The sequence below is a fragment of the Paenibacillus jilunlii genome (genome assembly GCF_900102965.1).
GTDB classification, from domain to species: Bacteria; Bacillota; Bacilli; order Paenibacillales; family Paenibacillaceae; genus Paenibacillus_AQ; species Paenibacillus_AQ jilunlii.
Map to the genome: position 1 here is coordinate 101,824 of NZ_FNGM01000012.1, position 57,534 is coordinate 159,357.

General features: G+C 51.5%; 45 protein-coding genes and 1 riboswitch. Of the genes, 4 read left to right on the forward strand and 41 right to left on the reverse strand.

The window, feature by feature from the left end; genetic code table 11:
- Nucleotides 1-153: 153 nt before the first annotated feature.
- The 3 genes from BLQ82_RS19990 to BLQ82_RS20000 all read right to left on the reverse strand — a co-directional run bounded on the left by BLQ82_RS19990 (nucleotide 154) and on the right by BLQ82_RS20000 (nucleotide 8,933).
- The gene (locus BLQ82_RS19990; protein ID WP_062523478.1) at nucleotides 154-1,926 is read right to left on the reverse strand and encodes a methyl-accepting chemotaxis protein; all 1,773 of its coding nucleotides are present in this window, start codon (nucleotides 1,924-1,926) and stop codon (nucleotides 154-156) included.
- Nucleotides 1,927-2,830: 904 nt separating this feature from the next.
- Nucleotides 2,831-7,075, reverse strand: coding sequence for a glycosyl hydrolase (locus BLQ82_RS19995; RefSeq protein ID WP_074648443.1), 4,245 nt, complete (start codon nucleotides 7,073-7,075; stop codon nucleotides 2,831-2,833).
- Nucleotides 7,076-7,523: 448 nt separating this feature from the next.
- Nucleotides 7,524-8,933, reverse strand: a complete 1,410-nt coding sequence (locus BLQ82_RS20000; protein WP_062523476.1) for a deoxyguanosinetriphosphate triphosphohydrolase family protein — start codon at nucleotides 8,931-8,933, stop codon at nucleotides 7,524-7,526.
- Between the two features lie 242 nt (nucleotides 8,934-9,175).
- Between BLQ82_RS20000 and BLQ82_RS20005 the strand changes: the two genes are divergently transcribed.
- The gene (locus tag BLQ82_RS20005) at nucleotides 9,176-10,171 is read left to right on the forward strand and encodes a substrate-binding domain-containing protein (protein ID WP_062523475.1); all 996 of its coding nucleotides are present in this window, start codon (nucleotides 9,176-9,178) and stop codon (nucleotides 10,169-10,171) included.
- Nucleotides 10,172-10,216: 45 nt separating this feature from the next.
- Here BLQ82_RS20005 and BLQ82_RS20010 read toward each other — a convergent pair whose 3' ends face one another.
- From BLQ82_RS20010 to BLQ82_RS20075, 14 genes are all read right to left on the reverse strand, one after another.
- The gene (locus BLQ82_RS20010) at nucleotides 10,217-10,612 is read right to left on the reverse strand and encodes a hypothetical protein (protein ID WP_062523474.1); all 396 of its coding nucleotides are present in this window, start codon (nucleotides 10,610-10,612) and stop codon (nucleotides 10,217-10,219) included.
- Between the two features lie 6 nt (nucleotides 10,613-10,618).
- A complete protein-coding gene (locus tag BLQ82_RS20015; protein WP_062523473.1) occupies nucleotides 10,619-10,999 on the reverse strand; it encodes a PLDc N-terminal domain-containing protein in 381 nt (126 codons plus the stop codon).
- A 45-nt stretch (nucleotides 11,000-11,044) separates the two neighbouring features.
- Complete coding sequence (locus tag BLQ82_RS20020) at nucleotides 11,045-11,365, reverse strand: hypothetical protein (RefSeq protein ID WP_062523472.1); 321 nt, start codon at nucleotides 11,363-11,365, stop codon at nucleotides 11,045-11,047.
- Nucleotides 11,362-11,931 carry an RNA polymerase sigma factor gene (locus BLQ82_RS20025; protein ID WP_062523471.1) on the reverse strand — a complete coding sequence of 190 codons (570 nt, stop codon included), beginning with the start codon at nucleotides 11,929-11,931 and terminating at the stop codon, nucleotides 11,362-11,364. Before BLQ82_RS20025 ends, BLQ82_RS20020 begins: the two co-directional genes overlap by 4 nt.
- Nucleotides 11,932-12,141: 210 nt before the next feature.
- Nucleotides 12,142-12,804 (reverse strand): molybdate ABC transporter permease subunit, encoded by a 663-nt coding sequence (modB, locus tag BLQ82_RS20030; RefSeq protein WP_062523470.1) that lies wholly within the window; start codon nucleotides 12,802-12,804, stop codon nucleotides 12,142-12,144.
- Between the two features lie 19 nt (nucleotides 12,805-12,823).
- Entirely contained in the window at nucleotides 12,824-13,618 is a 795-nt protein-coding gene (gene modA / locus BLQ82_RS20035; protein WP_082722663.1) for a molybdate ABC transporter substrate-binding protein, read from the reverse strand.
- 182 nt (nucleotides 13,619-13,800) lie between these two features.
- Nucleotides 13,801-14,694, reverse strand: a complete 894-nt coding sequence (locus BLQ82_RS20040; protein WP_062523468.1) for an ABC transporter permease — start codon at nucleotides 14,692-14,694, stop codon at nucleotides 13,801-13,803.
- A gap of 12 nt (nucleotides 14,695-14,706) precedes the next feature.
- The gene (locus tag BLQ82_RS20045) at nucleotides 14,707-15,711 is read right to left on the reverse strand and encodes an ABC transporter permease (RefSeq protein WP_062523467.1); all 1,005 of its coding nucleotides are present in this window, start codon (nucleotides 15,709-15,711) and stop codon (nucleotides 14,707-14,709) included.
- Between the two features lie 11 nt (nucleotides 15,712-15,722).
- Nucleotides 15,723-17,390 carry an ABC transporter substrate-binding protein gene (locus BLQ82_RS20050; protein ID WP_062523466.1) on the reverse strand — a complete coding sequence of 556 codons (1,668 nt, stop codon included), beginning with the start codon at nucleotides 17,388-17,390 and terminating at the stop codon, nucleotides 15,723-15,725.
- Nucleotides 17,391-17,736: 346 nt separating this feature from the next.
- On the reverse strand, nucleotides 17,737-18,750 hold the full coding sequence (locus tag BLQ82_RS20055) for an ABC transporter ATP-binding protein (protein WP_062523465.1): 1,014 nt from the start codon (nucleotides 18,748-18,750) through the stop codon (nucleotides 17,737-17,739).
- On the reverse strand, nucleotides 18,747-19,736 hold the full coding sequence (locus tag BLQ82_RS20060; RefSeq protein ID WP_062523464.1) for an ABC transporter ATP-binding protein: 990 nt from the start codon (nucleotides 19,734-19,736) through the stop codon (nucleotides 18,747-18,749). Before BLQ82_RS20060 ends, BLQ82_RS20055 begins: the two co-directional genes overlap by 4 nt.
- 253 nt (nucleotides 19,737-19,989) lie before the next feature.
- Nucleotides 19,990-20,955 (reverse strand): helix-turn-helix transcriptional regulator, encoded by a 966-nt coding sequence (locus BLQ82_RS20065; RefSeq protein ID WP_062523463.1) that lies wholly within the window; start codon nucleotides 20,953-20,955, stop codon nucleotides 19,990-19,992.
- Nucleotides 20,956-21,187: 232 nt separating this feature from the next.
- Entirely contained in the window at nucleotides 21,188-21,871 is a 684-nt protein-coding gene (locus BLQ82_RS20070) for a hypothetical protein (protein WP_062523462.1), read from the reverse strand.
- Nucleotides 21,872-22,055: 184 nt separating this feature from the next.
- Entirely contained in the window at nucleotides 22,056-22,742 is a 687-nt protein-coding gene (locus BLQ82_RS20075; protein ID WP_062523461.1) for a M50 family metallopeptidase, read from the reverse strand.
- 271 nt (nucleotides 22,743-23,013) lie between these two features.
- On the opposite strand from BLQ82_RS20075, the gene BLQ82_RS20080 reads away from it, so the two are divergent.
- Entirely contained in the window at nucleotides 23,014-23,481 is a 468-nt protein-coding gene (locus BLQ82_RS20080) for a hypothetical protein (protein WP_062523460.1), read from the forward strand.
- A 31-nt stretch (nucleotides 23,482-23,512) separates the two neighbouring features.
- Nucleotides 23,513-24,217, forward strand: a complete 705-nt coding sequence (locus tag BLQ82_RS20085; protein ID WP_062523459.1) for an AIM24 family protein — start codon at nucleotides 23,513-23,515, stop codon at nucleotides 24,215-24,217.
- Nucleotides 24,218-24,345: 128 nt separating this feature from the next.
- On the opposite strand, the gene BLQ82_RS20090 is transcribed toward BLQ82_RS20085, so the two are convergent.
- The 24 genes from BLQ82_RS20090 to BLQ82_RS20220 all read right to left on the reverse strand — a co-directional run bounded on the left by BLQ82_RS20090 (nucleotide 24,346) and on the right by BLQ82_RS20220 (nucleotide 54,987).
- On the reverse strand, nucleotides 24,346-24,801 hold the full coding sequence (locus tag BLQ82_RS20090) for a Dps family protein (RefSeq protein ID WP_062523458.1): 456 nt from the start codon (nucleotides 24,799-24,801) through the stop codon (nucleotides 24,346-24,348).
- A 239-nt stretch (nucleotides 24,802-25,040) separates the two neighbouring features.
- Nucleotides 25,041-26,516: a potassium/proton antiporter gene (locus BLQ82_RS20095; protein ID WP_062523457.1), complete on the reverse strand. Its 1,476-nt coding sequence runs from the start codon at nucleotides 26,514-26,516 to the stop codon at nucleotides 25,041-25,043.
- 175 nt (nucleotides 26,517-26,691) lie between these two features.
- Complete coding sequence (locus tag BLQ82_RS20100) at nucleotides 26,692-29,238, reverse strand: discoidin domain-containing protein (RefSeq protein WP_062523456.1); 2,547 nt, start codon at nucleotides 29,236-29,238, stop codon at nucleotides 26,692-26,694.
- A gap of 204 nt (nucleotides 29,239-29,442) precedes the next feature.
- Nucleotides 29,443-30,960 carry a glycosyl hydrolase gene (locus tag BLQ82_RS20105; protein WP_143013507.1) on the reverse strand — a complete coding sequence of 506 codons (1,518 nt, stop codon included), beginning with the start codon at nucleotides 30,958-30,960 and terminating at the stop codon, nucleotides 29,443-29,445.
- Nucleotides 30,961-31,153: 193 nt separating this feature from the next.
- Nucleotides 31,154-33,559: a PA14 domain-containing protein gene (locus tag BLQ82_RS31125; RefSeq protein ID WP_244280884.1), complete on the reverse strand. Its 2,406-nt coding sequence runs from the start codon at nucleotides 33,557-33,559 to the stop codon at nucleotides 31,154-31,156.
- A 13-nt stretch (nucleotides 33,560-33,572) separates the two neighbouring features.
- Nucleotides 33,573-33,653: riboswitch (cyclic di-GMP riboswitch) on the reverse strand.
- Between the two features lie 212 nt (nucleotides 33,654-33,865).
- Nucleotides 33,866-35,239, reverse strand: coding sequence for a sugar phosphate nucleotidyltransferase (locus BLQ82_RS20135; protein WP_062523455.1), 1,374 nt, complete (start codon nucleotides 35,237-35,239; stop codon nucleotides 33,866-33,868).
- A 417-nt stretch (nucleotides 35,240-35,656) separates the two neighbouring features.
- Entirely contained in the window at nucleotides 35,657-36,997 is a 1,341-nt protein-coding gene (locus tag BLQ82_RS20140) for a UDP-glucose dehydrogenase family protein (RefSeq protein WP_062523454.1), read from the reverse strand.
- Nucleotides 36,998-37,001: 4 nt separating this feature from the next.
- Nucleotides 37,002-38,102: a glycosyltransferase gene (locus tag BLQ82_RS20145; protein WP_062523453.1), complete on the reverse strand. Its 1,101-nt coding sequence runs from the start codon at nucleotides 38,100-38,102 to the stop codon at nucleotides 37,002-37,004.
- Nucleotides 38,103-38,202: 100 nt separating this feature from the next.
- The gene (locus tag BLQ82_RS20150; protein ID WP_062523452.1) at nucleotides 38,203-39,345 is read right to left on the reverse strand and encodes a glycosyltransferase family 4 protein; all 1,143 of its coding nucleotides are present in this window, start codon (nucleotides 39,343-39,345) and stop codon (nucleotides 38,203-38,205) included.
- Nucleotides 39,339-40,532, reverse strand: a complete 1,194-nt coding sequence (locus BLQ82_RS20155; RefSeq protein WP_062523451.1) for a glycosyltransferase family 4 protein — start codon at nucleotides 40,530-40,532, stop codon at nucleotides 39,339-39,341. Before BLQ82_RS20155 ends, BLQ82_RS20150 begins: the two co-directional genes overlap by 7 nt.
- Nucleotides 40,519-41,373, reverse strand: a complete 855-nt coding sequence (locus BLQ82_RS20160; RefSeq protein WP_062523450.1) for a glycosyltransferase family 2 protein — start codon at nucleotides 41,371-41,373, stop codon at nucleotides 40,519-40,521. Before BLQ82_RS20160 ends, BLQ82_RS20155 begins: the two co-directional genes overlap by 14 nt.
- Nucleotides 41,374-41,609: 236 nt before the next feature.
- Nucleotides 41,610-42,989, reverse strand: coding sequence for an oligosaccharide flippase family protein (locus tag BLQ82_RS20165; RefSeq protein ID WP_062523449.1), 1,380 nt, complete (start codon nucleotides 42,987-42,989; stop codon nucleotides 41,610-41,612).
- Nucleotides 42,955-44,421 (reverse strand): O-antigen ligase family protein, encoded by a 1,467-nt coding sequence (locus BLQ82_RS20170; RefSeq protein WP_062523448.1) that lies wholly within the window; start codon nucleotides 44,419-44,421, stop codon nucleotides 42,955-42,957. Before BLQ82_RS20170 ends, BLQ82_RS20165 begins: the two co-directional genes overlap by 35 nt.
- Nucleotides 44,418-45,191 carry a WecB/TagA/CpsF family glycosyltransferase gene (locus BLQ82_RS20175; protein WP_062523447.1) on the reverse strand — a complete coding sequence of 258 codons (774 nt, stop codon included), beginning with the start codon at nucleotides 45,189-45,191 and terminating at the stop codon, nucleotides 44,418-44,420. The genes BLQ82_RS20170 and BLQ82_RS20175 overlap by 4 nt, the downstream gene beginning before the upstream one ends.
- Complete coding sequence (locus BLQ82_RS20180) at nucleotides 45,188-46,534, reverse strand: O-antigen ligase family protein (RefSeq protein WP_062523446.1); 1,347 nt, start codon at nucleotides 46,532-46,534, stop codon at nucleotides 45,188-45,190. Before BLQ82_RS20180 ends, BLQ82_RS20175 begins: the two co-directional genes overlap by 4 nt.
- Nucleotides 46,535-46,542: 8 nt before the next feature.
- On the reverse strand, nucleotides 46,543-47,484 hold the full coding sequence (locus BLQ82_RS20185) for a glycosyltransferase (RefSeq protein ID WP_244280886.1): 942 nt from the start codon (nucleotides 47,482-47,484) through the stop codon (nucleotides 46,543-46,545).
- Between the two features lie 19 nt (nucleotides 47,485-47,503).
- The gene (locus BLQ82_RS20190) at nucleotides 47,504-48,196 is read right to left on the reverse strand and encodes a sugar transferase (protein WP_020426699.1); all 693 of its coding nucleotides are present in this window, start codon (nucleotides 48,194-48,196) and stop codon (nucleotides 47,504-47,506) included.
- Nucleotides 48,197-48,287: 91 nt separating this feature from the next.
- Complete coding sequence (galU, locus tag BLQ82_RS20195) at nucleotides 48,288-49,175, reverse strand: UTP--glucose-1-phosphate uridylyltransferase GalU (protein ID WP_062523445.1); 888 nt, start codon at nucleotides 49,173-49,175, stop codon at nucleotides 48,288-48,290.
- A gap of 141 nt (nucleotides 49,176-49,316) precedes the next feature.
- Entirely contained in the window at nucleotides 49,317-49,958 is a 642-nt protein-coding gene (locus BLQ82_RS20200) for a CpsD/CapB family tyrosine-protein kinase (RefSeq protein WP_062523444.1), read from the reverse strand.
- The gene (locus tag BLQ82_RS20205) at nucleotides 49,942-50,682 is read right to left on the reverse strand and encodes a YveK family protein (protein WP_062523443.1); all 741 of its coding nucleotides are present in this window, start codon (nucleotides 50,680-50,682) and stop codon (nucleotides 49,942-49,944) included. The genes BLQ82_RS20200 and BLQ82_RS20205 overlap by 17 nt, the downstream gene beginning before the upstream one ends.
- A 513-nt stretch (nucleotides 50,683-51,195) precedes the next feature.
- Nucleotides 51,196-51,831, reverse strand: coding sequence for a response regulator (locus tag BLQ82_RS20210; RefSeq protein WP_062523442.1), 636 nt, complete (start codon nucleotides 51,829-51,831; stop codon nucleotides 51,196-51,198).
- 23 nt (nucleotides 51,832-51,854) lie between these two features.
- Nucleotides 51,855-53,324, reverse strand: a complete 1,470-nt coding sequence (locus BLQ82_RS20215) for a sensor histidine kinase (protein ID WP_244280888.1) — start codon at nucleotides 53,322-53,324, stop codon at nucleotides 51,855-51,857.
- Between the two features lie 215 nt (nucleotides 53,325-53,539).
- Entirely contained in the window at nucleotides 53,540-53,704 is a 165-nt protein-coding gene (locus tag BLQ82_RS32105) for a hypothetical protein (RefSeq protein ID WP_157243804.1), read from the reverse strand.
- A gap of 428 nt (nucleotides 53,705-54,132) precedes the next feature.
- Nucleotides 54,133-54,987 carry an AraC family transcriptional regulator gene (locus tag BLQ82_RS20220; protein ID WP_062523440.1) on the reverse strand — a complete coding sequence of 285 codons (855 nt, stop codon included), beginning with the start codon at nucleotides 54,985-54,987 and terminating at the stop codon, nucleotides 54,133-54,135.
- Between the two features lie 84 nt (nucleotides 54,988-55,071).
- On the opposite strand from BLQ82_RS20220, the gene BLQ82_RS20225 reads away from it, so the two are divergent.
- A complete protein-coding gene (locus tag BLQ82_RS20225; protein ID WP_062523439.1) occupies nucleotides 55,072-57,003 on the forward strand; it encodes a beta-N-acetylhexosaminidase in 1,932 nt (643 codons plus the stop codon).
- Nucleotides 57,004-57,534 lie beyond the last annotated feature (531 nt).

The following is a 57,534-nucleotide window of genomic DNA, read 5'->3' on the forward strand; positions in this document are numbered from 1 at the left end:
GCTTCAGCAACGGCATTTCTGCCGTTGTTTCCGGGCAAACCGGCCGGCGGCGCTTCAAACCAAAACGGGTGCTGTCCTCTCTCAAGGACAGCACCCGTTTCATATTTTGCGAAGAAGCCGCTCACCCGCAAGCATCCGCTGCTTACAGCCCAGCTAGACTTGAAACCGCGTCACTGATTCTTCAAGCTCTGCCAGCAAGGTTCGAAGCTGTACGATGCCTGCTGCCACCTCATCAGTCGCACTGACCTGCTCATGGGCTGATGCTGACGTCTCTTCGACACTGGCCGCCGATTGCTGAGCCAGGGCTGAGATATGCTGGCTGAATTCATTCATCGTTTCGCTGGCCCCGGTCATTTGCTGCAGATCATTGCCTATCTCATCGATGGTACCGGTCATCACATGGACGGACTGATTGATCTCAGCCAGGGCTTCGCCCGTTTCAATGATTTGCCGGCTGCCTTCCTCTGTTTTCTCCACACCGCTGCGCAGCCTCTGAACCATTTCCCTCGAATCTTCCTGGATGCCCTGTGTGATCCCGGTAATCTCCGAGACGGTCCGCTGCACATCCTCAGACAGCTTACGGACCTCCTGCGCCACTACGGCAAAGCCGCGTCCGCTATCCCCCGCTCTGGCCGCTTCAATCGCCGCATTGATTGCCAGAAGATGGGTCTGTTCCGAGATGCTCCGGATCGAGCCCACCAGCCGGAATATCCCCTCATTCTTGAGGTTCAGCTCTTCCACCGTCTCCATGGACTGCGATACCACCTCGGCTATTTGGCCCATCTGTGCCACAGAGCTTTCCATCAATTGCTTACCCTTGTCGCCCTTCAACCGGACCTGCTCGGAATGCTCCGACAGCTCCATGCCTTTGCCGGCAAAATCCTCAATCAGCCGGTTCAGCTCCTCTACCGCCCGGGAGGCATCAACAGCCGCCTCGGCCTGGCTTCCCGATGCCTTGGCAAGCTCCTCCATAGTTAGGGCTATCTGGCTGCCGCCTTCCTTCGTTTGGTTCGCATTATTCAGCAAGCCCTCGCTCTGCTCCGCAATGATCTGGGCAACGCTTCTAATCTTGCCGACAATTTCATGAAGAGTCCGGTTGGTGTCATTCACCGTCTTGGCCAGCAGGCCGATTTCATCCGCGTTGGAGATAAGGGTATCTTCAGCGGTCAAATCTCCGCCAGCGATGCGCTGAAGATGCGCCGTCACTTTCTTGACCGGATTAATCATCAAACGCCGGATGAGCCTGTTGATTCCTCCGATCACAATCAGCACCAGCAGCACCGTGACTAGACTTAGAGATTGTGCAGTATGAAAGATTCCGGAAGACAGTTTTCCCTTATCTTCCGCTTCATCCTGACTGGAATCCACCAGCTTCTGAAGATCGACCTGCACGGCGCTGAAGGCGGAAATGCCTTTTTGCGAGACCTCCAAAGCAAGCTCCTCATCGCCTGAGCCGCTAAGCTTGATGGCCTGGTCATTAATCGTCATGAACGCATCCCATTTGCTGCTGAGAGCCTGGAACTGCTGCAATTGCACGTCCTTTCGGAGCCCGGCCTGATAGCTCTTCATGGCATCAGCTGTTTTGCGGATATATATATCCCGTTCCTCTTCAAGCGCCGCCTTGTGCGTCCCTTCCGTATCGAGAATATGCTGTATGCTGATAGACATAATATGTTCTGTATAGTAATTAATATTATGTATCTGATTCAGTGCGGGCATCATCTTGTCTACAATTTCCCCCGTATTCTTATGCATTCCGTTCATCTGATAGAGGGAAACTCCCCCTAATACCATAACCAGAATGGCCAAAACCACATAACCGGAGGCAATTTTAATCGCGATGCTGCTTCTGATTTTTGCTGCACCCTGCTTCAATAATCCATTCCATCTGCCTGCGGAACCTTCCATCCCCAGCTCTTTCTTCATACCTGCGCCTCCTTAAACTTTTGCAAAACATAGCATGGGCTTCCATTTGTTTCTTTTCATTTTCACGAATAGGCACAAATAAAGACTTTAGTCTTTATTTCGGCAGAATGAACTGAGAATTTTATACTATAAAAGGTATGTGAATAGGATATTAGGAGGATGTAAGATGTACGTAAAACGGCTCAGCCGGTACTTTTTTCAAAAAAAGAACAAAATCACCCTGGCGGGTAAATAGGGTCCTGAAGGTTACGTAATCCGCATTGTTGTATAACATGCAGGATTTTCGTCCATTTGGTGAAGTCGCGCCCATATTGTTGTGCAATTCAATTCACAAGATTTTTGTCCGTTTAGCGTACTTAGGACACAAAATGTTGTATATCGTACAAGATGTCCACCCATTCGGCCTGCTTAAGACACACTTTGTTGTATTCCGTGCAAGATTTCCGAGGGTTAACCCCTTTGTCCTTCAGCAATTCCAAGTGGAAAAAGGATAACTAACTTGCTCGAACGCCCTGTTCTCCGCAGGCTAAGTGGAAAAAGGGTAACTAATTTAGCACATTTCGCCCCTACCTAGGTAATATAGTCTAATTAAGTTCCCTTTTTCCACTTAAATCTCATAATTGTTGATTTCCGAGAGAAATAAGTTCCCTTTTTCCAACTAGCACTGCTCCCCTGCTTTTTCGCAAACGCCAGTTGAAAAAAGGCTATAGAATCCGGCTGATTTCCACCCGTTTGAGTGAATTCGCTGAATTCGCGCATACTTATCCCCAAGTTTATGCACAATTTATCCACAATAAAGAGAAATCATAATTTCCTAAACAACAAAAAAGACCCCGTGCGGCCGCACGGGGTTCAATGTAGAGGCAGAGCCGGCTGGCACTGCTAATATCTGCCTGAAATACTGCTACTCCAGGATTACGTCATCTATATATACTATAGCCGCACTGTCTGAAGAATAGATTTCCAAGCCCATGGCGCGAACCATAGTTTTGTCGATCTTGACCTTTCCTGTCCAGTCAAAACCGTTCAGATCAAGCGAAATCCATTGATATTGATCAGTCAGGGTCACTTCATCTGTATTGGCCCAGTCCCAGTTGGCTCCACTTTTCAGGAACACCTTGCCTTTAGCGGTTCCTGCGGAAACCCGGACATGGAGTTTCAGTGTACTGCCGTTACTCAGATCCTTATCACCTACAAAATTCAGGTCAACGACATTTGCGGCAGCTGTTTCAAGCGGATAGTCCGCACTCAGTACTCCCTTGCCGCCGTCAGTTGCCGAGCTTAAGTGGCTTGCACCCATAGTATTCGTTCCGAATGTCCAGCCTTGTTCAGAACCTTCGAAGTCAAACAGAGTCCCGGGAGCGGTACCCCCGCCGTCACTTCCTCCCGGAACGGTTCCGGCATCCGGATCATTAACCGCTTTGATGTCGTCAAAGTACATCGAGGATGTCAGCTGCGTGCCGTCCGGCTTGGCATTGGTGTAGATCGAGAACTTTTGAACGTCCTTCAGGTTGGTCCTGGTCAGCGTTCCTGTTGCGCCATTGGCCGGAACGAATTCACTAAACTTTGCATTCACAAGTGCCGCCTGCTCAGTGGCAGTGTCGGGATAGTACTCGTAAGTGCTCCCGCCTGCATTAATCTGTATAACCAGCTTCTGCCCCTTGGCATCCGGCTTATACCAGAATTGCAGTGCGTTGAAGCCGGACCAGTCTACATTAAGCGCCTTGGTCACGCCGGCATATCCGCTCGCGCCCAGTGTATAGGTATACTTCATGCCGTAGCTGCCGCCATGTTTGTTCGCGTCAAGCGCCGTTTCCGTCGCATCGCCTCCCGCATGGACAAATTTCGTGTTCAGCGCCTCGTCACTGCCCAGATAGCTCTCGAAATCGTCGACCACAGCCGGGTCAGAGCCAGTTTCCACGTAAGTGCTGTATAATCCGATATTGTCGATATATACCGGAATGCTGCCGCTTGCCAGGCCGCTGCCCACAATGGATACCGCAATATCGTCAGCTGCAAGGAGCGCAGCTGCATTAGTCATATCAATTGTTGGTGTGAAATGCACATACTCTACGCCATCAAAGGTCTCCTTCGGCAGATCCGTAAAAGAAATTTGAGTGGTTCCGATTCCATACTTGCCGTTCCAATCCGGAGGCAGCTGCACGACAGCCTGCAGACTTGCATTTCCGTTCTCCGGCTGCGCGGTGGCCGGCACCCACACATCAAGCTTCACGCGCGTTGCATCTGTCAGGTAGACGCTGTCTATAACCGACTTCGCATTCTTAAGCTCCAGCTTCAGCTCCTGCCAGGTATCCGCAGGGTTCATCCCGCTTGCATTGACCTTCAGCACGCCGCTGCCGTTGAACTGCCCCGGCTCGATGGAGTCCACTGCCGCTTGATAGCCGCCGTTGCTCTGAACACCGTCAATGCCGTTGTCGAACGTATAGGCTCCCAGCAGCACTTCGCTGATTTTTACAAAAACGGAGTTCGTCTGCTCTAATAATACAGTCCCGTCTTCACTGTATACCTTCACCGTTACCGCGGCAATTTTGCCGTTCAGCTTTGCATCCGGCGACCAGTCCGCGACATAAAATCCGGTTTCCGGGTCCAGCACGAGCGGCGTTTCCAGGGCCGATTCACCCACCGTGTACACCACTTTTGCCGGTGACCCGTTCAGGACGCGGACACGGATCAGGGTTGTGCCTTCCGCCACTGTAGCCTGATTAGTCGGAGAAGCGATGTGCATGAAGACCTGCTCCCCGGCAGTGTCAACAGCTTGTGTGTAAGCTCCGTTGATTTCTCCGCTGAACAGTGTATACGGATCGTCGAAGAAGGACTTAAAGTCAGCCATCATCTGATGCTCTTGTCCTGAAGCGAGCGGATAGGGAACATAAGAGTTCTCGCTAGGAGTAAAGTCGGCCCAGGTCAGCATGAAGGCCATTCTTTTGGCATCCGGGTTGGATTTCAGCGCTGTAGCGAGACGGGTGTAGAAGTCCGGAGTGGAGTTGCCCGCCACTTTCATGTTCTGATAACCAAATTCGGTCAGTGCCGCAATCTTGTGTTTTGCATCGGCAATCTTTGAGAGGGTGGCGGCTTCTGTGGCAACGCCGTCGAACCAGCTTTGCCCTTCCCCGTTGTAGTAACTGTCGAAGCCCAGAATATCTACATAATCGTCACCCGGATAGGTTTCGAGATACTGCTGCTCATTTGTGCCAAATCCGCCCCCGGGAGAATATGCGTACAGGAAGTTGTGGACCTTCTTAATATCCCGCAGGTATTCCACAGTGTACCGGAATAACTCTTTATACTGGTCTTCTGTTGTAAAAGCGCGCCCCCACCAGAACCAGCTGCCGCTCTGTTCATGGAACGGGCGGAATATAACCGGAATGGAACGGCCGCTGTCATCCTTCAGACTATTCGCAAACAGCGCGATATTATCCAGGAAGGCGTTGAACTCGGCATGCTTGCTGCCGCCGGGCAGGATATGCGAGACGACAGAGCCCTTAAGGTCATAGAAATCGCCGCCGGTCACAAAGTTAGGCATATGGGCGCTTAGTGTTAGCACACCGCCCACTTCATAAGCATGTTTCATGCTGGCAGCAAGATTATCAATGCTGGCATACACATCTCCTGCCACACCTGGCTTTTCTTTGCCCTCCAGGCTGAGTGTATCCCAGCCGAACAGGGCCGGATGCGCACCCACGGCATTTTTCACATCGGATTCCGTCCCGTCACGTTTCATGATCGATTGGCCTTCGTCCGTTGCGTGCTGCTGCCCGAATAGCGTGCCTGTGCCCCGGATATCGTCCAGATAGACGAACAGCGACCGGGTAGCAGACGAGGCGCCGGCATCCGCGAGATTCACCACCCGCGGGGACGGTTCTGTTCCTCCATTGCCGCTGCTGGGAGCAGGGGTTGCCGTCGGTTCTGTCCCTCCATTGCCGCTGCTGGGAGCAGGTGTGGCCGTCGGTTCTGTTCCTCCGCTGCCGCTGCCTGGCGCAGGTGTGGAAGCTGGTTGGCTTGGAGCTGGAGTGGCGGCTGCAGTCCATGGCGATGCCACTCCGCCTTTCACTATATAAGTACCGGCAGCAAGAGACTGTCCATTCAGAACAACCGATCCTGCACGGACATCCAGCCTGCTGATCGTACCCTTGCCCACAATAGAGGTACCGGCGGCACCAGCACCGATTACAAGCCCGGAAATCACTGCATCCGTATCCATTTCAATTATAGAAGCGCTTTCAATTTCCATCCGCTTGATAGCTGTAGCACTTTCGCCAGCAATCCGCACCTTGCCTTCCGGGCGGTTGACGACAACAAGTGCAAGCTTGGCATCCTTCATATGAATGGAATGCTCCCCGCCTCCGGCAATGTACACGTCACCCTGCACCGTCACCTTCTCCAGAGAAGCCTCGCCGTTGCCGATCCCAGGGGCCAAATACAAATTGCCCGAAATTACGCTGTCTTTAAGAGTAACTCCGGTATGGTTGACCAGCACGTTGCCCTGTACAGCTCCCCCGTCAGCAGTCCCGGCTGTGTGGTAGTAGCGGCTGACCAGCCTGTCGACGATGCTGACCGTCTCCGCTCTGGTAACCGGACTATCCGGGCGGAAGCTGCCATCCGGGTAACCTTGGAGCGTACCCTGCAGCGCCTGGACAGCCTCCTTGGCATAGCCGCTGATAGCCGCATTGTCCGTGAATGAAGCCGAAGCCGCTCCCGCGGTTGGTTTAAGCGAAAAAACCGCTGCCAACAAGGCAGCCGCATCCTGCCGGGTCACTTGTGTATCTGCTTTCGCTTTGTTGTCCGGAAAGCCTTTATAATAACCGGCCTGCTTGGCAATCGACAGATCCCTGGCGTACCACGCCCCGGCCGGCACATCTGCAAAAGATGTCTCCGCCGCAGCACTGAAGCCGAACAGTTTGTTCACCATGCTGACCAGCTCCGCACGTGACACCTTGTTGTCCGGTCTGAACGAGCCGTCAGGATAACCCTGAACCACTCCGTTCCCCTGCCACTTGGCAATGCTGTCCTTCGCCCAGTGCGTCCCCAAATGTTCATCCTGCTTGACGTAAGCAAACGCAGGTGACGCTGCCGAGACAAGCATGATAGTGGTCAGGAGCGTTGTGAGCCCTTTCTCGAACCGCTTCATCCAATCATCCTCCTCAGAAAGTGTAAGTGCTTTCAAATCCAAAGAAGCACAATAACTACATTGGCAATATTAGCATCAAAACTGTAAATAAACAATAACAAAAATACAATTCATATTAAATTTTTCATAATTCATCTGTTGAATAAAGAAGAGACTGGTACCAAGGACTTCATTAAACTCAGTAAAAACAAGGAGTATTCTGCACATTCCCTACTGTCAGAATTTCAAATGCCTATTATAACTCCCCACAAAAATAAATAACAAAACAATAACAAAATAGAGCAAATCAACACCAGAATTCCAAACTAAAGACTATAAATCACAAGACAGGACTATAAAAAGCCCTGCTGGCTGCTTAAATTTGTACCGCCGTTAGTAAAATCACCCCAAAATATACTTTATGAATGAAAAAAACCGCCCCATTCAGGCGCGGCTTACGATAATCCTTCTAGTCTAGATCATATATTGAGCCGACCTTCAGGCCGTACAGCTCATTGTAAATTTTCTCGGCAAAAGCATCCGTCATTCCGGCGATATAATCAATCACCATATGCTCCCATGTCCAGATCGGCTTGGCCTGCCGCTGATCCTTCTCAAAGCGCTGCAGCCAATCACTGGGAATAATGGCCCGCGAGGTTTCCGGGTCCAGAAACGCCTCCCACAAACGGCGCAGAATCCACTCGCTGCGTTTCTGCAGCCGCTGCACCCGCAGATCACGGATCATCGTGACCCAGGCGAAGCTTTTGAGCACGCTGACCGTCCGCAGCATATCCTCATCCTCCCGGCCGTCTTTAATGAAGGTAACTTTCTTCCAGTTCCCGTCCTCAAGGACACCAAGGCTGGCCACAAAGGTGCTGACCCAATAAGCCTTAACCTCCCGGCGGGTGCGGGAATAATCGTTCTCGCAGGTAGGCATCTTCTCCATCCATACTCGCAGGAAGGAGCTCAGCACCTCTTCAACCTTAATGTGTATGTCGGCTTCCTTCCATCCGGTCCAGAAGGCATCCTCCAGGGTGGTAATCTTCTCTACGATCAGCCGCTGGATATACGCATCATGCATGAAGTGCTCATGCACCTCGATTTTACCGGCCTTAATGCCATCCTCCAGATCATGCGCGGAATAGGCGATATCATCACAGAGATCCATCAGTTGGGCTTCCAGCGTTTTCTTCCCATCCGGAATCCCCCACTGGCTGCGGATGTCCGAAATGTAGTTCCATTCGTGCAGATACATCCCCTTTTTCAATACCGTACCGGGAAACGGATACTTATTAATGCCCAGCAGCACCGCATCCGAGAGGTTCAGCCCGTCGATATTCTCCCGTTTCTCCAGGAACATGATCAGCCGGAAATTGTGGGCATTGCCTTCAAAATGCTCATACTTCCGCCTCATATTCTCGCGGATCGTCTGCTGCTGGACCGGGCCTGCACCGGATTTCCGCACCGCCTCCGCCGTCTTCTTCACCACAAGCTGCTCCAAAATGCCGTCCAGCACCTCTTCTCCCTTGTGGCCGAACGGCGGGTGGCCGAAGTCATGGGCGATGGCAGCACACTCCACCACCTCCGGATCAATGACCAGCCCCGGATTCTCCGCTTGTCCCGTTTCAACCTCCGGGTAGGCGCGCAGCAGGCTTTTGGCCGCTTCACGGGCAATCTGCGCCACTTCCAATGAATGGGTCAGGCGCGTCCGGTAATAATCGCCGGTGCCTGCGCCGAACACCTGGGATTTGCCTTGCAGCCGGCGAAAGGTCGGCGAATGGATCAGACGCGAATAATCGCGTTCATATGCGGCTCTAGAGGTTTCCAGTCGGGTGATCTCCGGATATTGCCGGTGTTCTCTTTTTTCAATTAGTGTCATATCCGCTGCCCCTATCCTTGATCTGTATTTAGTACTTCATTATAGTCATTTTCCCCGGAACTTTCACTCTAAAACAGAAACAGGACCGCCGCCGGACGGCAAATACGGCGAAACACCGGCCTAAAGCACTCTCCCCCTCCGCCTCCCGAGTTCTTTAATTGCGCAGCATCTTAAAATAGGTTAGTCTTGAGCTATCGTAGCGTTTGAGAACTGCCGCAGTTCATTCTTTAGGAGGCTTTACCATGTCCGAGAATACTTCCTATACGACCGAAGAAATCGCCCGGTTATTAAAAATATCCAAGCTTAAGGTATATGATCTGATCAAAAAAGGCGAGCTGCCCTCCTACCGGGTCGGCAAGCAGATGCGTGTGGATCTTTCCGATCTGGAGGCGTACAAGCAGCATTCGCGCAGCGGCATCAACGGGAGTATCGCTCCAGTCTCAGCGCCAGCGGAAACTCCCCTGCTCATCTCCCCAGCCGCCCCATCTTTACAGCATACGCAGCAGCAGGTACAACCCGGCAAAGCCGCCACCGATAATGTGGTGATCACCGGTCAGGATATGTCGCTGGATTTACTGGCTACGCATCTGGAGCGAAGCGAGACTCCCTTCCGTCCGCTGCGGTCGTATGCCGGAAGTCTGGACAGCCTGATCGCGATGTACCACGGGGAGTCCGACATTGTCAGCACCCATCTGCTGGACGGGGACAGCGGGGAGTACAACCTGCCCTATATCCGCAGGCTGCTGGTTGGCTTTTCTTATATCGTAGTGCATATGCTGACGCGAAGTGCAGGCTTCTACGTGCAGAAGGGCAATCCGCAGGGAATCCGCAGCTGGTCCGATCTGAAGCGGAGCGGAATCCGGATAATCAACCGCGAACGCGGGGCGGGGGCACGGGTGCTGCTCGACGAGCAGTTGCGCCTGCATGGCATTCCTTCCTCACACATCAGCGGGTATGCTGTCGAAGAGAACAGCCATTTTGCCATAGCCGGCAGGGTGGCCCGGGGTGAAGCCGATGTGGGCATCGGCACAGAAAAAGCCGCCAAGATTATTGACGGCATTGATTTCATCCCGCTCATACAGGAACGGTACGATCTGGTGATGCTTAAGAAGCCGGAGCACGAAACGCTGATTAGGACAGTTCTCGATATTTTGCGCTCAGCTGCCTTTAAGAACGAGCTCAGCTCCATTCACGGCTATGACCTTAGCGAGACCGGCGCGGTCATCTACGAGACCTGAGTCTTAACGTGACGCAAGCCCTCTTCCAGCGCCTTTTTTCCCTGCTTATTCGGAATCCCCTTTTTTGGTTTTATAACTGACTTTGAAGCTCCCCCTTGTATCGGCTCCTACGATCTCCAGCTTATAGGAGCCGGATTGTTGTATCTCCAATTCTTCCTCGCCTTCCTTGTTCGTCTCCAGTTCCTTGAACAGCTTGTGGTCAGGATCATACAGCTTTATCGAAAGCTCGCCTTTCTCTACCTTGGAGGCATAGCTCAAAAAAAGCGTATCCCCTTCCTTGAGCTTCAGCGTTTTCTTCTCCGTGCCGGACAACAGCCGGTAAGAAGCTTTGATTTGGTGTGGCGTATCGCTGCCTACATACATCAACTGTTTTTCGCAGCCCGCAAGCAGCAAGGTTCCCATCAGTGCCAGCAAAAGCAGCCTGCGCCCTTGTGTGTTCATTCCCGTTCACTCCCCGGTATGTATAATATGTCCGCAGTGCGGGCAGATTTGTGCGTGCACATCAGTTGCAGCCAGACTTTTTTGCCGCCGGGCATAAAAATACAGCACAACCCCCATAAAATTAGGAATATAGAAGACTGCGGTCAACCACAGCCATGTGTTCATTTTTTTGCGCGAGGAATCCTTATAAATGAACACCCCCATAGTCACATACAAGCCAATAAACAGCAGCACTGCCACTACTGTAGTGGTGAACCAGACCGGGTCCTCGCTAAACAAATCGGCCATATCAGGAATGATCCAGGAGCCTATAACAGCCAAAAAAATCAGCATGCCGGATGTAATGATCCAGAATACCAGCAAACCCCAATATTTGAAGTTCCTCATTTTCTTCCACCTCCGCCCCTTTGCATCCCTCTTTTCCACGCCCCTTTAGTTTGGAACACTTCCTGCTTCTCTGCTGGACATATACAGTACTATTACCACGGCTGCAGCAATCGGCGCTGCCCCAAAAGAGAGCAGGAGCGTTAGTTTCCATAGCAACGGTATCGGGCCGCTCAGCAGACATCCCCACAACAGCAGCAGAGTCAGCACACCCAGCACACCCAGCACTACAGCGCCTTTACTCATTCCCTCAGTCCTGCGGACCCGCCGCAAGGTTGCCGCACACAGTCCCGCTGGAGCCGGAAGCTGTCCGCTGTAATACTCCCGCAGCAGCTCCTCCTGCTTCTCTCCCCATTCCTTTTCTCTCACCGGTATTCCTCCCTCCATGGCTCAACAGCCTTTTGCAGCAGCTTTTTGCTCTGATTCAGCCTTGATTTCACCGTCCCTACAGGAATACCCAGCATTTCTCCGATTTCTTCATAGCTAAATTCCTCATAATAATAGAGCACCAGCGGTCCCAAGTACCGCTTCGGCAGCTTGCGAAGTCCCTCTTCCAAGTGGGCATACCGTTCATTCTGCAGAATCTGCTCCTCTGTCAGCGGACTCCCGTCTCTGAGCTCAAAAAAGGGAACATGGCTGGATTTATCTTCGGCAAGCCGGGCATAGAGTTTTTTCCATTTCCGGTAGCTGTCCCGGTACATATTCAAGGTCACCTGAAACAGCCATGCCTTAAAGGACCGCTCCGGATCATACCGCTCCAGCTTTCGGATGACCCGCACCCATACTTCTTGAAATAAATCCTCCGCTTCCAGGGCATTCAGCGTGAGGTGGCGGCAGAACCGGTACAAGTCATCCTTGTATCTCTCCACCAGGAGTTCAAGCATTTCCCGTCTGCCCGTCCTGTATCCTTCGATGAGCTGCTTATCTGTGATCATGTTCCTCTGCCCGCCCTTTCATACCCTATTACGAAGGTATCAGGATCTTTGTTCGAAAATTCACAAATTAATTTGAGCTTAAGAGAATTAGAGCTTCCTCCCCATCAGGCGAACTCATCCACAACACTCACAGCAAAAAGCAGAACCCTGTGCTAGCACTGTCAGGGTCCTGCTCTTAGATATAATAGGATATCCCATATTACTCCACAATCAGGAGCGGCGGTTGACGAACATCAGCATGAGTGCGGAGATGGCGATAATTGAACACACCCACAGCCAGGCCAGCGTCATATTGCCGCCATCGACGGCCACGTAAATAGCGGTGGGGACGGTCTGCGTCCGGCCAGGGATATTCCCGGCCACCATGATGGTGGCCCCGAACTCCCCCAGCCCGCGGGCGAACCCGAGCACGTAACCGGCTGCCAGCGAACGGCCCGCCAGCGGAAGCGTGACAAACGCAAGCACCTGAAGCTCACTGGCTCCCTGTGCACGTGCTGCATCCTCCAGATCCTTCTCCACGCCTTCAAAGCCTGCCTTCACTGTGCGGTATACAAGAGGGAAAGCGACCACAACTGCAGCAATGACTGCCGCCCCCCAGGTAAACAGGATCGTATGCTCCGTAAATTGCTCGTACAGCTTCCCGATCCAGCTCCGCCGGCCCAGAATCACCAGCAGCACAAATCCGACCACGGTTGGCGGCAGTACCAGCGGGAGCAGCAGCACCGTTTCAACCAGGCTGTAGCCCGGGAACCTCCGCCCCGCCATTGCCTTCGCTGCCAGGGTCGCCAGCAGAAAGACAATAATGCTCGTTATGACTGAGATCTTGACCGAAAGCCAGACCGGGGCGAAATAATCGGTCCAATGGATCTCCATCCCGGCTCACCCCGTTGATTTATTCAGCAAGCTTAAATCCATAGCCTGTAAAGATATCGCTCGCCGCTTTGGTTTGCACATAGCGGTAAAAGGCTTTGGCCTCCGCCGTATGCTTGGAATCCTTCACAATGCCGACCGGATAATTGATTGCCTTGTGTACATGGGCACCCACAGCAAGCGCAATCTTCACTTTGCTGGAAGTGAGGGCATCCGTTTTGTACACGAATCCGGCATCGGCATTCCCTGTTTCTACATAAGAAAGCACCTGGCGCACGTCCTTGGCAAATACCAGCTTGCTTTGCAGCTTATCCCATACCTTCTTCGCTGTCAATGACTGCTGCGCATATTGGCCGGCCGGAACTGATTCAGGTTGTCCGACAGCCACTTTCTTGAAGCTGTTATCCGCAAGCTGGGTAATGGCTGTAATCGAAGCCGCCGAGTTCGAAGGAACGACCAGCACCAGCTGATTCTTCAATAGCTCCTTGTTGTCAGAGATAAGGCCTCCATCGACTAGAGCTTTCATTTGCTTATCACCTGCTGAGAAGAACAGGTCAGCAGGTGCGCCCTGCTCAATCTGCTTCTGCAGAGTGCCGGAAGCGCCATAATTAAAGACAAGATCAATATCAGGATGCTGCTTCTCATACAGAACGGCAATCTTGTCAAGACTGTCCTGCAGGCTCGCTGCGGCAGACACAATAATCTCAGTCTTGCCGGCCGCCTGCACCTGCTTTTCAGGCATTGCTGAGAAAGCAACTACCGACAGAGCAACTGCCAACAATACAGCCATTACTACCCCTGCTAATTTCTTGAACATTTCCATTCCTCCCATTTATGTATCTTGTATATTTGAGTGATATTCTAGCATATCTTTTTTTGTTTTACTATGTGTTTGATTATGTTTGTTTATATTTAGTTATGTATAGTTAATATCAGGAGTAATTAAAAAAGGCCCTATTAGGCGTAATGCGAACGCCTAACAGGACTTTTCGGAACACCTTAATTCTTCATCCGCGGATCAAGCACATCCCTAAGGCCGTCTCCCATGAGGTTAAAGCCCAGGACAGTCAGCATAATGGAGAGCCCCGGGAACACCACTGTCCAAGGAGCCTTCTGGATAAACTGCCGTGAATCGGAGAGCATCTTGCCCCATTCCGGGTCTGGCGGCTGGGCGCCAAGGCCAAGGAAGCCAAGGGCTGCCGCTTCAATTATAGCCGTGGCGATGCCAAGCGTACCCTGCACAATAATCGGCGTCAGGCTGTTCGGCAAGATATGGGTAAGCAGAATCCGGGTGTTGGTCATCCCGATTGCTCTAGCCGCCGTAATGTACTCCTCCGACTTCAGGGAGAGTACCTTTGCCCGCACAAGCCGGCCGTACGTAGGGATATTAACAATAGCGATGGCGTACAGCGCATTCTGCAGGGAGGGCCCCAGAATCGCCACGATAGCAATTGCCAGCAGAATACTCGGAAAAGCAAGCAGAATATCGAACAGCCGTGAAATCAGCATATCCGTCCATTTGCCGTAGAATCCCGCCAGGATGCCCAGAAATGTACCTGCAATAATAGATCCGATGACGGCAAAGAAACCGACCCACAGTGAGATGCGCGCTCCATAAATAATACGGGTGAACATATCCCTCCCCAGATCATCCGTGCCGAACCAATGAGCGGCAGACGGCGCTTTCAGCCGGTTGACCAGCTCCTGCTCCTTGAAGCCATAGGGAGCAATAAGCGGCGCCAGCAGAGCGATCAGCACAAAAAATACAATAATACATAAACCGAGCATAGCCGTCTTGTTCTTGCGGAAGGCCTTCCACGCATCGCGCCAAGGTCCGTAAACCTTGTCGGCAGCTACACCCGGGGGTGTTACTTTAATTGATGCCTGTCCCATAGGTTTCACCCCTCACCTGTAATTGATGCGCGGATCGATAGCGGCATAGAGCAGATCCACAAGCAGATTGATTACAACAAAAATAAAAGCAATGATCAGAATCCCCGTCTGAATCACCGGGTAGTCCCTGGAACTGATCGCTTCAAATATATATCTTCCCACGCCCGGCCAGGCAAAGATCGTCTCAGTCAGCACCGCTCCGCCGAGAAGAGCGCCTGTCTGCAAGCCCACTACCGTCAGCACAGGAATCAGCGCGTTCTTGAGCGCATGTTTGTACACGACCAGGAATTGCGGCATGCCTTTGGCTTTTGCCGTACGGATATAATCGGAATTCATAACTTCCAGCATGCTGGAACGGGTCATCCGGGCGATTATCGCCATCGGGATGGTTCCGAGCGCGATGCTTGGCAGGATTAAATGCTTAATAACCGTCCACAGCTGTCCCCACTGTCCAGCAATTATCGTATCAATCACATAGAGATTGGTAATGCTCTCTACCGGATTGCGCTGGTCCATCCTCCCTATGGATGGAAGCCAATGCAGCTTCAGCGAGAATAGCAGCTGCTCCATCAGCCCAAGCCAGAAGATCGGCATGGAGACGCCAATAAGCGCAATAATCATCGCGGTATAGTCGAACCATGAATTTTGCCGCCAAGCGCTCAGAATCCCCGCATTGACACCTGCAATCGTTGCAAACAGCATAGCGGCTGCCGTAAGCTCCAGAGTTGCCGCAAGATAAGGCATTATTTCTTTGGCAATCGGCGTTTTGGTGCGGATGGAGGTTCCCAGATCTCCTTGCAGCAAATCCCCCATATAATTGAAATACTGCTGCAGCCAGGGCTTGTCCAGTCCAAGCTGCTCCCGCAGCGCCTGCTTGGATTGCTCTGTAGCTTTTTGGCCCAGAATCGTTTCCGCCGGATCACCCGGTATCGCATGAATAATGGAAAAAACGATAATTGTCATCCCGATCAGCACAGGGATCAATACCATGATGCGTTTTAATAGGTAGGAGTTCAAATTCGGCTCACCTACTGTTCGAAGTAAATTTCGCTGTAATATTCCGTACCTGTCGGACCTGGAACATACCCTTTCAGGTTGGCTTTGGCAGCCAGCAGCGGAGTGGTGTGCACCAGCGGAATCCAAGGCGCGTCCGCTTTGATAATTTCCTGGGCTTGCTTGTACAGACCAGAACGTTTGGTCTGATCCGTTTCCTTCTGGGCATTGATCAGAAGACTATGCAGTTCTTCATTTACATAGAAGCTGCGGTTGTTTCCCGGAATAGCATCTTTATCCAGGAGGGTGTACAGGAAGTTATCCGGGTCTCCATTGTCGCCCGTCCAGCCGAGCATGTAGATATCATCTTTTTCTCCGGCTTTGGTATCATCGAGGTAAGTCGCCCATTCCGGCGATTCAATAACGGTTTTTACACCGATTTTGTCCCAATCGGCTTGGATGGCTTCAGCAACCTTCTTGCCGTCAGGCATGTAAGGCCGGGATACAGGCATGGCATACAAGGTTACCGGGTCCGGGAGACCCTTGGGATATCCGGCTTCGGCCAGAAGTGCCTTGGCTTTATCCAGATCGTATTCATAATCCTTCACAGCATCGTTGTAGCCCCACAGTGATGGAGGTATTGGATTAACAGCAGCAGTGGCCTGGCCCGAGAAGAAGGCATCGATAATAGCTTGTTTATTTACAGCATAGTTCAGCGCCTGTCTTACTTTTACATTGTCAAAAGGTTTCTTTTTGAAGTTGAAGCCGAGGTAAGACACATTGAACGGAGGACGTTCAATCTTCTGCAGTCCAGTGTTGCCTTCAAGCGTGGACAGATCATCCGGGCTCAAATCCTCCATCAGATCAATCTCGCCGTTCTGCAGGGCGTTGAAGCGTGCCGAGTTATCCGGAATAGAGCGAACGATGACTTTGTTCAGCTTAGGAAGCCCTTCTTTCCAGTAATTAGGATTTTTGTCCAGTGTAATGGAATCGTTGTGCTTCCATTCCTTGAACACATAAGGTCCGGTGCCCACAGGCTCATTCTTGAAGTTTTCCTTCTTTTCCTTTATGGCAGCAGGACTGGCAATCCCAAAAGAGGTCATCGCAATGTTCTGCAGGAATGGTGCCTGCGGCTGTTTCAAAGTAAATTGTACGGTTGTGGCATCCACAGCCTTCACTTCCTTGATCACACGGCTGCCGTCCGGACCGAACATGGAATCATAATAATCAAAAGAGTCCCCTTCAAATTTGAATTCACTTGCCGGATCGCTCCAGCGGGTGAAGTTAAATACTACCGCTTCGGCGTTGAAATCCGTTCCATCATGGAACTTCACACCCGGATGCAGCTTGAAAGTATAGGTCAAACCGTCAGCAGAAACTTCCCAGCTGTCAGCAAGCGAAGCTTGTACTTCAGAGGTTCCCGGCTTGTACTCCAGCAGGGAGTCGAACACTTGATGGGCAATCTTAAGCGATTCGCCGTCGGTCACAATGGCCGGGTCCAGTGAGGCAGAGTCGCCGCCGCGTCCCAAGATCAAGGTATCCTGCTGTGCCGCCGCTTCAGGTGAGCTTTCCGGTACAGTGGTCGCCGCTGCATTCGAACCCGTTGTTGCTTCTGTACCGGCATTGTTGTTACCTCCGCAGCCGCTTAAGGTCAAAACGGTCCCCAGCGTTACTGCCAGTGCAAGACTGCTCCATTTCTTCATCTTTAGAAAAACTCCCTTCTTTCGTTAAAGTGTTAAAACTTCTATATGGAGTCGCGCCAAAGCGCTGCCACATACCAAGGCCAAAGATTTGCCGGCAGAATTAGCCTCACTCACACTAAGCCAGATAAATTGAACTATAGTTCTACATTGCGGGGTATGGTCGTAACTACGGGGAATGTTTGGACTTCCAGCCGCTGTTGTCGTAAGAATTTCTTGATTGAACCGCCTTTCGCGGTTGAAATCCGGTGACTGATTATGCTGGAGATAGCGAGCTTTCCTACGGAAAGCTTTCAGGCGGACGCATTCGCTCTTACAGTTCCAAACTTCCCCTCCGCACTTCTACCTTTTATGAATCTTTCAAGTTCATCTTATACAGATGGGTACGGTCCTCTCCGTTATACAAATGACATGCTGTCAGATGGCCGGGTCCGGTTTCCAGCAGCGCAGGTCTTGTACTGCGGCAGACATCCATCACCCGGGGGCAACGGGTATTAAAAGCACAGCCTACCGGCGCATTTGCCGGACTCGGCACTTCTCCCTGCAGAATGACCCGCTCCTTGCGGATATCCGGATCGGGTTCAGGAACCGCTGACAGCAGCGCTTGTGTATAAGGATGCTGAGGCTGGTCATACAGCTTGTTCTTATCGGTAATCTCCACAATCCGTCCAAGGTACATCACGGCAACACGGTCACAGATATGCTTCACCACACTAAGGTCATGGGCTATGAATATGTAAGTTAGTCCAAATTCCTGTTGTAAATCCTGCATCAGATTAATGACCTGGGACTGGATGGACACATCAAGGGCTGACACAGGCTCATCGGCAATAATCAGCTTCGGCTGCAGCGCCAGCGCTCTGGCAATCCCGATCCGCTGGCGCTGGCCGCCGGAGAACTGATGGGGGTACCGCTGAAGCTGCGCCTTGGCCAGACCGACTACATCGGCCAGCCGTTCAACAGCCGCCCGCCGCTCCTTCGCATTGCCTGCGCCATGCACAATCATCGGCTCCTCCAGGATACGCTGCACGGTATTCCGCGGGTCGAGGGAAGAGAACGGGTCCTGGAAAACAATCTGCATCTCCCGCCGGTGCTTGCGCATCTCCTCCATAGACAGCTTCGTGATATCCCGGTCTTCGAACCAGACTTCCCCCGCCGTAGGCTCGATCAGACGAAGCAATGAACGGCCGGCCGTTGATTTGCCGCAGCCGCTCTCTCCAACAAGGCCAAAGGTTTCGCCCTTCCTGACAGCAAAGGATATGTCATCGACCGCTTTGATATAAGCTTGAGTTTTGTTGAAAAACCCCTTGTTGACCGGATAATATTTCTTGAGGTTCTTGACCTCCAGCAGGCTATCCTTCATACCGCATCCTCCTGTTGGCTATCATGCAGCCAGCATCTGCAACTGTGGTTATCCTCCTGCAGCTTCAGCTGCGGAAGGGATTGCCGGCAGAGCTCCATCACATGGGAGCAACGCGGTGCGAACCGGCATCCCTGCAATTCCTTGCTCAGGATCGGCACATTGCCGGGAATCGAGTACAGCCGCTCCCTGGTTTCGCCCATTCTCGGCACCGACTGGATCAGCCCCCGGGTATAAGGATGCAGGGGATTCTTGAAAATATCACGCACACTGCCCTCCTCCACCACCTTGCCCGCATACATTACGGCAACCCGCTGGCACATTTCCGCCACCACCCCAAGATCATGGGTGATGAGCATAACCGCAGTTCCCTGCTCCTCGTTCAGCTTGCGGATCAGGTCAAGAATCTGCGCCTGTATCGTAACATCAAGCGCTGTTGTCGGCTCATCCGCAATGAGCAGTTCGGGACTGCAGGAGATCGACATCGCAATCATCACCCGCTGCCGCATTCCTCCCGACAATTGATGCGGATACTCACCGATAATGGCCTCCGGCCGGGGAATGCCGACCTTGCGGAGCATGTCCACCGCATGTGTGCGGGCATCCTTCTTGGACAGGCCACGGTGCAGCCGGACAGTTTCTATGATTTGCTGGCCGACAGTAAACAGCGGGTTCAGAGAAGTCATCGGCTCCTGAAAAATCATCGATACGGCACCGCCGCGGATGCTGCGCATTTCTTTTTCTTTCAGCGGTACGATATCCTGGCCTTTCAGCAAAATACGCCCGCTCACGATCTTGCCCGGCGGATTAGGAACGAGCTTCAGAATGGACAGCGATGTGACGCTTTTGCCGCAGCCTGATTCGCCCACCACGCCCAGAACTTCTCCCGGATTGATGTACAGATCAACCCCGTCCACTGCCGGCACTTCGCCGCGTTCAGTAAAAAAATGAGTGTGCAATTCCTCAACTTTCAGAATAGGCTGGACCACTATGAACCCTCTCTTCTATTAGAAATTGAACACAGGTCAAATGAAAGAATAGTGAGTTGCCTCATAGACGAAATAAAGAATATCCAACACCTTACACGAAGCGATAGGAATTCGGGATAAGTCTACATTATTGTTATTTAATGGTATAACACTACTATATAAATCCTGGATAGACAAGATGTTTTTGTACATTAAACTAACACCAGTGTTTATATGGGAATAAATTCAGTCCTCAATAAAAGAAAAAACTGTGCTATTTATATAGCGACAGCCATTTCTCTAGCTGATTTCTCAGCATCTCCCGGTAATATAGCGGCTCCATAATTTCGGCCTCTTCTTCAAAATTCAGAATCCAGCGGACAAAGCCGATGTCCTGTTCTATTGCCACTTTAAAATGCAGGCACCTGGTCTGGAGGTCTACCTTGTTGGGTTTCACGAACATATCCTCGTATTTGATCCGGTCCAGCATCCGTTCCGAAAACCTGATCTTGAACTCTACCTGCAGACTATCCCGGTCCAATGACCACTTCTGCTCCATAAAGGCCTGCAAATCAAACTGCTCTTTGGAAAACCAAAGATTCGTCGGCTGCACATTCGAGAACCCATGAAGATGAAAAGTCCGGATAATCCCGAAACGATGACAAAAACCGATTAGATGATAACGATTCTCCAAGGGAACAAGGCAGTATGGATCAATCTGAATGTTTCTTTCAGCATAGGCATTCTCGCTATAATCGGCCAGAATGCTGTTTTGCTTCATGATGGCGTTCAATACCTCGGTCAAAAAGGGCGGCGGGTCATCCTGATACCCGCTTCTTTCCATCCATAGCTGTCCAGCTTCTCTTTTGGCAGTTTCCATCGTTTCTTCCCTTTCCGCCTTCTGCTTGTAGGCTGCGGCCATTACTTTCTCATAGGCGCTTTCAAAGCTGGGAGGCAGTATGTTTTTGATGTCATCCATAATACCACGCAGCTGTGAAAATGCGGCCGATTCTTCTTCCGACCAATCCAGAGGGTATAATGCAAAATTACCGATAAAAGCGTATCCTTTCCCATGTCCCAAATGGATGATAGGGATGTGCATGGCGCTGAGCGCATCCATATCCCGGTATATCGTTCTCTCGCTGTTGCCGCAGCGTTCCGCCAGTTCGCGGGCCAAAATTCCCGGTTTGGCTTGCACTAGCGTAATAATGCGCATTAGCCGGATTAATCGGTCTGTCATATTCAGTTCCCCTTGAGTTTATGGTAAAATAGACCCATTATTTTAAATAAATTAGTTATATATATCTATAACCATTGATGTAATAACTCAAATTAATAAAGATAATAGAACTATTTTACTACATTACCATACTTATAAATCGGTTAATTGTTAACTAACCCCCGCAAAAGATTATGAATGAATATGCTTATGTATGTACTGGCAGGGTCGCGTACAATGCCCGCAGCCCCCCCTATCTTGTTGCTGTCCTCCACCAGACTTGACTCTCTGCGTCAAGCTGTTTATACACTGTTTCCGCTTCTTTCACAAGCTGCATATCTCCGGATCTGGCGGCCAGCAGCAGTAAATCGTCTGCCTGCCGCCGTAGATGCTCGAACTCCGTCTGGGTGTTGCCTTTGGTGCGCTGCACTGCCACTTCTTCCAGCAGCTTCTCCGTCTTCAGTAGCACCAGGTGTTTCTCGACATGGAAGCAGCACCGTTCTGACAGGACATCTGTATGATGTGTATATTCCATGCTGAGCTTTTTCAGAGGCAGCTCCCGGATCCGTTCTACCGGAGGCTGTTTGTACTGCCATTGCAGCCAGAGGGCCTCATGAATTCCTGCCGGTTTGGCTGCCATCGTGAATTCCAATGCGATGTATTTCCGTGCTTTGGAATATAGTTTGCCAAGCTTAAGCAGTATAGAACGCCCCTCCCCGGTTTCTGCATTGCAGCCATGACATCCATTGAAGGTTACATGTGCTTCCAGCCAGATTCTAAGTTCAATCTCGCGGGCCACCACCTTCCGGGTCCGCTTGCGGGATTCCTCAGGATTGGAAATTCCCTTCCACTCGATAAGCAGAACTACATTCTGCGCACCGGCTGCAAAAATCCGTTCCTGGCTCCACGTAAATGTGGGCTGAAAACTTGCTTGCATATTTCCACCTCTTTCTTTTTTTGGGTCTTCTATTAATGTACCAATATTGGCGGACAACTCCTTGTCATGGAATATATGTTCGGTCCTATAATATCGACAAAAAAAGAGGCACTCCCCCTTAAAAGGAGAATGCCTCTTTGTGAAAGAACATACTTTTGTCGAAACATGGTGATAAATACTCATTTTAGTAGCTTGCAGTGCTGCGTCTGCTCCGCTCCCCCTTGAAAAAAAATCCCAGCGCCCATTTTGCACACAACAGCGAGAATACAAAAAACAAAAGCGCCCAGACAATCGCAGGGAGCGGTGTAAGCCGTGCCAGATTAGCCGCATCTCCTGCACGTCCCGGGGTAACCGCCGCAGCCGAGACCAGAAACAGCGAGCCCATGACAGATTCCTCCAGGGTCAGGAAGGCCAGGAATAAATAATAATATTTGCCCGCCTTTGGCCAGACGAACAGCATGACCAGATTCAGCAGGATGAACCCGCCCAGCCAGAGCATGCCGAATCCGCCCCGCACATACAGGACAAGCATCACCAGCGCCACACCGGATGCCAGCAGCAGTCCCCATCTATACCGCCCTTTGTTATACAGATAAAACAGCAGAAGTGAGAATAATGACGCCAGCGTATACCCCGCCAGTGATACCAGAACCGCCTTCCCGCCCGCTTCTATAGCCGAGTAGGTGACTCCGCTATGATCTGCATACAATTCAATGCGCAGCACACTCCCCGAGAGCAGCAGCGTGACCAGCGCATGGCCGAATTCATGGAACATGGTATCCAGATTGCGGAACAGAGAGGAAAATGGAATCAGCCGGGTCAGTAAAGCGGAACCTGCAAGAAACAGCAGGGTTTTGAGCCATTTGTTCATAGCGTGCAGCCCCTTTCCGTACAAAGTATACGTGAATTCAGCCAGGAACGGTAGCCAAAAAGAAACCTTAAGGGCCTGAATCCGGTATTACCTGTAGATATGGTTATCCTCCTGGGCCGCAGGGTAAAAACTTTGTAAACTCTTGTTAGGGACAAAATATCGCCCCAACCGCCAAATCACGCCATACTGCGGCACCAGATGCCAAGCCAAGCTAGTTCTGCTATGTTAAAATAAGAGGAAAGGCCAGTCTATACCAGGTGGTGATTTAGAAATGAAGCCCAAAGTAAAACACACTTATACAAAGCTGTTATGTTCAGTACTGATGCTCCTGGGATTGTCAGTCATCTTTCCCGCTCCTGCGGCAAAGGCTAATTATTTCAGTGACTTATATAATGGATTGCAGAATTTCTCGGAGCTTCCCGGTGAGGTCAATCAGTTGCAGGAGAGCTACAGGCAAACTACGGAGGAGCTGCAGCAGACCAAGGAACAGCTTGGGCAAACCCTGCAGCAGATGGCTGATTATCAGGCCCAGAACGCGGCCCTGCAGGAGCAGAACCGCCAGCTCAGCCAAGTGGTGGATGAACTGAAAAATGACCGTACAGCAAGGGAGAACTACTATAACCGGATTAAAGTTACCGTAGTTACCGGACTTGCGCTGGTACTCGGTTACTTCGTGCTGATCCGGCTGCTGCGGCTGGGCATGCGCCACAGGTCCAGAAAAAGCGACCGCCTGCTTTAATGTGTAATGTGTACATGAGGGAGTGTAAACTATGAACATCGATGTCCAGGATGAAGGCGACAGCGGCAGCGGACAAGCCGTGGCCTTCACTGTTGACGAGAACGAAGAAATTCATGTGCTGCATCCACAGCAAATAATCGCTTATCAGGGCCCTTCTTCAGGCCGCGCGGACCGGCTGATGGATGTCAAGGGAATGTACCGCAAACGCAAGCTGATCCGCTCGGATATGACCGGCCCTTGCCGCTTCGTTGCCGCCCTGCCTCCCGGCTACAGGGTCAAAACCTTCCAGCTGGACGGAAAAAGCGATCTGCTCTATGATTTCAGGCATCTGTTCTTCTACAGCAAAGGAATTACTATGCAGACCAGGGTGCTGAGCATGAAGAACATGCTTGTTACACGCGATGTTATCAAGGTTAAGTTCTCGGGACCGGGCAGCATCGGCATTCTGACCGAGGGAACCGTATGTGAAGCCGAGCTGCACCCCTTAGATCCACTGTATGTGGATGCCGGCAGTATTATCGCTTATCCCGAAAACGCCAAGCTTGAGCTGACCGTCTACGGCAATCACTTAGCCAGCCAGCATATGAGCTACCACTGGAAGATGACCGGCCACGGACCGGTCATGTTTCAGGCCGGACGCCAGAGCCGCCGCTTCGAACGCGACAATAATGAGGACGGCATTATCAAACGTTTTCTGCGTGAAGCACTGCCCTTTGGCGGGGTCTTCATTAAGTAGCCCGATATACGGTTATCGATTGTAAAAAGAGCGCCCGCGAATTTCTTCGCGCGGCGCTCTTTGTTGAGGCTGTAACTTGGGTTATGGCTAACGGTAAGTAACGCTCAAATCTGCCTCAGCTTCTTGGATTAAGCCAAGAAGGCGTTCAGCATCCAGGCGGATTTCTCCACGCTGTTTCTTATTCCAATCAGCAGGTCGGCAGTAGGCTGATCACTCAGTTCTTCCGCAGCCGAGATCGTGCTCTTCAATTCCTCGGTCACAACAGCAAAGTCCTTAACCAGTTGGGCAACCATTTCCTGTGCGGTTTCTCCACCAGCCGCTTCCTTAAGATCGGAGAGAGCCAGATATTGTGTCATCGTTGAAGCCGGTTGGCCCCCGATCGCCAGCAGGCGCTCTGCCAGATCATCCACATATGTGGCAGCTTCTGTATACAGCTCTTCAAATTTGGTGTGGAGCGTGAAGAATTGGGGTCCACTCACATACCAGTGGTAATGATGCAGCTTCACTCCCAGCAGTGTCCAATTTGCGGTCTGACGGTTTAAGGCAGCGTGCAGTTCAGTATGACTCTTGATTTGTGTACTCATTCGAACAACCTCCTATGGCCTATTTATTTGTTATTTGTATTTAGACTCGTTCTAAATCTATATACAATTTAACATATCGCTCAGAGTTTTGCAAGCTATCCTGAAATAACGGTTCCGATTCATAGGACATGGAACTGCTGCAAATTCTAGCACACTCCCCCTTCGACACCTATTATTTCTATCACATTTAGCCAAATGCTGCCGAATTGACATAAATTACTCCATTGCGGCAGATAAGATTACATTATCGGCAGATGGGATTCTGCCACCTTTCCTTTTCCGCTGCGGAAGATGGCCCGCATCTCGTCACGCTTTGATTTTGGACTGAGCACATATACTGTGTCTCCCGGCTCGATGACTGTGCTCCCATGCGGGGTCACAATACTTTTATTACGGATGATGGCGGTGAAGAGAATATCCTCGGGAAGCCCTATCTGCGCAATTTGCATCCCGGCTATAGGCATATGCTGGTCAATGGCAATATGATTGAATTCGGAATCCGTCTTGCCGAGTGCCACCAGCTCCATAAGCGAAGGCTGGGCATCGTCTTTTCCAACAAGCCTTAACCGGGAGGCCAGCGGAGAAATGGTTGTCCCCTGAATGACCGCCGAGGTCAATACCACAAAAAATACAACATTAAAGAATAAACGCCCTTGCGGAAGTCCCGCCAGCAGCGGATAAGTCGCGAGTACAATCGGTACCGCACCGCGCAGGCCCGCCCAGGAGATCAATGTTTTCTCCCGGATAGAGAACCTGGCAAACAGCAGGCTCAGGAACACTCCCACCGGCCTTGCAACCAGCATGAGAATTACGGATAGCAGAAGGCCCTGCCAGGCAATGTCCGCCAGTTCATTCGGAAATACAAGCAGCCCCAGCAGGATGAACATAGCAATCTGCATCATCCATGCGAAGCCATGGTTAAAATTCATGATCGTCCGGTGATACATAAGCTCGGAATTTCCCAAAGTCAGGCCTATGACATATACCGCCAGCAGGCCGCTGCTATGGACCATGGCTGCAAGTCCATAGGTCAGCACGGCGAACCCGATCGCCATGACCGGATAGAGCCCGGTAGAATCGAGATTAATCCGGTTAATCAGGTAGACGGCAAGCTTACCGACCGCTATTCCCATCACCAGCCCTATCCCCATCTCCCATACAAAGGACAGCAGGAGGCTCCAGATGGCGGTATCGGGATGCTGAATCCATTCAATCAGCGATACGGTCAGAAACACTGCCATGGGGTCATTGCTGCCTGACTCCGCCTCAAGCGTAGACGTCAGGCGTTTGTCAATATTTTTGCCGCCGAGGACAGAGAACACCGCTGCCGCATCAGTAGAGCCCACAATGGCTCCGAACAACAGACTTTCCGCCCATGGCACATCCAGCACAAACCTTGCGAACACTCCTACAATCGCTGTGGTCAGCAGCACACCCACCGTCGCCAAAGAAAGTGCAGGGGCGATGATCGGCCGAATGTCCTTGATGCTGGTCTGCATGCCGCCCTCAAACAAAATGATAATCAGGGCAAAAATACCGGCAACCTGCGTCAATGAGGCATTGTTGAAATAAACAAAGCGGCTAAGCACCATTCCCGCGGCGATGAACAGTACCAGTGCAGGCATGCCAAAGCGCGTGGAGAATTTGGTAGAGAGCACACCGACCAGCAGCAGCGCTGCCAGCAGTAAAATAATATTGTCCGCAAGATGTGTCATATCTAAGGTACCGCCTTTCCTGTAAGTAACGCCCTTCACACCAGGCTGGTCTGATATGTACGTTATTACCCCATACCCGCTAATCCCAAAGCAACAGTTGCCCTTATTCAGCTTTCCCAATTCACAGTAAAAAACCCCAGTGGTCCATAAATCCACGGAGGTTATTCGGATGGGCTTATTCTCTTGAATAGACTTGCATTTCATGAATGGACCAGTAGTTCCCTCCCGAGCTGGTCTGCACAATCCGGAGATATCTTGTTTTGACTGCAGGAAATTCGATTTTGGTCTTTTCCAGCTTTCCTTTACCGGAAGCGATCTTGTTCCAGCTTTTTGCATCATCCGAAATATATAGCTCATATCCCCGGGGATAATCATAAGAAGATAAGGTATAGTCCAAATCTACCGCTTCCACCGAATGGACACCCGCCAGATCAATCTGGATATATTCTCCGGAAGCCTGATGTTTGCCGGTATCCCAGCGTGTCCGCCTGTCTCCGTCAATGGCATTTGCCGGACCTGAAGCCTCAGTGTTCACATTGGATGAAACCTTCCACTCCGAACGGTCCAGGGGAACCAGTCCAGTAGCTGTGATCTGTGTTTTCTCCGACATTACACTTGAACCTGCTGTACGAACCGCATAGGTGTACAATGTGCCCTCCTGCAGCTTGCCGTCCGTATATTCTGTTTGCTTGATGCCGGTGGCAATTACCTTGAGCTCACTGCCGGGACTGTCGGCCCGGAGCACTTCATAGCTTGCTCCGGGGGCCTCCAGCCAATTCAGTTTAACAGAGGGTCCTTTGACAGCTGCTGCTTTTAAACCTTGGGGTGCAACATCCGCTACCTCGGAGGAAGGCTCCAGAATATACTGTACAGCCTCACCGGGAGCGAGTGTTTCGTTGAATTCAAGCGTTGGTGCAGCACTTTTTCCCGAGACATAGCTGCGGGCTTCTTCATAAGTATCCCCGTTGCCGAAGCGTTCGCCCTCATACACTGTTTTCTTGGGCATGTTCACTTTCACTGTGACGGTTTGCGGTGTTTCCTCAAAGTTGACGAAGTTTACCAGTACCTTGTTCGAGGTGGCTCCGGTTCCGGCCAAAGGCTCCAGAGTGGAGGTATCAACCGCACGGACATACACCAGCTTGTCGGCCAGGGCCTCCTTATTGGTGATTTCGTAGCTTAACGGAGCGCCGTGTGTGGCATAAGCCAGATCCAGCCGCCTCATGATGCTGACACGCGAATCCTCGCCTTTCTTGGTATAATAAATCTCCGTTTTTACCGGATCATGGTCTTCCAGGTTAAAGCCATACTTGAACAGGCTGAAGTTTTTGAAAAAAGCCGCATGCTGGACAAACATGTCCGCATAGCCGATATGCGCACGCATAATCCGGTCGAACACCGCTGCCGTCCGTTCGGAGGCTCCGTATTGGTAAGCATCCACATGAGAGTCGGAGGTCCCGAATTCGGTCGTCAGCATTTTTTTGCCAAGCCCGTCTGCGGCTCCGCCGAAGGTTTTCAGATTCTCGGTAAAGCTGCCTCCATTGCTGAAAATATAAGACTCGCCGTAAGAATGTCCATTGGTCAGGTCAGTCACTTCCTCCAGTTCGTTCCGCTGCTCCGGATCACGTTCCCAGCCGTCCGGGTCGCCGCACTGGCGCACCGTACCCTTCTGATTGCCGCAGGAATCATCGCTGTAATCCGGCCAATAGGCCCAGCCTGGAGCCACGGTCTGCAAATGGGGGGCGATTGTTTTGCCCTTCTTGTTCAGCCAGTCGGCAATTGCCAGATTTACCGCCTTGGAGCGGTTAAACAGCCCCGGCTCATTATCGACTTCATAATATTGAAAGTACGGGCTGTACTTCTCGAAATAATCCGTCAGCTTCTTCTCCGCGGTTTCCGGCAGTGAGCCATCTTCATTAAGTTTGATATCGCCCGTGTACAGATACAAGGCTACCGCCTGCATATTGTAATCCTTCAGCACCTTATAGTATTCTTCCATATTCGAACAGGAGCGTCCGACATCGCTGGCACAGCTGGTACGCATAATATTGCCGCTGTACGCTACACCGAGCCACTTCATGATATAAGGCAGATGTGTAACCGCACCTTCGTCAAAATAAAACTGCTTATTGTTGACCATAGTCCCGGTCAGTGTATAGCTGCCGTGAATCGGCTCCTTGATCGGTGTCTTGAGTGCCTCCAGGCTAAGATTATCCCAGGTCCACCAGTTATATTTATCCTCCATATCTGAGGAATACATTCCGCGTGTAGTCTGGAGCTTAAGCTCATTAATACCGGCAACCAGCTGTTCTTTGGGAATATACAGCTCATAGGTTTTACGAAAATTGTATTTGCTGTCCGTTCCGTCGATACCGGCGATCTGAATAATTCCCGATAGCTGGCGGTTGGAAAAGACGCTCATCTGCGGAACGGATTTGTAGGCATCGAGGATGCTTACGCGAAATAAGACCCCGTTCTCCGGGATCTTATCCAATTTGTACTTAATCCGCAGTTCAGGGTTGGTATCGCCTCGAAGCCCCGAAGGGATGGACTGGAGTGCAGAAGCTTTCAAAGTCGTAGAAGCAACATTAATCACTTCGTCCCCGTCAGGGGCTCCGGTCTCTGCAAATTCCGCATCCGATCCGTCATGCCGTCCGAACTGCCAGAGGGTCGTGCCCTCCGGCAGCTCTGGTCCCGCATCATTGGCGGCGGACAGTTCAGACATATCTACCTCCACTTTGCCTTTATTCGTCCCGTCCTCTCCGAAGACAGAGATGGATAACAGAAACAAGATGGCAAGTGCAGCGAATTTTAGTAAAAGATGAAGTGGTTTGCGTGTTTTTTTCTTAGTCCTAGCTCTCATTCCCATGTCCTCGCTTTCTTCCGGGGTGTGTGCCCAGGCCTTGCAGGCCTGATTTTGCTCCATTTATTAAGGAAGAGTAAGGGCGTTCTGGGGGATGAGCCCAGGCTTCTGGCTCGGACTCTTCCACATCAGGCGGATGCTTGCATCTCCGCGGTTCTCATAATATTCTACTTTCAGGTTATATGAGGTTCCTGCTGTGAGCTGAATGCTCCCCACGCGGCTGACACCGCTTTGCTTCTTCCAGCTGTCGATAATCAGCTTGTCGCCGATCCATACACGGACGCCATCATCCGAGGAAGCAGTGAACGTATACTCCTCACTGTAGACCGCCTTCATTTTCCCGGTCCAGCGCACGGAGAAGGAATCCTTGTTCACACCTGCCGCCGGAGAATCTCCATGCCAGTTAAAGTCAATCTTCTTGTCATTGCGGGTGAGCACAGGCGTTCCTGAGAGTTCAGCATTGTTGAAATACTGGCCTTTCAAGCCATTTTTCGAAATAATGCCTGCGGCATTGTTCGTTTTGGTATTAAGCGACTGAAGGTAATCCTGTCTGGATACCGTATGCTGATTGGTCATAAAACTCCGGATTTTCTGGAGGTTGTTATTTTCGGTCAGCATTTTCCCCCATGTCATCGTATATACCCATTTACTTTGGGTTTGAGACAATATAGCAGGATCTGGAAGCTCCCCGCTCTCTCCAATGCCTATAGGCTTTCCATTAGCCAATTCGAGCAGGCCTTCATAATAAGACTGTTTGTAATCATTATTGTAGATATCAGCCGCCAGTACATCCACCTTATCCGCTCCAGGATAATAGGCACTGTAAGGATCTGCCCACTCATTCGGAGCATTCGGATTCCATACCCACAGCAAATTATTTAATTTATGCTGGTTCACCAGCCGGTCGTACGTAATATCCCAGAGTTTGGAAAAATTATCCTTCTGCCCCCACCAGAACCAGTTCCCGTTCATTTCGTGATACGGACGCCACAGCACAGGAACTCCTGCATCCCGCAATTCACCCAAATAGACGGCAATCTCGTCAAGTGAAGCAAGCAGGCTTTTGTATTCCGGCGTCCCCGGTGTAACATAGGCATCGAATTTCTCCTGGCTCAGGCTCATATGCACGTTAGCCCACTCCGGGGAGGTTCCGGGGAGGTTCTGATGGAACGTCATCGCCACGATGCCCCCATCCTCATGCCATTGAATTGCGCTGTCCACAACAGCCTGGCGCTGCCGGGCAATGGTTCCCCTCGACTGGTTGTTAATCGCTCCAAGCTCATAGCCATGCAGCACTGCGTACTCCCCTGTGGCATTCTTCAGCTTGTTGTTGTATTCGTCGGGGCTCTCCAGATAGTCATGCTGTCCGGAGATTATGCCCTTTCCTCCGAGATCAGCCAGATAATCCAGCAGATCGGCGGCTTCCTGCGAAGCCGATGGATTCACCGGTGTGACTGCCTCCGGGGGAATGATCACATTCCGTTCAATAGAGAGACTGCGCGCCTCACTCCAAGGCAGTAAGGAAAGGATAAAAATAATAGGCAGCATCGTAATAAAAAGCCGGTACTTGCGGTAAGTGTTCAATGTAATCTCCTCTCTCCAGCCGTAGGTGGCTTCCAATTCGCACATGGGTGAACTTAAAGTTTGACCAGTATGCAACATAGAAGGGCTATAGCTTAGTAGCCCTGCTGATAAGGCAGGGCCATTGGACTTTTAGGATTAATATTGTAACGGCTTAACCAGTATCGGCGTTCGGGATGAATTCAGCAGTATTTCTTTAGGAAGCGGAAGGAAGAAAAAGGGCGCTGGCAGGAACCGTCTCTTTGACTTGGCTTGGACTTTCCCACATCAGCCGCGCTCTTGCATCCCCTTGGTTCTCGTAATACTCCACTTTGATATCATATAATTGCCCGGCTTCCAGGCTTATGCTTCCTGTGCGTTCGGTTCCGCTCTGCTTCATCCAGCTGTCAATCACAAGAGTGCCATTGACCCAAACGCGGACACCATCATCTGATGTTGTATAGATCTGATAGGTTTCGCTATATAGCGGTTTGATCTTGCCGCTCCATCGTACCGAGAAGAAATCGGTGCCGATTGCAGCATCCGGCGAACCCAACCGCCAGTTGAAATCGAGCACAGCATCGGTGCGTACAACTGCCGGAGCACCAGACAGCAGCATATTGCTGAAATATTCCGCCTGCAATCCGTTATCAGCAGGCGCTGCTGGTGCCGGAGCAGGTGCTGGTGCCGACATCGGTTCTGGAGCCGGTGCCAGTGCAGGTTCCGGCGTTGGCGCCGGGGTTGCTACCGGCGTTGCTGTCGGTGTTGGCGCCGGGGTTGCTGCCGGCGTTGGCACCGGGGTTGCTACCGGTGTTGGCACCGGGGTTGCTACCGGTGTTGCTGCCGGCGTTGCTGCCGGGGTTGCTACCGGCGTTGCTACCGGTGTTTGCACCGGGGTTGCTACCGGTGTTGGCACCGGCGTTGGTGCAGCTTCCAGCAATGTTTGACTTGGGCTGGCTGAGGTCTTGACGTACAAAGCGCTTGTTGGAACTGTAGCTTTGGTCTGGCTGGTGCTCTGCCACATCAGACGAATGTTGGCATCGCCTGCATTTTCGTAATACTCGACTTTGATATCGTAGAGCTGCCCTGCCTTCAAGGTGATATTTCCGGTACGTTCAGTTCCGCTCTGCTTAGTCCAGCTGTCGATTACGGCTGTACCGTCAATCCAGACGCGGATACCATCGTCTGAAGTCGTGGAAATCGTATAAGTCTCGCTGTACGACGGTTTGATTAGCCCGGTCCAGCGGATCGAGAAATAATCCACACCCAGTGAAGATACCGGAGCGCTCAGGCGCCAGTTGAAGTTAACCGCAGCGTCGTTACGCACGAGTACAGGTGTACCCGAAAGCGTCATATTCTTGAAGTATTCTCCCTGAAGACCATTTTGACCGGGAAGAACCACCATACCATCATCAGGAGATAGTACCGGTGTGGCTGTAGGCTTTACCGTTGGCACCGGTGCCGGTGTAGCTGTTGGCACCGGGGTTGGCGCGGCCGTTGGCACCGGTGCCGGTGTAGCCGTCGGTACTGGCGTTGGCGTAGCCGTCGGAGTAGCTGGAGCCGCAGGTGTCTCCACCAGCCCAGCTTTGTATTGATCCAGTGTCACTGTGTAACTGTCATTCATAAAGTTTTTGATGGTAGTGGTGCTGTTGTTCTCATAGAGCATCTTTCCCCAGTTCATCATATAGACCCATTGTCTCTGGGAGAGCTGCAGCTTGGCTGTGCTTGGCATTTCGCCATTTTCACCAATGGCAATGGGTTTGCCGTCCGCGAGGCTCAGCAGGCTGTCATGATATTTGTTCATATAATCATTGTTATATATATCTGCTGCGAGAACATCGACCTTGTCCGCTCCCGGATAGGTCAGTTCATAAGGATCCGACGAGGCATTCGGAGCATTGGGGTTCCACACCCACAGCAGGTTGTTTAATTGATGAACGTTTACGAAACGGTCATACATAATATTCCAAAGTTCCGCAAAATTATTTTTCTTCCCCCACCAGAACCAGTTGCCGTTCATTTCATGGTAGGGTCTCCATAGGACTGGAACACCAGCGTCACGCAAGCTCTTAAGCGAAACGGCCACTTTGTCCAGATCGGCGATCAGGCTGTTATATTGAGCCGTACCCGGTGTTACATACTTATTGAATTCCGCTTGGCTAAGCGTCTTCTGCACATTCGCCCATTGGTACGGGGTGCCGGGCAGCTGCTCATGGAAGGTCATCACGACGATGCCGCCATTTTTGTACCAGTTGATCGCGCTGTTCACCACATTTCTGCGCTGCGCTGCTCCAGTGCTTTCCGACTGGCCGCTGATTAAGCCCAGCTCGTAGCCGTGAAGGGCCGCGTACTTTCCGCTCGTCCACTTCAATCTGTTGCTGAATTCATCCGGGTTCTCCAGATAGTCATGCTGGCCAGTGATAATACCTTTTCCTGAAATAGCGTTTAGATCGTCAAGCAGCTTGACGGCAGCAGTTGAAGCATTGGGATTAACCGGAGCTGAAGAATCCGGGGCAGCAGCTGCCTTCGATGGCGCGCCCCCCAGGCCAAACGGCACTGCAGTCAGAAACAGGGCAATAGTTAACATGATCGACACCAGACGCGACTTACGGTAAGTTGTCAAAATTCATCTTCCTTTCGGTAGCCAGGCTGCCACTCTTTCGAAGGCCCTATAGCTTTGCGTCCCTATCTTTCGATTAGGTTTGCCTTTGTCGTTTTGGAAGGATTTCTCCCTCTTACCGTAAGTATCGTCTCTATTAAATTTTTAGTTTAGAGCATTAATGAACTTTCCTTAATAAATGGTTCTTAATACCTGTTTTGGAATTGTAACAATTGGGTAAATAGATTATTTAGCCCTAGCTCAAAACCCTTAAACCGACAGGAACCGGGAAGGTTCCGCCGGATTCGACAGCGCCTTCGGCGCAATTTTTTACGAAATAAACTGCTGCAGAGCGATATCTTCCCACTCCAGTGTAATACGGATATTGTCTTCTTCCACCAGCTCCGAGCCGGTCTGCACTTCAATGAACTCCACATCTGTCAGCGCCAGAATGGCATGTTTTGTTCCTTCCGGTATGCGGACTACATCCCCTGCTTTCACATTATGCATCTTCTCATTCAGCACAATGCTTGCCTCGCCGCTGACGATCGTCCAGATTTCACTGCGTTTATGATGCAGCTGATAGCTGATGTTTTTACCTTCGGATATAAAAATCCGCTTGGTCAGCACTTCATTGCCCTCATCGTACTTCACATAATCAATAACCTTATAGTGACCCCAGCGGCGCTCCTCGTACATCGGTCTTTGTTCAAAAGACTTCAGCACTTCCTTGATGCGCGGGCTTTCCGTTTTGTGGGTCACCAGAATGCCGTCCGGGCTGGCTGCGATGATCAGGTCTTTCGCTCCGATTACTGTGACCGGAATGTCCAGCTCATTGATCAGGCAGGTCCCTTCGGAATCGGCGGTCACGAAGCCTTTGCCCACGTGGTTGCTGCTCATTTCCTCGGTGAGGGTATTCCATGTGCCAAGATCCTTCCAGAACCCGGCGTACGGCTGAACGACGATATTCTCCTCTTTTTCCACCACTTCGTAGTCAAAGCTGATGGATGACAGCAGTTTATACTGCTTTTGCAGTTCCTCATAGTTCAAAGGCAGACCTTTGCGCTGCAAAATATCCAGCAGATAACCCAGGCGGAATGCGAATACTCCGCAGTTCCACAGTGCTCCCCGGCTGATCAGCTCTTCGGCCTGTGCGCGGTCCGGCTTCTCCTGGAAATGGCTCACCTGCATATAACCGCTTGCCGCCGCCTCATCGCTGGTAGGAATAATATAGCCGTATTTCTCGGATGCAAGCTCAGGGACCACACCCATCAGCGCCAGATTTGCGCCGCTTTCCTGCATCGTTGCCTCAAGCTGGACGACGGTTTCAAAAAATGAAGCCTCCACATACGGATCGACGGGGAGAATAGCCACGGTCTCACTTGGAGACACCCCTGCCATTGAATACAGGTAAGCTGCAGTCAGAGCAATGGCCGGGAAGGTATCGCGGCGCTCCGGCTCCACAATGATTGGCACCTCTGCGCCGAGCTGGCTCTGAATCATTTCGACTTGGCTGCGGCCGGTAGCCAAATACGAGGAATCCGCCATGCCTGTCTCCTGAAGTTGTCTCCATACCCGCTGTACCATGGATTCCGGTTCGCCCGCCGGGCTTTGCAGCACCTTCAGAAATTGCTTGGAACGGGAATCATTGGACAACGGCCAGAGCCGTTTACCAGAACCGCCAGATAGAAGTACCAGTTTCATAAGTGAACCCTCCTATTTATGTGTTGTCGCGTGAATATCGGATTGTTATTGTGAGCTGCTGCCGGGTGGCTTTCGCATGAAAGGCAGGAATGTCACTGACGCATTAAGTTGCATGACAATACTTCAGGTCGGCTGTTACGGGAGTCTCTGCAAGGAATGTTTGGACTTCCGGCCGCTGTTGTCCCCAGATTTCTTGAAACGAACCGCTTTTAGCGGTTGAAATCCGGTGACAAAGGCGGACGCATTCGCTCTTCCAGTTCCAAAATTCCTCTCCGTTCCTCCCTTAACAGCTTCCCCGGCAGCATTTTCTCTGACGAAAAGCCACAGTGACTTCTTAGACCATCAATTGCTTCACCCGGCAGGCGAAGCTCCCTGCCAAAGATCCGGCATTGCCGCTTGTTTGGCGGCAGTTAAAACTTAGATTGCACCGGCTACGCTGGGGGAGTAGCCGCTGAGGCCCCCCATTTGCGGGCGTCCGACAGAATGGTATTCAAAGCCCGTTCCCTCGATCTGCTCTTTGGAGTAGACGTTGCGTCCGTCGATCAGCACCTGGCGGCGCATGCTCTCCGCAAGCTTGTGCAGATCGATGTCCTTGAACACGCTCCAGTCGGTCAGCAGGCAGACCGCGTCGCTGCCTTCCGCGGCTTCTTCCGGCAGGCCGCACCAGCGCAGCTGCGGATGATCGTATTGCTGTCTGAAGTTCTCCGCAGCAATCGGATCATACAGCTTCACTGTTGCGCCTTCGGCCACCAGGCTCTCAACAATTTCACGGGCCGGGGCTTCGCGGACATCGTCGGTGTTCGGCTTAAAGGCCAGGCCCCAGATGCCGATTACTGCACCGCGCAGGCTGCCAAGCGATTCATGCAGCTTCGAGATGATCATGAAACGCTGGTCTTTGTTCACCTCGACCACCGATTTCAGCAGCTTGAACTCGTAGTCCACATTGCCTGCAATTTGAATCAGCGCATTGGTGTCTTTCGGGAAACAGGAGCCTCCATAACCGATACCGGCCTGCAGGAAGGTTGAGCCGATCCGCCGGTCCATTCCCATGCCTTCTGCTACCTCGGTTACATCAGCTCCCACTTTTTCGCAAATATTGGCGATCTCGTTAATGAAGGAGATCTTCGTTGCCAGAAAAGCATTCGACGCATATTTGATCATTTCTGCACTGCGGATATCTGTTACGAACACATTTTCCGTGAAGCCCTGGTGAAGCTGGCGCATTGCAGGCTCAAGCTCCGGGTTATCCAGTCCGATAACAATCCTGTCCGGATGGAGTGTGTCCTGAATCGCCGAGCCTTCACGCAGGAATTCAGGAGCGGAGACGATATCGAAGGGATGATTGGTGTGGGAGGCGATAATTTTGCGGATTTTTTCATTTGTACCCACAGGAACGGTTGACTTGGTCATAACGATTTTGTAGCCTTCCATCGCCTGGGCGATTTCCGTAGCTGCACCCTCAATATATCTCAGATCTGCTTCACCGCCCGGAAGGGAAGGCGTCCCTACCGCGAGAATGACGATATCAGACCGGCGCACCGATTCGTGAAGATCCGAGGAGAAGGATAATCTGCCTTCCCGCAAATTCATTTCAATCAGTGCTTCAATACCTGGCTCATAGATAGGAGATTCCATCTGGCTGAGCTTTTTGATCTTCTCCTCATCCTTATCCACGCAAATTACATGATTACCATTCAGTGTAAAACATACGCCAGAGACAAGACCGACATAGCCGGTACCGATTACTGCCAGTTTCATACAATCATCCTCCTTTTAGAAAATTGACGTAGGCCTGTTCCACATATTGCTTGAACTGAACCATAAACGCCTGTTCATCGAATTTACGCGCATGGCCCATGATCTGCCCAATGTCCCACGCATAGGACTCCACTTCATAAATGGCCTTAAGTAAATCATCAACTTCCTGACGCTGGAAGAATACACCGTTGACATAAGGAACGATGGTATCCAGCGCCCCTCCGGCCTGATAGGCAATAACCGGTCTTCCTGCAGCATTGGCCTCAAGCGGTGTGATGCCGAAATCCTCTTCACCGGGAAAAATAAACGCCCGGCACTTCGACATCAGCCCCGTCACCTCCGCATCCTCCAGCCGGCCCAGAAATGATACATTGTCTTTGGCCATGCCTTCCAGACGCTTGCGGTCAGGGCCGTCGCCGACGATGAACAGCTTCAGCCCGTTGCGGTTGAAGGCTTCCACCGCCAGGTCAATCCTTTTGTAAGAGACCAGCCGGGACACGATCAGATAGTAATCGCCTATAGAAGACGAACTGCTGAAGCGTGCGGTGTTGATCGGCGGAAAAATCACATCCGCATCCCGGTGATAGTAATTCTGAATCCGTGTTTTGACCACGGAGGAGTTGGCGACAAACTGGTTTACATTTTTGGAAGTCCGCTGGTCCCAATTCTTCAGCCGCTGCATGTAGACCTTGAGCAGCCTTTTGAACAATCCGGAATTGCTTTGCCGCTCCATGTAAGTGTCATAGTCCCAGGCAAACCGCATCGGGGTATGACAGTAGCAAAGATGAAACGTGGACTCGGGCACCTGTATGCTTTTCATGAAAGCACTGCTGGAACTCAGGACGATGTCATACCCGCGAAAGTCCAAATCACGGATGGCCATGGGATAAAGCGGCAGCACCCCTTTAAAGTTGGTCTTCACTCCCGGGATTTTTTGCAGCCAGGAGGCCCGGATATCCGCATCTTTGAGGTTTTCGGTCAGCCGGCTTCCGTTAAATACCGTCGTGAAGATTGGAGCATCCGGATACATGTGGTGGAATACCTCCACTACTCTTTCCGCCCCGCCCATTTGGATTAAGTAATCGTGCGCTATCGCAATTTTCATGTGAATCATCCTCAAAGTTTTATGGAGCAGCATCATCAAGTAGTGAACGTATGGATGTATTGGTTCCTGATTGGGCTTGAAGCTTTTGGCTTACCTGCGGTCAAGTCGCCGCGAGCAGCCCTTTATAGTAATCAACAATATCCTTGACCGTATTTTCGATGACAAAATGCTCTTTCACCCGCTTCATTCCACTGTCCGCCATCCGTCTTCGGTCTTCAGGATGGTTCAGCATCCAGGTGATAGAGTCTGCAAGTACGACTGGGTCCCCAGGCTGGATCAGCAGTCCCGTTACACCGGGAACCACAATCTCTACCGGTCCGCCTTCATTGGAGGCAATCACCGGCAGTCCAGCCGCCATGCCTTCGACAATCACCTGGCCGAACGGTTCAGGCGTTATCGAGGTATGAATCAGCAAATCAGCTTTGCTCATAAGGCCTTGTATATCTTCCACATGACCCAGCAGGCTGACATTGGTCAGCTTATCCTGCTGCATCTTCTGAATTAATTCGTTTTTGTATGCCTCTTCTCCGAACAGGGCATCCCCGGCCAGCCAGAACTTCACGCGGCTGTCGTTCTTAAAAGCCTTGGCAGCTTCCAGCACAATATGTTGGCCTTTCCACTGCGCCAGCCGGCCTACCAGCAGGACGTTGAAGTCTTTCTGCTGCTCCCGTTTGCCGATTCCTTCACCAATCGCTTTGGCAAAAGCGGAGTACACGACCAGCGTTTTCTTGGTACGGGGCAGCTCCAGCGCATTCAGCGTGGAATGCGAATTCGCAATGACACCGTTCGGCAGCAGGCGTGACAGCAGCCGGATCGCCTTGGCGACAACCGGCTTGAGGTAAGGGGCACCGATGTGATCCCGGATATGCCAGATTAGCGGCACCCCTGCTTTTTTGGCGGCAACGGCTCCGTAGAATGCCGATTTCAGGGAGTTGGTATGCACACAATCCACTTTCTCCTGCTTGAGAATAGGAGCCAGCTTGCGGCCGTAAGCCAGCAGTCCCAGCGCAGCAGCCGGAGCACCCAGGTTGACGGCATTCCGGCCGCGGTTGCGGATGCTCTCATCCAGCGGGATGACACGGACATCAATGCCTTTCTCCCGGAGGCGTTCGGCCAATGCGCCTTCCTCGGCGAGGATCACAAGCGGCTCGATCTGATTGCCGATGTTGGTAAGAATGTTGAACAAGGCTACCTCTCCGCCGCTCCATTTGGCGGTGTGATCGATATAAGCAACTTTTAGCATCCTGCTGCCACACCCTTTCCCAAAGTTTCAAGGAATACGGATTCCACTTGGTCGCCTACATGCTGCCAGGTGTATTTCTCAAGCACATGATTTCGGCATTCATCCCGGCCCGGCAGCAGCTTGCGGTTGCTCAGCATGTGGATCATGCCTTCCGCCATGTCGTCGCTGGTTGAGCCTTTGAACAGCAGCTCCGGCCGGAAGCCCTGCAGAATTTCCTTGTTGCCGCCCACCGGCGTTGCCATCACCGGAAGCCCGGAGGAAAGCGCCTCAACCGTGATCAATCCGAATCCCTCCAGCGCCTGGGAAGGGACTACGAACATGTCCGCTGCCTGATAGTAGGACGCCAGCTCATGATCTGGAATGTAGCCCAGCAGCCTTACTTTGTTGGCGAGTCCATAATCGGAGATTTTTTCTTCCAGCTCTCCGCGCAGCGGCCCTTTGCCGCCGATCAGCAGAATCGCATTCGGGAACCGCTCGGACACCTGCTTCCAGGCTTCCAGCAGCTGCAGCAGCCCCATCCGGTTCATCAGCCGTCTTACGGTCAGCACCGTGGTGGCTCCCTCCGGAAGATTCAGCGTCCGCCGGATTGCCAGCCGGTTAGCGGCGGGCACGAACCGTTCCACATTCGCCGCCCCCGGAATAACGGTGATCTTGTGCAGCGGCACCCCGTGCAGGCTGTGCAGCATGTCGCGGAAATATTCGCTGAGCACGATGAATTTATCCGCAAGCTTGTAAGCTTTATGTTCAATGGATTTGGCAATCGTTGTTTTGACCCGGTGCTTGATGCCCTGGCCTTCGATCTTCATCTCTTCATTCCATGGGCCATGGAAGGTCATCACCACCGGAATTCCGCGTTTCTTGGCCTCAATCGCCGGGCCGATTCCGTATGGCGCAAAGTGGGAATAGAGAATATCGATCCGGCCGCTGCCGTTCCCCATCAGGTCCGCCGCCTTGCGCTGGAACGCATCCTTGCGCTTCCAGATCGTCTGCTTCGGGTCTCCCGCGTTATGGATAATCAGCTCTTTGGGAGTGGATGGCGTTTCCTGACTGCAGATCAGCGCATGCACTTTGTTGCGTGAAGAGAGCTGCTCACACACGGATTTGAAATAAGTATTAAGTCCGCCTGGCTGTAAAGAGGGCCAGCTAAGGCCGGTCGTCATAATGTTCAAACCGTCACTGTACGGCATAGCTTCTCTCCCCTTTTTTCTCTTTTTCCGCCTGGCCCAGTGCGTTGTGCCGGGCCAGTCTGCCGGAGCTGTTCAATTCGTAATGCTTGAAGCCGACCATGAATTCATACATCACCCAGAAAATGGATACCGCAAACCCTGAGATGCCTTTCTTGAACAGGCCATGCAGGAAATACTTCTGTAAGAAACGAGCCGGCGGGCGAAGCAGTAAGTGGCTGATCTTAAAGGGCTTGCCGCTGGCAAAGGCAGCCTGCGCTTCGAGATCGGTATATTTGTTGAAGCGGGCGACATGGTCATTGATGCTGCGGAATCCCTGATGCCAGAGTACCCCGTTCAATTTGACCGTTTTTTCCTCCGATACCTCAGGCATTTCGTGCACCAGGCTGTTGCGGATGCCGTATTCCTTGCGGTTATAGAGGCGCACCAGGTACTCCCCTTTGTCCAGCCATCTGCCCAGGAAATCACCGATCCGGTACAGCGAAAAGGCTACCGCCCTGTCTGTAAGCCCCGGCTTGCGGTCCAGAATGTCCTGCGCCAGCTCCTCGCTGACCACTTCGTCGGTATCAATCAGGAAGACCCAATCATGGACGGCGCGTTCCACTCCGAATTCCCTTTGCTTCGCATATCCCGGCCAGGGGTTGACGAACACCCGGCAGTCCAAACTTTCGGCGAGTTGCACCGTCCCGTCTTTGCTCCCCCCGTCGATTACAACCACCTCATCGGCGAACAACCGGCAGGACTGAATTGCTTTGGATATTCGAACTTCGTCATCCTGAGCAATGATGACAGCCGATATCGGGTAACTGCCCGGGCCGCCAAGCACGCTTTTCACTGAATCCATGAAGGTATCCTCCTTTTTCAGTCCAGTGTTTGTCGTCAATTCGGGAAATGTTTGGGCTTCCGATCGCTGTTGTCTTCTGATTTCTTTATTTCAGGCCGCACTCGCGGTTGAAATCAGAAGACAAAGGCGAACGCTAACGCTTCTACAGCTCCAAACTTTCCCTACTTTCCTCTCACACTGTCCTTTTTTCTTTTAAGCAAAACGTAGCTCACAGGTTACACTGTTCGCTGCCAAGCTTAGGTATCCATAGGTTTTTTGCGGATATAAGAATTCATCGTTGTCTTCATCCACTGAATGTCATCCCCGTTAATCAGCAGGCGGGGCAGTTTGACCTTCAGGTTGTATCTGATGTTAAGAATAATGAACAGGAAGCGGAGCACCGCCGAAGACAGCATTGCCACCCCTGCTCCGAACAAACCGAACTTCGGCACCAGCAGGAACAGCAGCGGGATCACCAGGATCAGTCCGACGCCCTGCAGGATCGATACAAACTTCGGCTTGCCGAGAGCCATGAACACCTGGGCCAGTATCAAGGTGCCACCGCTGATGGTCACTTCGAGCAGCAGCAGGCGGAACACCGTCAATGCAGTGTTGAAGTCCTTGCCGTACAGCAGCGGAATCACGAAGGGCGCTACCAGCATCAGGAACAGCGAGCCCAGCAGGGTACAGGTTGTGCTGATCCGGAAGGCTTTGAAGGTAAGGGCAATGGCCTGATCCTTGGACAGCTCAGAGGCTTTCGGAAAAAGCACTACGGTGATCGAGTTCGAGAAGAAGTTGACCATCCGCGAGAGACTGACCGCTACCGCATACAGCCCCAGATCGGCTGGCCGCAGCAGACCGGCGATAATGATCTGGTCGATATAGTAAGAGAACTGCCCGAGCAAGTCATTTCCGTATGAGCCGAGTCCGTAAGTGAACAGTCTTTTGAAATTCAGGTAAGCGTTATTCATCTTCACCCTGTAGGTGCGGAGCAGTGTAATCGTCATCCAGATGAAGATTGGAACGGACGGCACCAGGTACGCCAAGGCGGTTGTAAAAGGATTGATCGAGCGGGTCAGAATCAGAATTCCGATGGCCGCCAGCGTCAGCAGCGGAAGCAGATACCGCAGCCAATTGAACGTCTTGTAGTCGCCTCTGAACTGAAAAGCCGCATTGTTGATCTGTGATACCACAATCAGCGGACACAGGATCATCGAACACTGCGCGAACAGTACGACATTCGGGCTGAATGAATTCAGCCAGTAGGGAAGGACCACAATCCCGACAATCATAGCCAAGGTTCCAAATGCCAGAGCAATTAGCAGGGCCATCCGGTAGAGCACGCCTGCCTCTTCCGGATTCTTTTTGGCATTGTAGATCAGGGCCGAAGGAATACCGAAGCTCATGCTGAACGCCAGAAATTGTGACCAGTTCACCATAGCTGTCTGCTCCCCGCGTCCTGTAGGACCCAGGTAACGTGCGGTCAGCACACCCGTCAGCATATTAACCAATAGGATCAGCACGCTGACGAACATCGTCTTCACTGCGGCAGAACTGTTGTCTTTACTCTTGGTAAACCGCCGAAGCGAAGACCAGACTGTATTAGTGGGAAGTGATTTCGCGTTCAATGGCTGCATGTGGTGTTCCCTTCTTTCTGCTCTCAATAATCTCTTTGGCACCGAGGCCCAGGCCAATCAGCATCCAGACCAGGTAGCCTTTGAGCCCGGGAAATCCGTTGTCCGATACCAGGCTGATCACTGCCCCCATCCATGCTGCCAGCGACAGCCGGGCATAGGGCTGAAGGCTGTCTCTGCTGGTGACTCTGACTACAATCTGTTTAATTACAGCGCCAAGGGCGCCGAAGAAGAACAAAGCGCCCAGGACTCCGAAGGTAAGCAGCAGGGCGATAACACCGTTATCCATGTTTCCGTATTCGCCAAGCTCCCCGCCGTTGCCGATCTTTGTCCCCTGGCCGACACTGCCTATCCCTTGCCCGACCGGATTTGCAGCTACCATCGGCAGCATGTTCTGCCACAGGCTCAGGCGTTCATTATAGGAATGGTCTTCCTGAACGGAGGTCAGTGTCTCCATACGGGCGACCAATCCCTCTGCACCCGGCAGCTTAGGGACGATCCAGAACAGTGCGGCAGCGACAAATACCAGCTGGAGCAGCGCCTTCCATTTCCCCTTGGACGGGGAGGAAGCGATGTATACGAGCAGCATCACCAGCATCACCAGCCAGGCTGAACGGACCAGTGTGGTCAGCAGGCAGATGACAACGAGCATGACCCCAATCCAGCGAAGTGTTCCCTGCCATCTTTTCTCCAGAATCATCGGTACCAGAGCGAATACCAGGAAGGTTGCCGCAGGCCCGGGAGAATTCAGTGTAGAGAAAACCCGGATTTCCAAAGGATACGGTGTGCCAATGGACATCATGTCGGCATTCTTCATCCAGAAGGCATCCCATGGAGGTACGGTTAAATACTGGATAATCCCATAAATGGATACCAGAACTGCGATATTGGCAAAAGCATACAGCAGCCGGTCAATATCCTTCGGTCTAAAACGCGTTACCGCAAAGAACGGAATCAGCAGCAGGGGTACGATGTAGTTCGCCAGGTCGTACACAGAGCCAATGCCGTTCTTCGCGAGCCCTATCAGCGCCCCGTAAGCCAGTGCGACCGAGAAGAGCAGGATGATCCGGGTGGAGGATTTGCGGATGCGGTGAATCTCCTTCAGCACCGGAATGGCCAGGGTAGCCCCCGTCAGCAGCGGCGCCAGACTTAGCAGGGATACGGAATGGTAGACCCCTTCCGACCAATCGGCGATGCGCCGCAGCTCCGGAGCTACAGCCCAGACCAGCAGGGTGTAGGCAATCAGCGCCTTCGGCTTCAGCAGAGCCAGCAGGAAGGCCGGAAACAAAATGCCCGCCAGGATAACTCCCTGAAGACTGTTGGATGAACTGAGCTTCGCGCTGGCAAAACCGATTATCAGCGGAAGGCCCAGACAGATGCCGCAGACCAGCAGCAGCGTTCCTGCTGACTTCATGGATGGAAGACTCACATTCATTCCCGCCTGCCTCCCTTTACTTTATCCCGTTTGCGGAGCTCCTTGAGCAGCAGGACCAGGAATTGGGCGTCATCGACCAGATATCTTTTCCAGAGGCGGCCCGGCTCCTGGCTGAGCCGCCAGAACCATTCCAGGCCTGTTTTCTGCATGAAATTCGGCGCCCTTTTCACCGAGCCTGACAAAAAGTCAAAGGTGGCTCCCACACCAATCGAGATTGGCGCCCGGTACGAGTTGTAATGCCGGTAAATCCACTTCTCCTGCTTCGGCGCTCCCACGCCTACGAACACAATATCCGGCTGACTTTCCGTCAGCATTTTGATAATACGCTGGTTCTCTTCATCGTTGTGCTCAAAGCCGTAGGAAGGAGAATAGCAGCCGACAATATTCATTCCGGGATAAGCCGCTTTAAGATTCTTGGTAGCCTGTTCCGGCACGCCTTGCGCAGAGCCCAGAAAGAACAGCCGGTACTTTCTTTGCTCAAAGGCATTGCCGAGACGGCTGAACAGATCTGCGCCCGACACCTTTTGCTTCAGCGGCTTACCCAGCATTTTCGAAGCCCAGATCAGCGGCATTCCGTCTGCCACTACAGCACCCGCCTGGGAATACACGGTCTGGAACTCTTTGTCCTTGCGGAGCTTGATGACATGATCGACGTTGCAGGTCAGGATGTACGATTGCGACCGTTCCTGAATCGTTTTATCAATATAATCAAGCAGGTCCATGAAATCATAGTTATCGAAATTGACATCGAACATGTTCACTTGGTTCATCGTATCACTTCTTTTTGTGGGGAATCGGTTGGCTGTGAAGATCGATACAGGCAGTTCAGGTACCAACAGAACGGAATGATCGATTGGACCGTCGACAGCGTGTTGTCGGAAAACGAATAAATCATAAACCCTGCTATAAAGAGCAGATAATACGGTTTGACCGGCGGTGCCAAAGCTCTGTACACCAGAATAAACACAGCCAATAATGAAATCAGCAGCAGGATGGCTCCGATATACCCTCCATCAAAGTAAAAGCGGATATACTCGTTGTGGGGAACCACGAACCCTTTGTAAAGTGTCCCGTCATTCGCCACTGTCACTGCTCCAAGTCCTCTGCCCGACCACGGAGAATCCGCCGCCTTGTTCAGGAAGTACTCCCAGGCTTCTGCCCGGCCTGACAAGTCTACTGCCGTATCCGTTGTGCGTTCGAAGGAACGCTTCTTAATATTGTCGAGCTGCAGGTATACCGCCGAGAAGATCAGAATAACCGAGCACAGGAGCGGAATCAGATATTGTGTTCTGCCCTTCAAGTATTGCCGTGAAATATCGTAAAAGTAGTACAGGACCATTAACAGCAGTGCCAATATCGGCCCCCGTGTCCCTGTTCCAATGAGAATCAGGAAGTTCAGTGCCAGCATGGTATAGAAAAAACGGATATGCTGCGTACTGCGCTTGATCTCAATGAATGCAATTCCCACGCCCATGAAGGCCAGCATCGCCAGATGCGCCGGGATATTCGCTCCCTGAACCCGTACAGCGCCGGTGAATTCCACATCGAGAAAAGAGTGGAGATGCACCACCTGCAGCACGATTCCGGCCAGCACGCTTACCAGAGGAAGCATAGTGATAATGCGGATCTGCCGCTCGGCAACTTCCTTCTTCCAGTTAATCAGAAGAAAAACGAACGGAAGGGACAATCCGATAAACGCCTTGACCGCAATGGAGCCGCTCATTTCTGGCAGCCAAATCGAAGAGCCGAAGGTGATGAACAGCAGTCCCACCATGGCCCAAAGCGGCTGGCTAAGGCGGAATTTCAAGCCATTCACCAGAATGCAGGGCACCAGCAGCATCAGGATCACCAGCTTGTAGAGCGATAGAATCTCAACGCCGAACATACTGCCGGGATACAGAAAGTTAATAGAAATCGCCGTCGTCAGCAGAACGAAATAGCTGATGAGTTCAGGACGCGAGATAGAGACAACCAGCAGCATAATCAGAAGCACGATTGCTACCGCTATTACCGGCTGGTAGATGACCGCCGCTCCAAGGAACAGCGCGGACATGAGGTAGAGCATTCCGTATGGCAAAACGTTCATTTTGGAGCCCCACTCAAAATTCATCATTGTCTCCCTCACCCCGCTGCGGATTCCCTCTTCCGATTCCAGATCATATGAAGAGTTCCGCGAATACTCTCCAGCCGGCATTTGTTCAGAAGTCTTCTTCCCTGGCTCCGGGAGAGGATCGAGTCACCCGCAATATACATGATCTTGGCGGCCGTCTTTCCCAGCAGGAGCAGATTATCCTTCACACCTTCGCTTTTCATCGCGTTGGATATGCCTTGGCTGTAATATCTTTTCATAATCCAATCCTCCGTCAACCGGTTGGCCGGTACGAAATGATCGACGGCCATCTGCGGATGATAGAGAATGGAATGTCCTTGACTTTCAATCTGATTAAACAGCCAGGTTTCTTCACCGGAGAGAAGCGAATCACCTTTTCTTCCAAGCTCCAGCGGAAACAGGCTGATATCAAAGGCCACCTTGCGCATCGCCATATTGGCGCCGCAGGGATGAAGCCGTTTCGGATATTCTTTGATGCGGTTGCCCAGATCCACGATGGTATACGGCAGTTCGAACGGCTTGATCAGCCAATCCGGACGCCTGCTTTCGAAGATCGGAGCGATCTTGCCGCCCATGGCCATGACCTCGGGCTTTTGTTCAAAGGTACTTACAATGGTTGTTATCCAATTCCGGCAAGGAATCGCGTCATCATCCAGAAAAGCGATGAGCGGCGATTTGGAAGCCAGAATCCCTGTATTCCGGGCCGCCGACAACCCTTGCACCGGCTCCAGAATGTAACGGATATCCATATTTGCACCTTCAGTCTCTATAAACCGCTTGACCACTGCCGCCGTATCATCCTTGGAGCTGTTATCCACCATAATGACCTCGGCCTGATCCAGATTCTCCAGCGGCAAAAGCGACTGAAGCGTCTTAAGCAGCAAAGCTGACCTGTTGTAGGTGCAGATGATTATGGAAATCTTAGGAACGTCTCCGTTTACAAGCATCGGCATTCACCCAATTTCCATTTTTTTAATACGCATCTTTGGAGCCAAGCAGCATGAGTCCGGTTTTAGCGATGATTTTGAGATCCAGCATCGTGCTGCGGATAGAAATGTAGGTCAGATCGAGCTGAACCATTTCGTCAAACCCGACGCTGTTTCTTGCATTCACCTGCCAATAGCCGGTGCAGCCTGGTGTAACCATAAGCCGTTGTTTGTCATAATCCGTGTATTGCGCAACCTCTTCCACGAGTGGAGGGCGCGGGCCGACCAGGCTCATATGCCCTAGCAGCACATTCCAGAGCTGAGGCAATTCGTCAATGCTGGTCTTGCGCAGAAATCTGCCGATACGTGTGATGCGGGGATCGTTCTTAATCTTGAACATCGCGCCGCTGACCTCATTGTAGGCCATCAGGTTTGCCTTCAGCTCCTCGGCATTGGAGACCATGGATCTGAATTTATACATGGGAAACAGCTTCTCGTCCTTGCCAACCCGGTTCTGACGAAAGAACACTTTTCCTTTCGGATCTTCCAGCTTGATCAGGATTGCCACCACGATGAACAGCGGCAGCAGTACGAGAAGGCCAAGAGCGGAGAAAAAAATGTCGATAATCCGCTTCATCACCAGATAGGAATCCATTTCTTTGCTTCCTTCTTTGGCATGTAGCATGTAAAGTTTCGGCAGGACGGCCTCATAGTCTTCCGGCAGTTTTTGCATGCTCATCTCTCCTCATTCCTCCTATATGTTGTGTAAGCCTGGGTGCTTACTGACTCTCCACAGTCCAAAACCCGTCTCGAAAGTCTAAACTTGGTTTTCAACTATTCAGAGTTTGTCCTGCCTTGCTGAGCCAATCTGCCATTGCATCCATTACCGGATACCGCAAATCCTCGCTTTGCAGTGCAAATTCAAGTGTAGTCAAAATATATCCCAGCCGTTCGCCGACATCGTATCTTGTACCGTCAAAGTTATAAGCGTACACGCGCTCGCTTTGGTTCAGCTTCTGAATGGCATCGGTAAGCTGAATTTCGCCGCCTGCGCCCTTTTCCTGAAGATCCAGGTACTTAAAGATCTTTGGAGTAAATACATAACGTCCCATGATCGCCAGATTGGAAGGAGCTGTGCCTTTCGCCGGTTTTTCGACAAAATTATTAACCCGGTACAGCCGTCCGTCCTGCAGGTCAGGTTCAATAATTCCGTAACGGTTGGTGAACTCATCGGGAATTTCCTGCACGCCGATTACCGAATTCTGTGTTTCCTCGTATTGGTCAATCAGCTGTTTCAGGCAGGGAACCTTGCCGGTTACGATGTCATCCCCGAGCATTACACCAAAGGGCTCGTCTCCGATAAAACGTCTGGCGCACCATACCGCATGGCCGAGGCCTTTGGGTTCCTTTTGCCGGATGTAGTGAATTTCCACCTTCGAGGAACGCTGAACTTCTTTCAGCAGCTCCAGCTTACCGTCTTCCAGCAATCTGGATTCCAGCTCAAAAGCGTTGTCGAAGTGATCCTCGATCGCCCGTTTACCCTTACCTGTAACAATAATGATATCCTCGATGCCGGAAGCGATCGCTTCTTCCACGATGTACTGAATAGTGGGCTTGTTGATGATCGGCAGCATTTCCTTAGGCATTGCTTTCGTGGCAGGAAGGAAGCGCGTTCCTAGTCCTGCTGCAGGGATAATTACCTTCTTTACTTTTTTCATCGCACTTACCTCCTAAGAGTTTTGTAAGCATATGCCTCATCCGAATATTCTTCGTACAAAACTTGCTTCGGAAGCATACACCAGGTTTTGTAAGTATTGGCTCCACTCGTTTTCTCTTTAGAACAAAACCCGCTGGAAATACTATCTGGTCTGATTCATAGCAATTCCGAGGATCTTGACGCCTGTCTGCTCCATTAGGCCCTTCAGCTTTTTGAGCGACTCGCGTTTCGTCTTGCCGTGTCTGGCAACGATGATTAATCCGTCTGACAATGGAGCCAGGATGCGTGCATCGCTGTATTCCACCGCCTGCGGCGCATCCAGCAGGATCAGATCGAAGCTTGACTTCAGCTCCTCCAGCAGAGCGGCCATCTTGTCGCTTCCGAGCAGATCCGGCGGGCTGACGCTGGTAATCCCGGCCGGAATGACCGCCAGGTTGGCCAGATTGCCGTATACGGCGATATCCTTGACCTCTTCCCTGCCTCCGAGGTATGCGGCAAGGCCGTGGCTGCCTTCTACCTCAAACACGCTGTGCAGACCCGGATGTCTAAGGTTGCAGTCTACTACAGCCACCTTCTTGCCATCCTGGACAAAAGATACTGCAAGGTTCGACAGAATCGTCGTTTTGCCTTCCCCGCCTTCTGCGGAGGTAAACAGGAGCACCTGCCCTCCACTGCCCTTCAGCAGCCCCAGCTGCCTGATGTAAGTACGCAGTGAGCGGAAGGATTCAGAGATATGCGAGGAAGGATTCAGGTCCGCGATCAGACTTTTATTCGGCCGTAACATAAGCGCCCTCCCCTACTCTTGCATTGGCATTTGCCGACTTGCCTAAGTCCCGTTTGCGGATCGCAGGAATGCTGGCGATTACCGGCAGTCCAAGATCGAACTCGGCTTCCTTCTCTGTCCGGAGTGTACCGTTCAAGGTTTCCAGCAGCAGGATGATCCCGATCGCAGCCATCAGCGAAACTACAAAGCTGATGATCAGGTTCATTGTCGAACCGCTGTTGACAGGACCAGGAGCATCTGCCGGATCAGCCGGCGTCAGGAACGTTACATTGTCCAGATTCATCAGCGCCGGCAAGCTGCGGATGAACGTCTGCGAAACCGCGTTTACTATCGTAGCCGCTTTAGTGTAGCTCTCGTCCTGCACGCTCAGGTTGATGACCTGGCTTTTCTCCGAAGATTTAATCTGCAGCTTCCCGGCCAATGCCTGTTCTGTCAGATTGAATTCCGGATGTTCTGCTACTACACTCTTCATAATCGTTGGCGACTTCAAAATTTCCTTATAGCTCTCGATGAGGTTGAGACTGAAGTTCAGATTATTAAGGTTGTTGCTCTCGGGGACATTCGCGGCGTTGTTGACGAGCAGCTGTCCGGAGGCTGAGTAGACAGGCACGACGAAGTTCTTGCTGACATAGAAGGTGGTGGCGCAGGAGATTAATACAAATACTACGATTAACCATAACCTCTTCTTAATCAGGTTAATGTAATCCAAAATCGTCTTTTCCACAGTAACCCTCCTTCCGCATTCATTACATTCTGAAAGCAATCATGAAAGTTTCAGATATCTTGCTTTTATTCTATCAATCTCTACGGATCACCACATGGGTCATACCTTCACTTTAATCTTCACTTTCGAGTGAGGGAGGCTACCTCTGAAGTGTAGGTGTATGGTATACTTTAGTACCAGATGTCCGGAAAATCCTGACAGCGTGTGGCAATATTCGCTACATTCTCAGGGTTTTCGGCAGTCCAGCCTGTTCAGATTTTGTTCAGATCAGCCTGCTACCTTGGGTCGTAATCCATAATGCCGGGCATGCCGCGCCCCCAAATGGGAACAAGCAGAAACGGCTTCACCGTCCTTCACTGCTTCAACAAGATAAAGCCCCTTCCTCCCGCATCTCTTCTATCCTTTGAAGCTTCCAAGAGATCCACACGGTTTGGTATTGCATAATTTCCTGTACAACAAAAAAACACGGACATCAATGTCCGTGTTCCTCACATATTTGATAATTAATGGAAATCAATCGTATGACATTTCGTATTTCGTGAGCCCTACTGCATTGGCATAGAGTGCAGCCTGTGTACGGTCAGCCACCTGGAGCTTCGCCAGAATCTGGCTTACATGCTTCTTCACCGTGAATTCACTGATGAACAGCCGCGAGGCGATTTCGCGGTTGCTGGCCCCCTGCCCAAGCTCGATCAGCACTTCCTTTTCTTTCGGAGTCAATTCGTCGGTTGGACTGTTGCCGCTCATCCGCATCTTGTCTTCCATCAAGCCAGGGTCATAATACTTTCGGCCTTTATGAACGAGTTGAATGGCAAACAGCAGTTCTTCCGGCAGCGCCTCTTTCAGCACATAACCATCAACCAGCACTTCTTCTGCCTTCAAAAAATCCTCCCGGCTCGCCGAAGAGGTCAGCAGGATAAACTTGCTGATGAGTCCGCGCGAACGCGCTGCTTTGATTACATCCAGACCTGATTCATCGGCCAGCTTAAGATCAATAAGCACAAGATCAGGCTGCGTCTCTTCAATGATCAGAAGCGCTTCTTGGCCATTCGTTGCTTCGCCGGCAAAATGCAGATTGGACTGCATGGAAATGACCGCCGCGAGTCCTCTCCTAACCAATGGGTGATCATCAACGATGACGATTTTCACTAGAACGACCTCCTGCCTAAAGTTTATGCATTTTTTAGTTCAGCCACGCCGACAGGTATCGAAATCAAAATTCTGGTACCTGCATTCTCACTGCTGGACAACTGGAAGTCACCGCCTAAAGACTGTGCCAAATATTGCATATTCTTCATGCCTAGTCCGCCGGTGTTATCCTCGGATTCGGTCCAGAGCAGATCAGTATCGAAACCGACACCATCATCGACTATCGAAAGTCTGATCCATTTCGGCTTAAGTGACAGTTCGACATCCACCCGGCTGGCCGCACCATGTCGAATGGCATTGCCTGTCGCTTCGGATATAATCCGGAAGAGCGCCTTGTGGTAAGGATAAGGGAGACTGAAATCATCCCCCGTTATTTTTAACTCAATTTCTACGTCGTTCAGCCTGGACAAGCTTTTCAAATGTGATCTGACCATACCCAGCCATGTCGGGCCGCCGCTCTTTTTGGAGCTGAGGCTGTAGATGGTAATGCGCAATTCCTTAGCTACCTTGGTGGCTGAATCATGAATCAGCTCAATCTGCTCCTCCAGCTCGGATTCGGACATCTTCCGCCATGTCTGCTTAAGCGAATGCGTCGCATAGACAATACCGAACAGGCTCTGCGATACACTGTCGTGCATCTCGTCAGCAATCCGGTTCTGTTCGTTCGTGATAATCAGCCGGTTCTCAATCACACCAAGTTCATGGCGTTCCAGGATAATCGCGCTCAGCTCCGAGAGAAACATCAGCTGCTGGATATACCACCTGCGTCCTTCCAGGCCTTCCGATGCTTCCAGCTTCACGCCGATCATACCGACAAACCGCGTACTCATTCTTACAGGCATGAGCAGAAAGTCTCCAAGTCCGGGGAGGCTCTTGAACACCGGTTCACGCTGCAACCGCCATTCATGCTCATGTTTCTCCAGCTCTGCAAAAAGAAACCGTTCCTCCTCCTGATGCCAGCCGGTCTGCCGGCTCTGCGGTGCGGGCTCGCCGCTCTTTTGGGCGAACCAGAACAACGCTTTGTCCAGCTTGGTAAGCTTCACCACATAATCCGTAATAACCTGGCCGATGTTCATGAAATCATGCTGGCTTGAGGTTTCCACAATGTGATAGAGCGACTTAATATGCTCCATGGTTTCGTTCGTCCGTGCATTGGCCGCTTCCCGCTGCCGCTTGATCCGATTAACCATCTGCATAACTATAACCGTAAGTACCATGACTAGAAACAGGTTGCCATTGTCAAGCACGGCTTCGGCGAAAGTTTTTCCGGAAGAGTTCAAGAAAAAATAACAAAATACGGAAATAACACCAAAATAGCTGAATAGCAAGCTCCAGCTGAAATAAATAGGCAAGGAACCTGCCGCGATGAGGACAGGATTCAGGACATACAATTTAAAAGAACTGTCATACCCGCCAGTAAACAATGTGAGTACAACGAGCCCCGCCATCTCAATGCTTACGGTAAGCATAAGAATACGCGGCCATTTACGCAACCTCCGGTAATAAATCGTGAATACTTGTGCAAATAAGAATAACACCATGATTAATAGGGATTTATAAAAGACGGAAGGCCCCGTATGGTCCAAGAGGTACATCAGCGATGTGAGGGACAAAGATATGTTTCTGTAAATGGTTATTACTTTGTCTTCCGCGGTTGCTTTGATATTCATCCCACCACCCTATTCTCCAGTTTGTGGAAAATGCGAGCTTATTCTAAGCTTTGTTTAAAAGCATCATACATGAGAAAAATCACAATAACAAGTTCCCCTTTTAATTGATAACGTTTACAAATGATGATTGTTGCATAATTTCCAGCTTTTTTTTCAAAAGTTTCTTGGAAAAACCCCATATTTTCAAATGATAGCGAATTCACAAAAAGTCCACATATTTAGACGCACAAGAAGCAGCCTGTCAGCGACTACGGACAGGCTGCTTCGGCAGCAATAATCTATGGTTGTCATAAAGTCATACCGGTCATCCGCAGGTCTAATCGGCCACCGTCGGCAGAGTTTTAGGTAACTTGGATGAATTACAAATACAAATCTGATAGCGTTGATCGCCAACGATATGATACCCGGTGGACAAAATACGTACAGAATGGTTTTGTGTATCCACCTTATGGAGACTGCGGCAACTGATGCAGTAATATTCTCTCATGGCTTCATCTCCGGCATAGTCTATAAGAACTATCGTGAATCTGCTAATATTACCTAAATAATAACATTCCATTTTTGACCATGTCAATAAAAAACCACAAATTCCGACATGATTTCGTCATTTTAGGTAGAAATATGTCGCTTGCTATATGCTGTTACGGCAAATTAACGGAGATACCCCCATATATTTCTTGAATAATCTTGAAAAATAAAAACTATCAGCATAATGCAGCATTCCGGCTATCGCCTTAACCTGCAGCGAAGTATTGAGCAGCAGATGCTTCGCTTCCGCCATTTTGAGCCGGTGGATATATTCATGCAGCGGGTAACCGCTGCTGCGCCGTACAAGACGGCGCAGCGTGGACATCGAAATATGGTGTTTGGCTGCAATCGCCGATAGATCGGGCGTTCCGTAAATGCATGCATTCAACTCTTCACGGATTAGCGGGAAGAGATCAGGCAGCCGGGTGCGGCAGCGACCCTCAGTAATCAGGGAACACTCCAGCAGAAGCCCTTCCAGCATCGCTGCCGCCCGGTCGGCATCCGCCGGGGCACCGCCTTCCATCAGCGCCAGCACCTGTTCGAATACAGATGCCAGCTCCTGAGAGGCCTGGGCATCAAATACAGTCCCCCCCTCCAGGAGTCCCGACTCCACCCATTCAGCCACACGGGTTCCATTGAAGTTGATATAGTATTCATCCCAGCTGCACCCCGGAGCAGGTCCAAAGCTGTAGCTGCAGCCCGGGCGGAAGAAAAACAGGCTTCCGGCGCGCACCTGCTGAACCCTGCCGCCGTTCTCCATGTATGTGCCGTTCCCGGATATGATATAGACTAGGGCCCAATGTTCGAATACAACATTAGACCGGAACCATATTCTTCCCGGCAGATGACCCGCCTGACCTATCCGGATCGCCTTCAGCCTAAGCCTGGAGGACTCTACCTTGGGATCAATAATCCGTACAGGATACGGACTGATCATATAATCCATGACCTCGGACATGATGTGCATTCCTCCCCTTGTTCAGGAGTGATATGGTTAATCTGAAGATGATCATATTCTACATGAACAAGAGGTGTCCACGCTATGTCTGAAAACCATCATTTGCAGCTGTTTCCGGGGCCAAAGGTCTTGGAATGTTCTGACGGCCGGTTCCATCTTCCCGCACAAGGAAGCATCGTTCTTGCAGGAGAAGCGGACCGTGCCGCTCTTCCTGCTGCGCGCAGGCTCCAGCTCACCCTGTCTCAGGTCCTTCAATTGAACCTATCCCTGTCTGTAGGCACACGCCCATCCGTCCGTTCCGTCTACCACTTTAGTTATAGTCCACTGCTGCCTGCCCAGGGCTATGAAATCCATGTGGATGAGAGCGGAATCGCTGTAAACTACGGTTCTCCCGAGGGGGCCTACTATGCGGCTGCCACTCTGAAACAAATACTGCAGCAATGCGGCAGGAACCTTCCGTTTCTGCATATCAGCGACCAGCCGGACTTCGCGGCCAGGGGACTGATGATCGACATCAGCCGCAATAAAATCCCCAAGCTCGAAACCCTGTACCGGATCGTTGATTTCATGGCTGATCTGAAGCTGAACCAGCTGCAATTATATATAGAAGGTTCTCCCTTTGCCTATGAATCCTTTCCCCAGGTCTGGGAGCTTGAAACCCCAATAACCGGGGAGGAAATTCTGCAGCTTGACGCCTACTGCCAGGAACGATATATCGGGCTTGTTCCGAACCAAAACAGCTTCGGGCACATGGAGGGATGGCTGACCCGTCCTGAGTTCAATGATCTCGCTGAGATTCCAGAAGGCTTTATGCTCCCTGAGGATATGTACGACAGCGAAATGTATCCGGAAGGATTGTTCATGCACCCGGGAACCTTCCATACCGAAAACCCTGAAGTGCTGCAGCTGCTCGCCGCCATGTACGATGACCTTCTTCCCTACTTCACGTCAAAATATTTTAATGTAGGCTGTGACGAAACCTATGAGCTGGGGCTTGGCAAAAGCAAAGCTGCGGCAGACGCCGCCGGCAAAGGCCAGCTGTATTTGTCTTTTCTGCAGAAAATTCATGGGCTGGTCCTGGAGCGAGGTAAAACCATGCAGTTCTGGGGCGACATTATTATTCAGCATCCTGAGCTCATTCCCCAGCTCCCCAAAGATATCGTTGCCATGGAATGGGGCTACAGCGCAGCCCATCCGTTCGAAGCCGATACACTAAAATTCCGCGAAGCGGGAATTCCTTTTTATGTCTGTCCGGGAACCAGTTCCTGGAACTCCCTTACGGGCCGCACCGACAACATGATGGCCAATCTGCGCAGTGCCGCAATCCACGGCAAAAATAACGGTGCCATCGGCTATCTGATTACCGACTGGGGCGATTTCGGCCATTGGCAGCACCTGCCTGTCAGCTATGCCGGATTCGCCTACGGTGCAGCGGTCGCCTGGAATGTGGAGAACAATCTGGAGGCAGATGTGGCCGGGTACCTGAACACAGCCGTCTTCCATGACCGTGCGGGCAAAATCGGACAGCTGCTGCTGGACCTCGGCAACTACTACAGGCTGGAGTCCGGCAGCATCCGTCCGAATGATACGGAAATGTCCATGCTGCTGCGCACCCCTCTGCAGCAGACGCAGCTTGTCGGCAAGCTTACGGTTGAGCATTTCGATCATCTGGAGCAGTATTTGGCGGAGATCGGAACCCGGCTTGAACAGCTGGAGCTGGAATGCGCCGATGCCGGACTTGTTGCAGCAGAGCTCCGGAATGGCATTCATTTTGTTAAGCATGCTGTGCAGCTGGCCCGGATCAAAAAGCAGTTGGCGGACGGACCCGGCACACTTCAGCCTGAGCTGATCCACCGCCAGATTAAAGACCTGGACATTCTGCTCCATCATTACCGCCAGCTGTGGATTCAGCGCAACCGGACCGGCGGCTTGGAACAGAGCGTCTCGAAGCTGGTCCGGCTGCGCGCCGAGTACACCCGGCTGGCAGCAGAGCTGACTGGTTCAGCGGCGTTATAGCACCAGGTATTTATGGCATTTAAGGCAGCCGCTCCGCAGGTTACTCTGCGGAGCGGCTGCCTTTTAATATTCAACGGTATATCTGCCGTTGTTTCACTTCGCGGCCTCCGGCGACACCCCAACAACAGTATATCTGCCGTTGTTCCATTTCGTTTCCTCCAGCGGTTGTGCTCTAATAACAGCTTTTCGGTTAGGCCCCCTATTTCCGAAGCCTGCTCTGTCAAAAGTCAAGTTTCTTGTAGAACTCCGCTTACTTCAACAGTGTTCCGCAAACTGGCTAATTGGACAATTGTGAAGTATAAGTACCTCTCATTTCTCCCCAAACTGGCCAATCGGACAATTGTGAGGTATAAGTACCTCTCATTTCTCTCCAAACTGGCTAATCGGGAAAGTGTGAGGTATAAGTACCTTTCATTTCTCCGCAAACTGGCCAATCGGACAAATCTGAGGTATAAGTACCTTTCATTTCTCCCCAAACTGGCCAATCGTGCAAATGTGAGGTATAAGTACCTCTCATTTCTCCCCAAACTG

Coding starts and splice junctions, on each gene's coding strand:
- BLQ82_RS19990 (WP_062523478.1), bottom strand. CDS start 1,926: ATGAAGAAAGAGCTGGGGATGGAAGGTTCCGCAGGCAGATGGAATGGA.
- BLQ82_RS19995 (WP_074648443.1), bottom strand. CDS start 7,075: ATGAAGCGGTTCGAGAAAGGGCTCACAACGCTCCTGACCACTATCATG.
- BLQ82_RS20000 (WP_062523476.1), bottom strand. CDS start 8,933: ATGACACTAATTGAAAAAAGAGAACACCGGCAATATCCGGAGATCACC.
- BLQ82_RS20005 (WP_062523475.1), top strand. CDS start 9,176: ATGTCCGAGAATACTTCCTATACGACCGAAGAAATCGCCCGGTTATTA.
- BLQ82_RS20010 (WP_062523474.1), bottom strand. CDS start 10,612: ATGAACACACAAGGGCGCAGGCTGCTTTTGCTGGCACTGATGGGAACC.
- BLQ82_RS20015 (WP_062523473.1), bottom strand. CDS start 10,999: ATGAGGAACTTCAAATATTGGGGTTTGCTGGTATTCTGGATCATTACA.
- BLQ82_RS20025 (WP_062523471.1), bottom strand. CDS start 11,931: ATGATCACAGATAAGCAGCTCATCGAAGGATACAGGACGGGCAGACGG.
- modB (WP_062523470.1), bottom strand. CDS start 12,804: ATGGAGATCCATTGGACCGATTATTTCGCCCCGGTCTGGCTTTCGGTC.
- modA (WP_082722663.1), bottom strand. CDS start 13,618: ATGTTCAAGAAATTAGCAGGGGTAGTAATGGCTGTATTGTTGGCAGTT.
- BLQ82_RS20040 (WP_062523468.1), bottom strand. CDS start 14,694: ATGGGACAGGCATCAATTAAAGTAACACCCCCGGGTGTAGCTGCCGAC.
- BLQ82_RS20050 (WP_062523466.1), bottom strand. CDS start 17,390: ATGAAGAAATGGAGCAGTCTTGCACTGGCAGTAACGCTGGGGACCGTT.
- BLQ82_RS20055 (WP_062523465.1), bottom strand. CDS start 18,750: ATGAAGGATAGCCTGCTGGAGGTCAAGAACCTCAAGAAATATTATCCG.
- BLQ82_RS20065 (WP_062523463.1), bottom strand. CDS start 20,955: ATGACAGACCGATTAATCCGGCTAATGCGCATTATTACGCTAGTGCAA.
- BLQ82_RS20070 (WP_062523462.1), bottom strand. CDS start 21,871: ATGCAAGCAAGTTTTCAGCCCACATTTACGTGGAGCCAGGAACGGATT.
- BLQ82_RS20075 (WP_062523461.1), bottom strand. CDS start 22,742: ATGAACAAATGGCTCAAAACCCTGCTGTTTCTTGCAGGTTCCGCTTTA.
- BLQ82_RS20080 (WP_062523460.1), top strand. CDS start 23,014: ATGAAGCCCAAAGTAAAACACACTTATACAAAGCTGTTATGTTCAGTA.
- BLQ82_RS20085 (WP_062523459.1), top strand. CDS start 23,513: ATGAACATCGATGTCCAGGATGAAGGCGACAGCGGCAGCGGACAAGCC.
- BLQ82_RS20090 (WP_062523458.1), bottom strand. CDS start 24,801: ATGAGTACACAAATCAAGAGTCATACTGAACTGCACGCTGCCTTAAAC.
- BLQ82_RS20095 (WP_062523457.1), bottom strand. CDS start 26,516: ATGACACATCTTGCGGACAATATTATTTTACTGCTGGCAGCGCTGCTG.
- BLQ82_RS20100 (WP_062523456.1), bottom strand. CDS start 29,238: ATGTCTGAACTGTCCGCCGCCAATGATGCGGGACCAGAGCTGCCGGAG.
- BLQ82_RS20135 (WP_062523455.1), bottom strand. CDS start 35,239: ATGAAACTGGTACTTCTATCTGGCGGTTCTGGTAAACGGCTCTGGCCG.
- BLQ82_RS20140 (WP_062523454.1), bottom strand. CDS start 36,997: ATGAAACTGGCAGTAATCGGTACCGGCTATGTCGGTCTTGTCTCTGGC.
- BLQ82_RS20145 (WP_062523453.1), bottom strand. CDS start 38,102: ATGAAAATTGCGATAGCGCACGATTACTTAATCCAAATGGGCGGGGCG.
- BLQ82_RS20150 (WP_062523452.1), bottom strand. CDS start 39,345: ATGCTAAAAGTTGCTTATATCGATCACACCGCCAAATGGAGCGGCGGA.
- BLQ82_RS20155 (WP_062523451.1), bottom strand. CDS start 40,532: ATGCCGTACAGTGACGGTTTGAACATTATGACGACCGGCCTTAGCTGG.
- BLQ82_RS20160 (WP_062523450.1), bottom strand. CDS start 41,373: ATGGATTCAGTGAAAAGCGTGCTTGGCGGCCCGGGCAGTTACCCGATA.
- BLQ82_RS20165 (WP_062523449.1), bottom strand. CDS start 42,989: ATGCAGCCATTGAACGCGAAATCACTTCCCACTAATACAGTCTGGTCT.
- BLQ82_RS20170 (WP_062523448.1), bottom strand. CDS start 44,421: ATGAATGTGAGTCTTCCATCCATGAAGTCAGCAGGAACGCTGCTGCTG.
- BLQ82_RS20175 (WP_062523447.1), bottom strand. CDS start 45,191: ATGAACCAAGTGAACATGTTCGATGTCAATTTCGATAACTATGATTTC.
- BLQ82_RS20180 (WP_062523446.1), bottom strand. CDS start 46,534: ATGATGAATTTTGAGTGGGGCTCCAAAATGAACGTTTTGCCATACGGA.
- BLQ82_RS20185 (WP_244280886.1), bottom strand. CDS start 47,484: ATGCCGATGCTTGTAAACGGAGACGTTCCTAAGATTTCCATAATCATC.
- BLQ82_RS20190 (WP_020426699.1), bottom strand. CDS start 48,196: ATGAGCATGCAAAAACTGCCGGAAGACTATGAGGCCGTCCTGCCGAAA.
- galU (WP_062523445.1), bottom strand. CDS start 49,175: ATGAAAAAAGTAAAGAAGGTAATTATCCCTGCAGCAGGACTAGGAACG.
- BLQ82_RS20200 (WP_062523444.1), bottom strand. CDS start 49,958: ATGTTACGGCCGAATAAAAGTCTGATCGCGGACCTGAATCCTTCCTCG.
- BLQ82_RS20220 (WP_062523440.1), bottom strand. CDS start 54,987: ATGTCCGAGGTCATGGATTATATGATCAGTCCGTATCCTGTACGGATT.
- BLQ82_RS20225 (WP_062523439.1), top strand. CDS start 55,072: ATGTCTGAAAACCATCATTTGCAGCTGTTTCCGGGGCCAAAGGTCTTG.